The following is a 57,671-nucleotide window of genomic DNA, read 5'->3' as shown; positions in this document are numbered from 1 at the left end:
CCCGTGCACTCGCTCGGCGTCTCGGTGTTCTTCTGCGTCAGCGGGTTCCTGATCGCGGGGAGCATGGAGCGCGCGCCGAGCGCGGGGCGCTTCCTCTGGCACCGGGTGCTGCGGATCTTCCCGGCGCTGATCGTCGTGGTCGCGGTGAGCATGCTCGTGCTCGGGCCGCTGGTGTCGTCGCTGCCGGCCGGGGCGTACTTCTCCTCGCCGCAGACCTGGGCCTACGCGCTCAACGTGCCGCTGCTGGCGCAGTACGAGCTGCCGGGCGTCTTCGACTCGGCGGTGCACGCGCGGCCGGCGGTGAACGGCTCGCTCTGGACGCTCGGGGTGGAGTTCTGCTGCTACCTCGGGGTGCTGGCGCTGCGGTGGGTGCCGGGGCGGGGGCGGGCTCGCGGGGTGCTCGCGGTGCTGGCGCTCGTGGGGCTCGCGGTGGTGACGGAGCTGGGCGGAGCGCTCGGGTCCTCCGCGGAGCTGTGCGCGTTCTTCGCGGCGGCCGCGGCGGTGCGGCTGCTGGCGCCGGCCGCGTGGCTGCGCTGGCCGGCCGGCGTCCTGGCGCTCGCGGTGCTGCTCCTCGCGCCCGGGACTCCGCTGCAGCAGGTCGCGCTCTGGATCGCGCTGCCGGTGCTCGTGATCGTGGTGGGCACCGGATCGCTGCCGGTGCTGCGGCGGGCGGCGCGGTTCGGCGACTTCTCCTACGGGCTGTACCTGTGGAGCTATCCGGTGCAGCAGCTCGTGCTGGAGGTGCTGGGGCGGCTGCCGATGACGGCGGACCTGGCGCTCGTCGTGGCGGTGACGCTCCTGCTCGCGGTGGCCTCGTGGTGGCTGGTCGAGCGGCCGGCGCTGCGGTGGAAGGACCTGCGGCGGAAGGACCTGCGGCGGAAGGACGCGTCGCTACGCTGGGGCACCGTGACCGGAACGGATCCCCGATGAGCGCGCTGCTCGGGCTGCACCACGTCGCGATCATCGTCAGCGACTACGAGCGCGCCAAGCGGTTCTACCTCGACGTGCTCGGCTTCCGCCTCGACTCGGAGGTGCTGCGCGAGGAGCGCGGATCCTGGATGGCGAACCTCAGCCTGAACGGGGAGTACCTGCTCGAGCTGTTCACCTTCCCGTCGTCGCCCGAGCGGGTGTCCGATCCGGAGGCGCTGGGGCTGCGGCACCTCGCCCTCGCCGCGGCGGACCCGGCGGCGGTGCGGTCCGACTTCGTCCGACGCGGGGTCGTGTGCGAGCCCCTGCGCACGGACCCGCACACCGAGCGGGCGATGTTCTTCCTCCGCGACCCGGACGGACTGCCGGTCGAGATCCACGGCGTCTGAGCCGCCAGCCGGAGAACCGGAGAACCGGAGCAGCGACGCTCAGCGCGGCGCGGCGCTGCTCCCCCGCGCGACGAGAGTGGGCGCGATCAGGGGCAGCGGCTCGACCGCCTCGCCGCGCATCAGCGCGAACACCCGGTCGACGGCGAGCTGGCCGACCTCGGCGAAGTCGAGGTGCACCGTCGAGAGGCTGGGCCGGTAGTAGCCCGCCTCGGGGACGTCGTCGAAGCCGACCACGCTGCGGTCCGCGGGAACGCGGATCCCGTGGTCGTCGAACGCCTTGATCACGCCGAGCGCGAAGGGATCGTTGGCGGCGAAGACCGCGGTGACGTCGGGATCGGCGGCGAGCTCGACGCCGGCCCGGTAGCCCTCGGCGACGCTCCAGTCCGTCGTCCGGAGCACGGGGCGCGCCACGCGACGGGCGAGCGCGAGCTCGGTCGACCAGCCGCGCTCCCGGGCCTCGGAGGCCATCCAGCCCTCCGGTCCGCCGACGTGGGCGACGGTCTCGTGCCCGAGCTCGAGCAGGTGCCGGACGGCGAGCTGCGCGCCGTGCACCTCGTCGATCGAGACGCTGGACGCGCCGGGGGCGGAGCCCTGCTCGAACGTGACGATGGGGACGCGGGAGTCGAGCCCCCGGAGCGTCTCGACCGCGCTCCCCAGCGGGACCAGGACGATGATGCCGTCGACCTCGTCGGCGGTCAGCTCGTCGAGGGCGTGGCGGATGCTCGAGCGGCCGACGTCGCCGAGCGTGATCAGCCGCGTGGAGTAGCCGTTCCGCCTCGCCTGCTCCGAGATGCCGTAGAGCGCGACGGACGGGCCGTGCACCGAGAGCGAGTAGCTGACGACGCCGATGTTCATCGTCCGGTTGCTCGCCAGGGCGGCCGCGGCGGTGTTGCGACGGTAGCGCAGCTGCGCGATCGCCTTCTCGGTCCGCTCGCGGATCTCGGGCGACACGTTCGGCGCGCCGTTGATCACCCGCGAGACGGTCTGCTGGGAGACCCCGGCGAGCGCGGCGACGTCGACCATCCGCGGGCCGTGCGCCCGCGAGGAGACCCGGCTCACGCCGTGGCCCGGCCGGCGGGAGGGGGCGGCGATCCGGTCGAGGGCATACCCGATTATGACCTGCGCCGGACCGCCGTCCGGTCTCGCGCCCCGCCCGTCCTAGGGCCGGCGGTAGCGCAGCACCGCGGGGTGGCGCTCGTAGGGCCACTCGGCCTCGGGCACCATGTACTGCGTGGTGGTGTAGCTGCCGTCCATCGTCGACTTCAGGGTCGGCGGGCCGTCGAAGCCGATGACGCCCCAGCCCACCCGGTTCTCGTTCCCGCCGTAGACCGGGTCGCCGTAGAAGCCCTGCCGGGTGTTCAGCACGAGCAGCGGGAAGAACTCGAGGAAGTCCTCGTTGACCGGCTGGTTGCCGGCCGGCGCTCCTCCGCTGCCCTGGCCGTCGGACTCCGCGAAGAGGAAGCGCGCCGGCTTCTCCTCCCGCGAGAGCGCGACGAGCACCGCGTCCTGCTGCTCGTCGTCCAGCTCGACGAACGGCCGCCCGTGCGCCTCGGTGGCCAGGCGGTCGAGCTCGACGACGCCCTCGCGGTAGAAGGTGCGGCGGCTGTCGATCCGCTCCTGCCAGGCCTGCTCCTCGAGCCCCTCCATCCGGAGCCAGCCGATGCCGTCCGCCGCGGGGAAGACGAACCGCGTGCCCGAGAGCATGCGGTCGATGAACCGCACGACCTTCGCCTCTCGCGCGCCCGGATGGTGGTCGGTCGGGATGATCCGGGCCGTCGCGGCCTCGATGGTGTCCCACTCGTGCTGGTCGAAGAACAGCGGCCCGTCGACGTCTCGCGTCGAGACGGGAACGGTCACCCACTCTGCCTGTCCCATGATGATGTCCTCTCTTGCCGGTTCGTGATGATGTGGTGCGCGGTGCCGCGCGCGGGCTCAGTCGTCCGACGACCAGCCGCGGGAGTCGACCGCGATGATGCGGTCGCTGCAGCGCCAGGCGTTCGCCATGATCGTCAGCGCCGGGTTGATGCCGGTCGCCGTCGGGAAGAAGCTCGCGTCGAAGACGTAGAGGTTCGGCACCTCGTGCGAGCGGCACCAGCGGTCGACGACGGAGGTGGCGGGGTCGTTCCCCATCCGCACCGTGCCGAGCTCGTGCGAGGTGTTGCCGGTGATGCGCTCCATGTTCACGGGCACGACCTTCGCGGCACCGGCCGCATCGAGGATCTCGCCGTTCTTCGCGACCTGCCACTTCTCCTGCGCGAAGTCGTTCGGGTGCGGGGTGTGGGTGATCCGGGCGACCGGGAGGCCCCAGGCGTCCTTCACCGTCGGGTCGAGGTCGACCCGGTTGCTCTCGCGCGGGAGGTCGTGCAGGAGGATCCCGATCTTCATCGAGTGGTTGAACAGCTCCCGGTCCGCGTCCTTGGCGGCCTGGCCCCAGCTCGGGCGGCCGGGGAAGCTCCAGTTGACCGGGTGGCCGATCATCGAGGGGAAGATCAGCGAGCCGAGGATGTGGCCGCGGCTGGCGTCGGTCTCGTAGAAGTCGAACGAGCACAGGCTCATGTAGTGGCCGGCCCAGCCGTAGAGCGGGTCGCTCACCTCGCGGTCGAAGAGCCCGACGGAGAACGAGTACTGGTGGAAGGTGGCGTTCCTCCCCACCTGACCGCTGCCGTTCGCGAGCCCGTCGGGGAACAGCGCGGACTTCGACATCAGCAGCAGACGCGGCGTCTCGATGCCGCCGCCGGCGACGATCACCGCCTTCGCCTTCTGCACGAACTCGTTGCCGTCCTCGTCCTGGTAGCGCACGCCGGTGGCCCGGCCGTCCGGGCCGACCAGGATCTCGCTGACGTAGCAGTCGGGACGCAGATCGTAGAGGCCGGTCGCGACGGCGTCCGGGATGAAGTTGATCAGCGTGGACGACTTGCCGGTGCCCGGGTCCGGGTACTGCTGCCAGAACCCGTTCTCGCTGAACGGCTGCCGGCCGCGGTAGGGCTCGGTGACCATGCCCTGCGGCATCGGGAAGGTCGAGTGGCCGAGACGGTCCATCGCCGTGGCGAAGGTGCGGCCGATCTGGCTGAGCGGCGAGGGCTTGGTGGGGTAGCCCTTCGAGCGGCGGCCCTCCCAGCGGTTCGCGCCGGCGAGGCCGGAGGTGCCGAACTCCCACTCCACCCGGGTGTAGTACGGCTCGAGCTCGTCGTAGCTGATCGGCCAGTCGACCAGGCTCGCGCCCTCGACGTCGCCGTGCAGCGAGCGGAGCTTGAAGTCGGACTCGGTCATGCGCGGGACCATGCCGCCCCAGTGCGTGGTGCCGCCGCCGACGACCTGCGGGGTGGCGGAGAAGTTGGTGACGACCGCCTCCTCGCTCTCGTTCTGGCGGTACGTGCGGGGCTTGAGCTTCGGGTCCTGCCAGATGAAGTTGCGGTTGAGGTACTTCAGCTCGTCTCCGGAGGCGTGCTCGGGCTTCAGCCAGGGGCCGCGCTCGAGGCCGACGACGCGCAGCCCGGCCTCGGTGAGGACCTTCGCGGCGGTCGCGCCGCCCGCTCCGGCGCCGACGATGACGACGTCCACGGGCTCGGGGTTCTTGATGCTGGTCATGCGGGTGTTCCTTTCGTGTCGAGGACCGCGCGGGCCGGGGACCGCGGGATCACTTCTCGAGGCCGTCGCGGCCGACCGCGGCGAGCGGGAGCAGGGCGTCCCAGAGCTCCTGCGGGATCGGGGTCTCGGCGAGGTCGAGGGTCTGCTGGATCCGGTCGGGCTCGGACATGCCGACGATGGTCGAGGCGACGCGCGGGTCGCGGGTGGAGAACTGCAGCGCGGCGGCCGCGAGCGGCACGCCGAAGTCGGCGCAGAGCCGCTCCATCTCGAGCACGCGCGCGAGGGTGCGATCGCCGACGGGCGCGTAGCAGTAGCGCGGGACGGCGCGCGGGCCCTTCACGAGCATGCCGCCGCCGAAGGGCGCGGCGTTGACGAACGCGACGCCGCGCTCGTGCGCGTCCTCGATCAGCGGCACCGCGGTCTGCTCGACGAGGGTGTAGCGGTTGTGGCTGATCACCGCGTCGAAGGCGCCGGTGGCGAGGTACTGCAGCTCGAGATCGATCGGTCCGCCGGCGACGCCGAGGTAGCGGATGACGCCCTCGTCGCGCAGCCGGAGCAGCGCCTCGAGCGGGCCGCCGGGAGCGGTCCCCTCCTCGAAGGTGATCTTCTCGGGGTCGTGCAGGTAGACGAGCGGCAGGACGTCGAGGCCGAGGCGCTCCCGGCTCTCCTCCACGGAGCGGCGCACGCGGTCGCCCGAGAAGTCGCTCGAGCCCGGCAGCGGGTCGACCTTCGTCGCGACGACGACGCCGTCGGGGACTCCGCCGTTCTCGCGGATCGCGGAGCCGATGCGGCGCTCGCTGTCGCCGCCGCCGTACTCGTTCGAGGTGTCGATGAAGGTGAAGGGCCCCTCGAAGACGCGGCGGATCGTCGCGACGGCGACGTCGGTGCTCACCTCGTAGCCGTACTGGGCGGGGAAGCTGCCGAGCGCGCTGGTGCCGACGCAGACGCCCGAGACGGCGAGGTCGGTGCGGCCGAACGCGCGCACGGCGGCTCCGGTGCTGTCGATGGTCATGGTGGTTCCTTCTCTCGAGAGGCCTGGTCAGGGGGGTGGTCGATGGCTGGAGCGGGGCGCCGCGGTGCTGGCGCGCGGCACGAGGTCGGCGCCCACGGCGGGGATGGTGACGTGCTGGACGTCGTCGGCGCCCATCAGGGCGAGGATGCGGTCGACGGCGAGGCGGCCGACCGCCTCGAAGTCGAAGCGGACGGTGCTGAGGCCGGGGCGGAAGTAGCGGGCCTCGGGGATGTCGTCGAAGCCGACGACGCTGACGTCGGCGGGGACCCGGAGGCCCGCGTCGGCGAACGCGGCGAGCAGGCCGAGCGCCATCTGGTCGTTCGCGGCGTAGACCGCCGTGAGGTCGGGGTCGGCCGCCAGCTCGGCGCCGGCGCGGTAGCCGGAGCAGGTGGACCAGTCGCCGGCGAGGGCGGGGCGCAGCACCCGGCCGGCCGTGCCGAGCGCCGAGGTCCAGCCGCGGATCCGCGCCTCAGTGGCCAGCCAGCCGGCGGGTCCGGCGAGGTGGTGCACCGTGCGGTGGCCGAGCCCCAGCAGGTGCTCGGTCGCCAGCCGCGCCCCCGCCTCCTCGTCCGTCACGACGGTCGAGCCGGAGGGGACGCCGCCCGGCTCGAAGGCGACCAGCGGCACCGCCGCGTCGAAGCCCTGGACGGCGTGCACCGCCGAGGTCAGCGGCGCGAGGACCACGATCCCGTCGACGAGATCGGCGACGAGGTGATCGAGTGCGGAGCGCATGCTCGAGCGGTCGACCGCTCCGAGCGTGACCAGGTTGGTGGCGTAGCCGGAGCGGCGGGCCTCGTCCGCGATGCCGGTGAGGGCGACGGACGGACCGTACTGCGCCAGGCCGAAGCTGACGATGCCGATGTTCATCGACCGCCGGTTGGCGAGGGCCCGCGCGGCCGGATTCGGGCGGTAGCGCAGCTGGGCGATCGCCCGCTCCACCCGCTCGCGGACATCGGCGGCCACGTTGTCCGAGCCGTTGACGACGCGGGACACCGTCTGCTGCGAGACCCCGGCCAGACGCGCGACGTCGACCATCCGCGCCCCGCGGGCGCCCCCCGGCCCCGCCGCGCCCCTGGCCACGCGGGTCAGGCCGTCCGGGCGGCGCGGCGGCGGGGGGCGTGCTTCCCGACGAACGCGCCGATCCTGGCGACTCCGCCGGCGCTGGAGAGGAAGACCGCGAGGATGATCACCCCGCCCTTGATCACCAGCTGGGGCTCGGACGAGATCCCGACCAGATTCATGATGTTGATGATCGTCGCGAGGACGAACACCCCGATCACGGCGCTGATCGGATCGCCCTTGCCGCCCATCAGGGAGGCGCCGCCCACGACCACCGCCGCGATGGCGTCCAGCTCGTAGCCGACTCCGATCAGCGAGGAGCCCTGCCGGAGCTGCGCGGCGGCGATGAGCCCGGCGAGCCCGGCCAGGAGTCCCGACAGCGTGTAGGTGATGATCAGGTTGCGGGCGACGGGCAGGCCCGACAGTCTCGCCGCCTCCGGGTTGCCGCCGATCGCGTAGAGCGAGCGGCCGAACGTGGTGAAGCGGGCGACGAGTCCGGCGAGGATCGCGACGACCACGAAGATCAGCACGGGGCTGCGGACCCCGAGCACCTCGGCGCGGGAGAACTCGTCGATGAAGCGCTCGTCCAGGATCTGGATCAGGCTCGTCGACTGGATGATGTAGCTGAAGCCCTTGATCGCGCTCATCGTCGCGAGGGTCGCGATGAACGGCGGGATGCGCAGCCAGACGATCAGCAGGCCGTTGATCAGACCCGCTCCGGCGCAGCACAGCAGGGTGACCGCGGCCGAGGCCTCGGCCGACAGCCCGGACTGCAGGGTCAGCGCGACGACGACGGTCGAGAGAGCCAGCGTGGAGCCGACGGACAGGTCGATGCCGCCCGTGAGGACCACGAAGAACTGCCCGACCGCGAGGACGGCGACGATCGAGGCCGCCGCGATGACGTTCTCGGCGTTGCGCAGGGTGAGGAAGTCGGCGGAGACGTAGTAGCCCGCGATGATGATCGCGATCAGCACGAGCACGAGGTAGCTCTTGGGCAGGACGCGGCGGGCGAGGGCGCCCGCCGCGGACGTCGGCCGCTGCGTCACCGCCGCGAAGGAGGAGGTGTCCGGTCGCCGCGAGGCGGGCGGCCGGTCGAGGGTGTTCTTCGGCATGGTGTTCTCGTCCTTGAGGTCGGGGGGGGCCGGCAGCGCCGGCGGGAGGGAGAGTCGCGGATCGCCCGTCAGGCGAGGCGCTCGAGGAGCGTGGTGCCGCTCGGATCGATGTCGTCGTGGTCGAACTCCGCGACGACGCGGCCGCCGGCCATGACGAGGACGCGGTCGCACATCATCGCCTCGGAGATCTCCGAGCTCGCGAGGATCACGGTGCCGCCGGAGTCGGCGAAGGCGCGCAGGAGCTCGTACATGTCCTCCTTGGCGCCCACGTCGACACCGCGGGTCGGCTCGTCGCAGACCAGCAGCGTGGAGGAGCGGACCAGCCAGCGGGCGAGGATGCCCTTCTGCTGCGTGCCGCCGCTCAGGGTCCTCATCGGCTGGTCGACGCCGGAGACCTTCATCCCGAGCCGCTCGATCATCTCGAGCGCGACCCGGCGCTCGCGCCGGATGTCGAGCACCGAGAAGCGGCTGAACATCGGCATGCTCGCGAGGGTGATGTTCGCGGCGACGCCGAGCTCGGGCACGAAGCCCTGGGCCTTCCGGTCCTGCGGCAGCAGGCCGATCCCGCGGCGGATCGCGTCCCGCGGCGAGGAGAAGGCCACCTTCTGGCCGGCCACGCGCATCCGACCCGAGGTCGAGCGCCGGGCGCCGGCGAGCAGCCCCGCCAGCTCGGACTGCCCGCTGCCGATCAGACCGGCGATCCCGAGGACCTCGCCGCGGCGCAGCTCGAACGAGACGTCCTCGACGCGGCCCTCCTCGCTCAGCCCGGAGACGGAGAGGAGGACCTCCTCGCCACCGCCGGAGCCCAGCCGCGGACTGCGCTCGCCGCGCAGCGCGGCGTCGGCGATCGAGCCCTCGAGGCTCTTGCCGATCATCGCGGTGACGACGTCGGCCGGCGTGCTGCCCGCCGTGGTCATGCTCGCCGCGGCGACCCCGTCGCGCAGGACGGTGACGGAGTCGCAGAGCGAGTAGACCTCGTCCATCCGGTGCGAGATGAAGATCAGCGCGACGCCCTCCTCCGCCAGCCGGCGCAGCACGGTGAAGAGCTTGAGCACGTCCGGGCGCGGCAGGGTCGAGGTCGGCTCGTCGAGCAGCAGGACCCGCGCGTTCTTGCGCAGGGCCTTGGCGAGCTCCACCGCCTGCTGCTCGGCGACCGAGAAGCGGGAGACCGGCAGCCGGACGTCCAGGTCGAAGCCGACCCGGGCGAGGGCGGTGCGCGCCTCGGCGTTCATCCGCGCCCAGTCGACGCGACCGGCCTTCAGCGGCAGCTGGCCGAGGAAGACGTTCTCGGCCACGGTCAGCGACGGCACGAGGCTGAGCTCCTGGTAGATGGTGTGGATGCCGGCGGCCTGCGCCTCGGCCGGGTCGCGGAAGCGCTGCACGACCCCGCCGAGGGTGATCGTGCCCGCGTCCGGGGCCTCCGCACCGGAGAGCATCTTCACGAGGGTCGACTTGCCCGCGCCGTTCTGGCCGGCCAGGGCGTGGATGCTGCCGCGGCGGACCGCGAAGCTGACGCCCTTCAGCGCCTGGACGCCGGGGTAGGACTTGGTGACGCCCTCCAGGACCAGCTCGACCGGTCGCTCGTCGACGACGGCGGCGGTGCTCACTCGTCGTCCTTGGCGCGGACGTAGGTGTCCTCGGGGATGAGGTAGTCCGCGGCGTTCTCCGGCGTGACGACCGTCGTGTCGATGTAGAGCGTCTTGTCGGGGCAGGCCTCGGTGTCGCCGTTGTAGGCGGCCACCGCCATCCGGACGGCCTCGGCGCCCTGGTCCCACGGCTGGTTCGACGCGGTCGCGATCAGCGGCCCGGTGGGGTCGTCGACCATCTGCTGGACCGACACCATCCCGCCGTCGTAGCTCGCGAGCAGGACGTCCGGACCCCAGAGCCCGGCCTGCTGCAGTCCCTGGACGACGCCGCCGTTCATCACGTCGCTCATGCTGTAGACGACGTTGAGGTCGGGGTTGGCCGTCGCCGCGTCGCGGATCGGGTCGAGTGCCTTGTCGGGCTTCCACTCGCCGTACTTCGTGTCGAGGTAGGTCACCTCCGTGTCGGGGTGCTCCGCCATGACGGCGTCGAAGCCCTCCTTGAAGCCGTTGAAGCGGAGGTCGCTGAGCACGTCGCCGGGGAAGCCGCCGATGCCGAGGATCTTGACCGCGCCGCCGTCGAAGCGCGCGAGCGCCTGGTTCGCGGCCTCGGTGCCGGCGAGCGAGCCGGTGTACTCCTGGTCCTCCGCGACGTAGCAGAACATGTCGGGCACGAGGGACGCGTCGAGGCTCGAGTTGACGGTGACCAGCGGGATGCCGGCGTCCGCCAGCGAGGCGACGGACGGCCCGACGCCGATCGGGTCGTTCGGGTTCATGACGACGACGTCGACGTTCTTGGTCTCGAGGGTCTGGACGTCGGAGTTCTGCCGGACGGTGTCGCCGTTCGCGTCGAGGAGCTGGATGGTCGCGCCGAGCTTCTCGGCCTCGGCCTGGCCGCCCTCGACGAGGGTCTTCCACCAGTCGCTGCCGCTGATGCCGCGCTGGCTCCAGCCGATGACGAGGCCCTGGCCGGTCGCCTTGTCCGCCGACGACTCGTCGGTGCCGGCCCGGCAGCCGCTGAGGGCGAAGGCCGCCGTGACGAGGAGGGTGGTGCCGACGAGCAGGCGGCGCCGGATGCGGGTGTTCTCGGACATGATCATGCGTTCCACTTCTTCGTGAGGGTGATCGGGGTCGTGCAGGGGGGTCGTGCAGGGGGGTCGTGCAGGGGGGTCGTGCAGGGGGGTCGTGGGAGGAGGGAGGGGCGTGCGGGGGAGGTCGTGGGAGGGGGGGCCGGGCCGCGGGGAGGGCGGCCCGGCCCGGCAGGGGCAGGGGCAGAGGGCCTGCGGCCGGCGCCTAGAGCGCCGAGTCCTGCAGCTGGAGCGTCTCCTCGTCGGCCTGCAGCTCGCTCGCCGCGGGGGTGTCGATCGCGGTGAAGACACCGCGCTCGATCAGCAGATCGATGTTGCGCTGACGCGTGGCGCGCTCGCGGGCGAGCCAGCCGGCCTCCGGCGGCGCCTCGAGGTACTGGTTCTTCGGGTAGATCGGCTTCGCGTAGATCGCCGCGTACTGCTCGGTGCGCAGATCCTTGAAGCCGTTGAAGACGCCGTTGGACTGGCGGGCGCGGCGCAGGGCGTCGATGTCGATGACCGTGCTGACGAAGCTGTCGCCGGGGGTGAGCCCCTCCTGCTTCACGATGACCGTGCCCTTGTGGTCGACGATCATCGACTGGCCGCCGAAGAGGTCGTTGAGCACGCCGTCCGGGCCGAGCTCGGGGCCGAGGTTCGGGGCGACCACGATCGCGTTGTTGAACATCGCGTGAGCGCGGTTCTGGACCTCCCACATCCCGTTCATCGTCTGCGGCTCGATCAGGGTGGCGCGGATGATGACCTCGGCGCCGTTCATCGCCAGACCGCGGGCGATCTCGGGGTAGGCCCCCTCGTGGCAGATGACGTAGCCGATGTTGCCGATGTCCGGCGTCTTCGCGACGGGGTAGATCGCCTCGAGCGCGTCGCCGCCGCCCTTCTTCTCCACCCACTCGTCCCAGAGGTCGTGCGGGTTGGTGGTGCCGAGGGTGCCGCCCTCGAAGCCGTCGCTGGTCGCCTTCGCGCGACGGTAGACGACCTCGCCGGCCGGGTCGATCATGAACGCGACATTGAAGTAGCGGCCGGGGAAGTCGTCGTCGGCGACGAGGTAGAGCTCGCCGGCGATGTAGGTGCCGAGCTCGCGGGCGGCCTTCGCCAGCTCGTCGGTCTCGGGGCCCGGGATGGTCCGGGCGAACTTCTTCTCGGCCTCGCGGTCGCCCGCCTTGAAGGCCATGTGCATGCCCTGGATCGCCATCTCGGGGATCACGACGAGCTTCACGGGGTAGCCCTCGGTCGAGGCGATGCCGACGGCAGTGCGCATGAATCCGATGATCCGCTTGGTGTTGCGGACCGCGTCCTCCGGCTCGACGATCGGGATCTGCAGGGGCGAGAGGGCAACGACGGTGTACGGCTCAGTCACGTCAACTCCTTTGTTGTGGGGTGGGATGAAGCGATGTTAGCGCACTATCAGCGCTGCGCAATAGGCTAGCTCCTATTCGCTTGCGTGATTGTTAGCGCACTACCGCTCCCATCGAGGCACCGGCGGCGTGCGGCTGCGGGGCGCAGGTCACCTGGGGCATGTCGAGCCGCGCACGCACTTCGTCGAGCTGGGGACGCTCGTGCTGATCGAGTCGCCCGCGCAGCGGGCGTATCGACATCCGCCGGCGTCGGGACGTGAGTCTGCAGGTCCGCCCTGCGGGTGACGGTGGGTCTCGATACGCCCCTGCGGGGCTACTCGACCAGCATGGAGGGCAGCCCTGCGGGGGCTACGCGCACCAGTCGCGGGAGACGCCGTTCACGCTGCGGGAGGTGTCGCCGGTGCCGAGGTCGACGAGGACGGTGGAGGTGGCGCTGAAGCCGGGGACGTCGGGGTAGTCGTCGGGGACGCCCTCGGCGGAGACGGCCTCGACGGCGGCGAACTGGCCGTTGGGCGAGAGGCAGACGCCGCGGATGCGGCCGGTCGGCGAGGTGCGGAAGATCTCGGTGGTGCCGCTCGCGTCGACGCGGACGACGGAGTACTGGGCGGTGCCGGTCTCGGGCGAGTAGTCGGCCTCGAGCTCGAGGTAGCTGGAGGAGTCCAGGAGCAGCAGCTGCACGGGCGAGGTGGTCGGGCCGACGTCGGCGGGCGGCAGGGCGAGGGTCTCGACGGAGCCGTCGGCGAGGTCGATCACGGAGCCGGAGTCGGGGTCGGCGACGACCAGCCGGTCCGCGCCGGGGACGAAGCCGCGCAGCTCGGCGTGCTGGCCGAGGGGGCTGATGGTGCCGGGGGTCAGCAGGTCGACGAGCAGCACGGTGTCGTCGAGGGAGTGGGTGACGACGGAGGTGGTGCCGGGGACGAACATCCAGTCGGTCGCGCGCAGCGGGCCGCCGTCGATGCCGGTGATCGACGCGGCCTCCGCCTTCTGGTCGGTGAGGTCGTAGGCGTAGAGCGCGCGGTCGAGCGGGCCGGCGGGCGCAGAGCCGGTGAAGGTCCAGCCGAGCACGCCCTTCTCGGGCGAGGCGTGCAGCTCGCGGACGACGCCGGGGCCGGGCAGCGGGATGACGCCCTCCGAGCCGGTGTCGAGGGTGAGCGTGCGGATGAGGGTGGTGTCGTCGGGCTCGAGGGTCACGACGACGAGCACCGGGCCGACGACGGCGTAGTCCTGGATCCGGTCGGCGGTGTAGAGGACGCGGGTGTCGCCGCCGGAGAGCGGGCGCACCCGGATCGCGTCGGGCTGGGCGGGATCGTCGGCGGTGCGGTCGAGGGTGTAGAGGTCGGGGTCCTTGGTGGTGAACGCGGCGGAGAGGTCGGACTCGGCGCCGGTCGCGGTGCCCTGCGCGCCGTCGATGGCGATCTCGTACTCGGTGGCGTAGCGGAGGGTGTCGTCGAAGGTCACGGTGAGCACGCCGCCCTCGAGCTCGGCGGTGTGCGGGGTCTCCGGAGTGACGCGCACCCGGTCGAGGGCGTCGGGCTCGATCGCCTGGTCGAGGTGCACGCGGGCGCGGCCGCCGTCGCGCTCGACGACGCCGGAGGTGCTGACCTCGAGCGAGGCGACGCGCGGGCCCTTGGCGATCGTGGCGGCGGTGAGGCCGCCGACGGCGAGGACGAGGACGGCGGTGACGCTCCAGAAGACGCGGGAGAAGCTGCGCTCCCCGCCCCGGCGCTCAGTAGACATACGGCATCGCGGGCTCGTCGATCGGCGTCACGACGTCGGGCTCGAGGACGACCGCCTCGGCGCTGGTGACGCTCGGGTTCGCGCCGAAGCCGCCGGTCACCTCCAGCCACTCGCCCTCGGTGTAGGTGTCGGCCCAGCCCGGCTGATGGATGGGCACGCCGACCGGCTGCGCGTCGACGGCGCAGCAGGTGACGATGAAGCGAGCGACGTAGAAGACGTTCTCGGGGTCGCTCGCGTCGGGGGTGACGAAGCCGCTGACCGTCGCGGTGCGGCCGGCCAGGAACTGCTCGCTCGCCCCCTGGCGCAGGAGCGTCGCCCAGTCGCGGACGGTGAAGGACGCGGTGTCGCCGGTGGGCGCCTGCGCGGTGACCGAGGCGTCGACCGCGCTGGTGTTGACCTCGCGCTGGGTCGCGGTCGAGGCGGTCAGCGCGGCGGGCGGCACGACGAGCAGCGCGACGGCGGCGCAGGCGATCACCGCGAGGCTCCCGAGCGCGGCGAGCCCGGCCCGCCAGCGCCGGCGCGGGGCGTGCTCGTGGAGGTGGTCCTCCGCGTGCCCGTCGTCCTCCTCCGCGCCCGGCACGATCGCGAACGCGCAGATCAGCAGCACCGCCGCGACGGCGGCGAGGATCACCGAGAACTCGAAGTAGCGCGGGTGGATGTAGAGGCCGAGGCGGCCGGTCGCCGCGAGCCAGAGCGTCGAGACGACGCCGATCAGGCTGAGGACGACGCCCTTCCAGCGGGCGAGCAGTCGCTCAGAGCGCATGGTTCACCGCCAGTCCGAGGACCGCGGCGCAGAGGCCGACCAGCGCGGTGATCCGCACGAGCGTGCGCGCGGAGAAGGTGGTGCGCAGCAGCGCGAGCATCTTGATGTCGATCATCGGGCCGAAGACGAGGAAGGCGATGATGCCGCCGGGCAGGAAGGTGGAGCCGAAGGAGAGCACGAAGAACGCGTCGACGTTGGAGCAGATCGAGATCACGAAGGCGAGGACCATCAGCGCGAGCACCGACCAGAGCGGGTCGCCGCCGAGGGTGGTCAGCACGTCGCGCGAGACGCCGACCTGGATGAGGCCGGCGATCGCGGCGCCGACGAACAGCGCCGGCAGCATCGCGCCGGTCTCCTCCGCGAAGAGCAGCACGCTGCGGCGGGCCTTGGCGCGGACGGTGCGGGAGGGCCGCTCGCCCGCCTCGCAGGCCGCGCGGAACCGCGGGGTCAGCAGCGCCATCGGGTCGGTGTGCCGGCTGAAGATCCAGCCGACCAGGTTCGCGATGACGAAGCCGCCGACGATGCGCCAGACCAGGATCCCGTCGGCCCAGCCGAAGGCCTGGTAGGTCGTGATGATCGTGATCGGGTTCACGATCGGCGCCGCGAGCAGGAACGTCATCGACTCGGAGACGGACAGGCCCTTCACGATCAGCCCGCGGGCGAGCGGCACGTTGCCGCACTCGCAGACCGGCAGCAGCACGCCGAGCAGCGAGATCACCAGGCGGCGCGGCAGGGCGCGCTCGGGCAGGATCCGCAGCAGCACCGCCTCCGGCACCCAGAGCTGCACGGCGATCGAGAGCACGATGCCGAGGAAGACGAACGGCAGCGACTCGATGACGACGCTGATCGCCAGGGTGAGGAAGTCGCGGACGGCGTCGGAGAGGACGTCGCCGGCGGCGTCGGGCGAGAGGACGCGGAGGAGCGCGGCGGCCGCCACCAGGGCGAGGCCGAGGCCGATGCGGCGGAGGAGGACAGCGCGGCGGGCGAGGACGGGGCGGTCGCTTCCGGGCGGAGTCGTTCCGCGCTCGGAGGTGGCGGTCGCCCTGTCGATCGTCATCCGGACCATCGTAGGCGGGCGGCACTCACCGCGCGCCGGGCACCGGACGCCCCGGCAGCCAGCACCGCACGGCGTCGCGGTAGCGCCGGAACTCGGCGCCGAACCGCGCCTCGAGGTCCGCCTCCTCGAGCGGGCGCACCGCGAGATTCCACACCAACGCGCCCAGCAGCGCGTAGACCACGACCAGCCAGGAGGACAGCAGCAGCCCGACCGCGACGCCCTGGCCGATCCCCGCGACCGCCATCGGGTTGCGCACCCAGCGGTAGGGGCCGGCGATCACGAGGCGGTTCGTCATCGCGACAGGCAGCGGGGTGCCGTCGCCGAGCAGCGACATCGTCGCCCCCGACCACAGCCCGAGCGCGCTCGCGAGCACGAGCAGCGCGAGGCCGACCGCGCGCAGCGGCTCCGGGAACGCGACGGCGAGCCCCCAGCGCGACTCCAGCGCCGCGACGACCAGCGGGATCACGACGAGCGCGCCGCCCCAGAACACCGCGATCTGCCCGAGCGTCGCCGCGAGGTGCGCGAGCGGCGTCCGGCCGCGGGCGGCGAGCCGGAAGGCGAACGGCCCGGAGGCGAGCCAGCGCGTCGGGATGCGCCCGAGCGTCAGCAGGCAGAGCGCCGCGACCGAGCCGCCGGACGCGGCGAGCATCAGGAGGACGCCCCGGCCGGCCTCGCCGGTGACCGTCGCGACGACGGCGAGCGCGACGGTGACGAGCAGGGTCCAGACGGTCGCGGTCCACGCCGCCCAGCGGAGTCCGAGCGCCGCGACGGCGGAGGCGCCGACGAAGAGCGGCAGATCGAGCACGGCGACCGGCACCGGATCCAGCGGCCCGAGCGTCGCCAGCCGCACCGCCGGGACGAGCGCGACCGCCAGCCACCAGGCCGCCCCGCCGAGCGCCTGCACGGTGAAGTAGACGCGCCCCCACCGCACGGCCGCCCCTCGATGCATGGCAGCAGAGTACGGCAGCGCGGTGGCGGGGCACGCGGGTGCAGGATGAGCGCATGACCCTCCTCCGCGTCCGGATGCGCCCGCGCGCCGTCGACGAGCCGCACCGGGTGTCGTCGCCGCTCGAGCTGCTCGTGGACCTGACCTTCGTCGTCGCGATCGCGCAGATCGCCGCGCAGCTCGCACACGCGACGGAGGAGGGGCACCTCGGCGAGACGGTGCTCCCCTTCGCGATGGTGTTCTTCGCGATCTGGTGGGCCTGGATGAACTTCACCTGGTTCGCCTCCGGCTACGACACCGACGACGTGCCCTACCGGCTGCTCACGCTCGCGCAGATGGGCGGGGTGCTCGTGCTCGCGGCGGGGGTGCCGACGGCGTTCGAGGAGGGCGACTTCACGGCGATCACCGTCGGCTACGCGATCATGCGGTTCGCGCTGGTCAGCCAGTGGCTGCGGGTCGCGGTGTCGACGCCGAGCCAGCGGGTCTCGGCGCTGCGCAGCGCGGGCGGGTTCTCGCTCGTGCAGGTCGGCTGGCTGCTGCGGCTCCTCCTGCCCGAGCAGTACGGAGTGGTGAGCTTCGTCGTGCTGGCGGCGCTCGAGCTGGCGGTGCCGCTGTGGGCGCTGCGGGCGGGCGAGTCGAGCTGGCATCCGCACCACATCGCCGAGCGCTACGGGCTGTTCACGATCATCCTGCTCGGCGAGGGCGTGCTCGCGGCCGTGACCGGGGTGCAGCAGGCGGTGACGGAGTCGGGGGTGAGCCTCTCACTCGTGATCGTCGCGGCCTGCGCGCTGGTGATCGTCTTCGCGCTGTGGTGGCTGTCGTTCCTGCATCCGTCGGGCGAGCTGCTCGAGCGGCGGCGCGACCTCTCCTTCCGCTGGGGTTACGCGCACTTCGTGATCTTCGCGGCGCTCGGCGGCCTGGGCGCCGGCCTCGAGTCGGCGGTCGCGGCGACGGCCGGGCACCTGGAGGCGAGCGACACCGTGATCGGCGCCGCGGTCGCCGTGCCGGTCGCCGCCTTCCTGGTGATGCTGTGGGCCGTGCACCTGCCCCTCGCCGAGGGCCGCCCGCTCCGCGCCGCCCTCGTCCTGCCCGCCGCCCTCGCGGTGCTGGCGACCCCCCTCCTGGCCGCACCCCTCGGCGTCGCCGCCGCCCTGACGGCGATCGCCCTCCTCTGCGCCGCCCTGGTGGCCACCGCCCTGACGCCCGCGCGGGTCTGACCCCCGCCGCGAGATGCCACTTGTGCACGCGACACGCCGTGAAAGGCGTGCACAAGTGGCATCTCGATGGCCGGAGAACGAAGTCGACCCCGGATGTTCATCCACCCCCTCTAGGGTGACGTCACTCAGGACCGGTCCGCCGGCGATGGACCGGATCCGGTTGCCGCGATCCCGCGAGGGGTGCCGGCCGGCAGTCGCCTCGCCCGTTCGCGGTCGCTCCCCCGAGGCCGCACGACCGCGGCTGGAGTCAGCATGGCGCACCCCCTCACCCCCACGCAGCACCTCCCCTTCGCGCACGGCGGCGGCGCCGTCGTCGGGATGCTCTCGACCTTCCCGCCGACCCGCTGCGGCCTCGCCACCTTCGCCCAGTCGCTCGGCGACGCGCTGGCCGCGGAGCACGGCGCGACGATCCGCACCGTCCGGGTGATGGACGAGCTCGCCGTGCCCGGCTCGGCCGTCGGCCGGAGTGTCGTCGCCGAGCTCGTCGCGGGCGACCCGGCGAGCATCGCGCACGCCGCGGCGGAGCTCAGCCGCAGCGATGTCGCCGTGATCCAGCACGAGTACGGCATCTACGGCGGCCCGGACGGCGACGAGGTCCTCGCGCTGATGGAGCAGCTCACGGTCCCCGCGATCGTCGTGCTGCACACCGTCCTCGAGACCCCCAGCGACTCGCAGCGCTCGGTGCTGGAGCGGGTCGCCGCCCTCGCCGACGCGGTCGTGGTGATGACGGCCGTCGCCGCCGAGATCCTCGAGCGCCGCTACTCCGTCGACACCCGCAAGGTCGGCGTCATCGCCCACGGCGTGCCGGTCTGGACGGGCGGCGCCGAGCGCAGCGCGCCGCGCGCCGACTCCGGCGACACCCCGCAGATCATCACCTGGGGCCTGATCGGCCCCGGCAAGGGCATCGAGTGGGGGATCCGCGCCACGGCGCTCCTGCGCGACGCCGGCGTCGACGCCCGCTACACGGTGTTCGGGCAGACGCACCCGAAGGTCGTCGCCTCGCACGGGGAGGCGTACCGCGAGTCGCTCGCCGAGCTCGTCGCCGAGCTCGGTCTCGGCGACCGGGTCGTCCTCGACGGCCGCTACCTCGACCCGGCCCAACTCGCCGCCGCGGTCGCGGAGGCCGACGCGGTGCTGCTCCCCTACGACTCCCGCAACCAGGTCACCTCCGGCGTGCTGGTGGAGGCGCTCGCCGCGGGGCGCCCCGTCGTCGCGACCGCGTTCCCGCACGCGCTCGAGCTGCTGACCGCGCCGCGCGGCCGCACCGTCGCGCACGAGGACCCGGCCGCGATGGCCGACGCGCTGCGGGAGGTGCTCGCCGGGGTCGCGGGGGCCGCGTCCGACGCCACGGGGCCGTCCGCCACGGAGCTGCCCGCCACTGGCCTGTCCTCGGAGGCGCTGTCCTGGCCCGCCGCGGCCGGCCGCTACCTGGACCTGGTCGAGCGCCTCCGGGTGGAGCGCGCGGCGTGACCTCCCGAGCGGACGGCACGGCGCCGGTCCTCTCGACCGCACTCCCCTACTCCCACCTCGACGCGCTCACCGACGCGGGCGGGCTCTTCGAGCACGCGCTGCTCGACGTGCCGCGGCGCGAGCACGGCTACTGCGTCGACGACGTGGCGCGCGCGCTGATCGTGGTGGCGCAGGAGCCGGAGCAGTCCGAGGTGACGCGGCGGCTGACCGAGCAGTACCTGCGCTTCCTCGAGCGCGCGACTGCCGCGGACGGCACGGTGCGCAACCGCGTCTCGGCCGAGGGCGACTCCCCGGAGGAGTCGTCGCTCGGCGACTGGTGGGGCCGCGCCGTCTGGGCCGCGGGCGTCGTCGCGGCGCGGGCGGAGCTGCCGCTCAGCCGGCACCGCGGGATGCGGCTGTTCCTGCGCCTCGCGGCACGGCGCTCGCCGCACCTGCGCGCGATGACCTCCGCCGTGCTCGGCGCCGTCGAGGTGCTCGAGGCGCATCCCGATAACGCGGCCGCCGCGCAGCTCGTCGCGGACGGCTCGGCGCTGCTGCACCACGCGGCCGAGGCCGACTGGCCCTGGCCCGAGCCGCGGCTGCGCTACGCGAACGGCTGCCTCCCGGAGGCGCTGCTCGCGGCCGGCGCGGCGCTCGGCGATCCCGTGCTGCTCACCCGCGGCTTCCACCAGCTGGCGTTCCTGCTCGCGCTCGAGTCCGGCGAGAACGGCCTCTCGGTCTGCGGAGTCGCCGGCCGCGGCCCCGGCGAGACCGGCGCGCTCTTCGACCAGCAGCCGATCGAGGTCGCGGCGCTCGCGGCCGCCTGCGCCCGCGCGCTGACGATCGAGGAGGACCCGCTCTGGCGCGACGGCCTGGCCGCGTGCTGGGCCTGGTTCCGCGGGGTCAACGACTCCGGGACCGTGATGATCGACCCGGTCACCGGCGCCGGCTACGACGGCCTGACGCCGACCGGCCGCAACGAGAACCGGGGCGCGGAGTCGACCATCGCCGCCCTGCACACCTCGCTCGTCGTCCGCCGCGCGGAGCCCGCGCAGGCGGCCGCGGCGTGACGCCCGTCCCGGGCACTCTGCGCGTCGGGATGCTCGCGCCCGTCGCCTGGCGCACGCCGCCGCGGCACTACGGGCCGTGGGAGCGGGTGGCGAGCCTGCTCACCGAGGGCCTGGTGCGCCGCGGGGTGGACGTGACGCTGTTCGCGACCGGCGACTCCGCCACCGCGGGCCGGCTCTCGAGCGTCGTGCCGGAGGGCTACGCCGAGTCCGGTGCCGACGGGCGGGTCCAGGAGTCGCTGCACATCGCGCACGCGCTCGCCCGCTCGCGGGAGTTCGACCTCGTGCACAACCACCTCGACTGGCTGCCGCTCGCGCTCGCCGCGCAGTGGCCGGTGCCGCTGGTGACGACGGTGCACGGCTTCTCCGGCCCGGGCATCCTGCCCGCGTACCGCGAGGCGCTGCGGCACCCGCTGACCGCGAACCTGGTCTCGATCTCGGAGAGCGACCGCTCGCCCGAGCTGGACTACGTCGCCACGGTGCACCACGGGATCGACCTGTCGGAGCTGCCGTACTCAGCGCAGCCCGGCTCCGACGACCTGGTGGTCCTCGGCCGCATCCACCCCGACAAGGGCACGGCAGAGGCGGTGCGCATCGCCGCCGGCGCGGGCCTGCGCCTCGTGATCGCGGGCATCGTGCAGGACGAGCGCTACTGGCGCGAGGAGGTCGAGCCGCACGTCGACGGCGACCGCGTGGTCTACGCCGGCTCGGTCGGGCCGGCCGAGCGCGCGGCGCTGCTCGGCTCGGCGGTCGCGCTGCTGCACTCGATCGGCTTCGACGAGCCGTTCGGCCTGTCGGTGGTCGAGGCGATGGCCTGCGGCACCCCCGTGATCGCGTACCGGCGCGGATCGATGCCCGAGATCGTCGACGAGGGCGTGAGCGGCTTCGTCGTCGACTCGGCGGCGGAGGCGGTCGCCGCGGTGCCGCGCGCCCGCCGGCTCGACCGCGCGCGGGTCCGCGAGACGGCCGTCCGCCGCTTCGCCGTCGAGCGGATGGTCGACGACTACCTCCGCGTGTACGCACGGGTGCTGGGACGCTGACCCCCGCGCCCCCCGCGAGATGCCACTTGTGACGCGATTCCTCGGCGTGTCGGGCTCACAAGTGGCATCTCGCGCGGAGGGTGTCGAGGTGCCTCCGATCGCGATCCGCCCCTACGCCGAGTCCGACGCCGCCGGTACCCTGGCCGTCTTCCTCGCCGCCGTCACCGAGACGGCCGCCGCCGACTACTCCCCCGAGCAGATCGGCGCCTGGGCCGGCGAGCGCGATGTCCCGACGTGGCACGCCGCGATGCTGGCGCGGAACGCCTTCGTCGCCACCGTCGACGGCGAGCTCGCCGGCTTCTCGGACGTCAGCGCCGACGGCTGGATCGACATGATGTTCGTCGCCCCGCGCTTCCTCCGCCGCGGCGTCGCGACCCGCCTGCTCGCCGAGGCGGAGTCGCAGGCACGGGACGCGCCGGAGCTGTCGGCGGACGTGAGCATCACCGCGCGCCCCTTCTTCGAGCACCACGGCTTCGTCGCGGTCACCGAGCAGCACCCGGTACGCGCGGGCGTGGAGCTGGTGAACTGGCGGATGGTGAAGCAGCGCGGGTGAGGCGCGGCGCGGATCAGGCGCCACCGGCCTCCGGTCGGACATCGACGCGTCTATCGTCCGTCCATGCGAGTGGGCGTCTACATCGATGGGTTCAACCTCTACTACGGAGCGCGCCGGATCTGCGGCCGCGGCACACCGGGGTGGCGCTGGCTCGACCTGCGCGCACTCGCCGCGGGCCTCCTCACCGGTCCCGGCGCAGGATGGGGTGCGGTATCGAGCACGCGCATCGTCTTCTGCACCGCACGCGTCAGCGGGGCCTCTCATCCGCAGGGGCAACGCGATCAGGACACCTACCTCCGTGCACTGCAGCGGCATGGATCCATCGACGTCCTCGCTCTCGGGAGCTACGTCTCGCGGGTAGCGACCGCTCCACTCGCGACGCCGGACCGACGCGGGCGACCGGTCCTCAGCACCCCCTCCTGGCCGCTGATGATCAGGGACCGGGACGGAGCCGACGCCCCAGGAGCCACCTTCATGGCCTCGATCGCCCGACGGGAGGAGAAGGGATCCGACGTGAACGTCGCCTCGCACCTCCTGATCGATGTGCTGGAACGCTCGGTCGACGCCGCCGTCGTCATCAGCAACGACAGCGATCTCGAGTTCCCCATCCGCGAAGCGCGTCGTCGAGTGCCGGTCGGGGTGGTCAACCCCACTCCCGCCTACCGCGCCGGCGCGCTCGCGGGAGAACCCGGCGAGGGTGCGGGCGGTCACTGGTGGTACGAGCTGACCGACCACGACCTTCGGAGTTCGCAGCTTCCCGAGCGGATCGACAGGCTCTCCCGACCAGACGGTTGGTGACAATCCGGCGCCACGTCGCCGCCCGCAGGCGGCGTTCGGCTATGCTTTTCGAATACCACCCGGCCCCTCTGGGGTCGGGTTTTCTCTTTGTCCCGAGCGGAGGACGGCGTGTCAGGCCGTCTCGGGCGCCCGCAGCGTCGGCGGCACCAGGCCCTCGGCCGCCAGCAGGCGGGCCGCGCCGAGGGTTGCGAGGTCGTCGCCGTGCGCGCCGATCAGCTGCGCGGCCAGCGGCAGGCCGGACGTCGCGCCGAGACCGATCGGGAGCACCGTCGACGGGCCCATGGCGAGGTTCGCCAGGCAGCTCCAGCGGCCGATCGCCCGGCGGTCGGCCTCGGCGAGCGGGAACGCGGGCGCCGCGAACGGCACCACCGGCGCGAGCACGACGTCCACCCCGGCGATGGCCCGCTCCCACTCCGCGCGCAGCCGCAGCTGCTCGTCCCAGTCGGCCCACACCTGCGCCACCGGGGCGCCCGGGCCCCCGGGGTAGCTGATCTCGTGCAGGACCAGCCGGTCGAACAGCGCCTCGGCCTCCGCGGTGCCGAGCACGGACGGCCCGAGATCGACCACCGTCGCGCCGGCGGCGCGCAGTCGCTCGGCGAGAGCGGCGAGCGCCGCCGTCGTCTCGTCGTCGACCGGTGCGCTCTCCTCCGCGAGCCACAGCCCCACGGTCAGCTCGCTCAGCCGGGAGAACCGCGGCTCGGGCAGCGCGAGCCGCCACGGTCCGGAGGAGACCGACCCGGCGAGCGCCGCGAAGAGCGCCGCGGTGTCGTCGGCGCTCCGGGCGATCGGCCCGGCGGCGGACGCGGAGGGCTCGAGCCGGGTGCCGACCGGCCAGGGCAGGTGCCCGCGCTTGGAGATCACTCCGCTGCTCGGCCGGTGCCCGCAGACGCCGTTCCAGGCGGCCGGCACGCGGATCGACCCGGTCAGGTCGCTGCCGAGGTCGCCCCAGGACAGGCCGGACGCGACCGCGGCGGCGGACCCGCCGGAGGAGCCGCCCGCCGTCAGCTGCGCGCCCCACGGATTGACCGCCCGGCCGTGCAGCGCGCTCGCGGTGTCGAACGAGTCGAGGAACGGCGGCACCGCCGTCTTGCCGAGGATCACGGCGTCGGCGGCCCGCAGCGCGGCGACCGCCGGGGCGTCCGCGATGGAGCGGTGCACGCTCTCGGCGGTGCCGACGCTGCCGTCGAGCCCGGCGACGTCGAACGAGTCCTTCACCGTGAGCGGGACGCCCGCGAGCGGCCCGAGCGGCTCCCCCCGCCGGCGGCGCTCGTCGACCGAGGCGGCGGCGCGGAGGACCGCCTCCTCGTCCCACGCCACGACCGTGCCCGACTGCGCGGCGACCGCGGCGAGCCGATCGGCGGCGACCTCGACGGCCGACACGGCCCCGACGGCGAGCGCGGCGCGCAGCTCGGCGATGCTCCCGACGCTCACGCCCCGGTGCTCACGACCGCTGCCCGCTTCAGCAGGTGCCCCGCCGCCGCGTCCGCCGCGAGCCGCGCGACGCACGCCTCGAAGTCGCCGAGGACGACGGTGCTCGACGAGGACAGCATCAGGTTGAACGGCGCGCCGAAGTTCTCGACCGTGAAGCCGTCCGCGTCGGTGAAGCCGCCCGCGCCGTCGGGGGTGACCGGTCCGAAGAAGTCGCGGGTGCGCTCGACCGCGGTCGCCCCGTCGGAGGCGTAGACGTAGCTGGCCTTGCCGCGCGCGACCGCGTAGCCGACCTCGAAGCAGGTGCCCGCGTCGGGGTCCGGCCCCCGGAAGTGGTTGAGGTTGGCGAGGATCGCGTCGGCGCGCTCGATCATCGCGATGTTGTTCGCGTAGATCAGATCGGCGAGCGCCTCGCCCTCGAGCGCGGGCCCCTGGTCGGCGTCGGCCTGATCGGCGTCGGCGCCCTTGTCCAGCGGCGAGATCGGCTCGAGCCCGTAGCGGCGGCAGGTGGCGCGCATCCGCTCGGCGAGGGCCGGCCCGTCGGGTGCGAAGACCTCGAAGCCGGCGAGGTAGACGCCGACAGTGGGCGTGGCGGTGGGCGTGGTGGTGGCGGGGGTGGTCATGGCGGTGCCTCTTCCGTGATCGCGACAGCAGGATCGGGAATGTCGCGATGACGAGGAGCCCCGCCTGTCGTCTTTCCCGTGCCCGTCGACACTATGCGGCGACGGATCACCGACTCGTTTCGCCAGGTTTCGGGCGCGTAAACCTTCCGTCGTCGGTTCGTCGGGGCGCGCAGGGGCCGCATAGGGTCCTTCGGAGACGGTCCCCCTGATCCGTCGCCCGTGGCCGTCCCGCCGCTGCCCCGCCGCTGCCCCGCCCCGCCCGAGGAGTCCCGCCGTGCCCGAGTCCACGCCCCTGCACCGCCTCAGCGGTGCCTGGCGTCTGGGCACCTGGCGGCTCTCGAACTCGCGCGCGCCCGCCGCGGGCTGAGCCGGCACCACCCCTCCTCCGCGCACCGACCGCTCCGTCGTGCGCGCTCCCGACCGCGCCCTGCCGCGGTCCGTCGCGGACGCCTCCAGCGCGCCCGCACCTCCTCTCGAGCGCTCCGCGCTCCCCTCCCCGTGAAGGTCGTCATGCCCGCACCCCTGCTCCGCCGCGCTCCCCGCGCCGCCCTCGCCCTCCTCGCCGGCGCCTGCACCGTCGGCCTCCTCGCCGGCTGCGCCGGCTCCGACAGCTCCGCGTCCGAGGGCGGCGGCACCCAGGCCGCCACCCTCCAGCTGGGCTGGATCGCCAACGTCGAGAACATGGGCCCGTTCATCGGCGAGCGCGACGGCGACTACGCCGACGCCGGCGTCGACATCACGATCACGCCCGGCGGTCCGAGCACGACCGTCGAGCCGCTGGTCGCCAGCGGCAAGGCGCTCGTCGGCCTCTCCTCGGCCGACGTCGTCGCCCGTGCCCGCAACGAGGGCGCGCCGCTGGTCATCGTCGGCGCGACCCTCCAGGTCAACCCGATGAGCATCATGTCGCTCGCCTCATCGCCCGTGAACACGCTCGACGACCTGGTCGGCTCGCGCCTGTGCATCCAGACCTCGGGCGTCTCGATCATGGACGGCATCCTCACCGCCAACGACATCGAGCCCTCGGACGTCGAGTACGTGACGGCCGACTTCGACCCGTCGCCGCTCGTCGCGGGCGACTGCGACGCGTTCGTCTCCTTCCTCAACAACCAGCCGGTCACCCTCGAGCTGCAGGGCATCGACACCGTCGCCTTCCCGCTGAGCGACTACGGCTACGAGGCGTGGGGCAACGTGCTCTTCACCACGGAGGAGGCGCTCGCCGACGAGACGCAGCGCGCCGCCGTGAAGGCCGTCGTCGAGGGCACCATCGCCGGCTGGACCACCGCGCTCGCCGACCCCGACGACGCGGCCGCCTACGTCGTCGACGGACCCGGCAAGAGCCAGAACCTCGACCTCGAGCAGCAGAAGCTCGCCGCGGAGGCGTTCGTCCCGCTCGTGCAGACCGCCGAGACCGAGCAGAACGGCCTCCTCACGATGAGCCCCGACGGCATCGCCGCGAACATCGCGACCCTCGAGGGCCAGGGCGTCGAGGGCGACCTCGACTCGCTCTTCGACACCTCGATCCTCGACGAGATCCACGCCGGCTGACGCCGCGCCCTGCCTTCTCCACCGACACGCTCCTCCTGAAAGCGAGACCTCCCATGCCCGTGCACTTCTCCGAAGACCCCTGGACCCGCGTCACCTCCGTCCGCGGCTACCCCGCCGACGAGCTCATCTCGACCCTGCAGAAGTCGATCCGCCGCGGCGACACCCAGCTCGCGCTGCTCGTCGGCCGCGAGATGTTCGAGTCCAGCGCCGACCTCGAGGAGATGATGTGGGCCCGCCTCAACGTCGTCTCCTGCGAGGACGTCGGCGACGGCAGCTACTCCGAGCCCGTCGTCGTCAACAGCCTCTACCTGATGCACCAGCGCCTCGACCGCTCGTTCGGCGACCGCTGGCTCTTCGCGACCCACGCGATCCGCTTTCTCTCCGAGCGCACCAAGGACCGCACCTCGGACGAGCTCGCGAACCTGACCATGCACCTCATCAACGCGTCCGAGAAGCCGTTCGAGATCCCGGAGTACGCGCTCGACGTGCACACCCGGCGCGGCCAGCTCGCCGGCCGCTCTGTCGACGACTTCTGGGGCGACGGCGGCGGCTCGGAGCTGGTCAACGAGGTCGCGGGCCGCGACAGCGCGCTGAAGGATGAGATCCTCCGCCTCCGCGCCGCCGGGGAGTGGAAGGCGTGACCCTCGGCCTCTCCGCCGCGGGCGTCGTCAAGGAGTTCGACGTCGGCCGCGGCACGGTGCGCGCGCTCGACGGCGTCGACCTGGAGACCCGGGAGGGCGAGTTCACCGCCCTCCTGGGGCCCTCGGGCTGCGGCAAGTCGACGCTCCTGCGGATCTTCGCCGGTCTCGAGGGCGTGAGCGGGGGCGTCGCGCAGCTGCACGGCGCCGACCCGGAGCGCGCCCGGATCGACCACCGCGTCGGAGTGGCGTTCCAGGACTCGGCGCTGCTGCCCTGGCGCAGCGCCGCGTCCAACATCGCGCTCGCCTACGAGGTGTCGGGGCGGCGCACCGACCGCGCCGCGATCGCCGCGCTGATCGAGCTGGTCGGCCTGACCGGCTTCGAGAAGGCCAAGCCCGCGCAGCTCTCGGGCGGCATGCGCCAGCGGGTGTCCCTCGCCCGCGCGCTGGCCATGGAGCCGGACGCGCTGCTGCTCGACGAGCCGTTCGGCGCCCTCGACGAGGTCACCCGGCACCGGCTGAACCTCGAGCTGCAGCGGATCTGGACCGAGCGCGCCACCACGACGCTGCTCGTGACCCACAGCATCAGCGAGGCCGTGTTCCTGGCCGACCGCGTCGTACTGATGGCGGCGCGACCGGGCCGGATCGTCGAGATCGTCGACATCGACCTGCCGCGCCCGCGCACCGCGGAGCTGCAGCAGACACCGGAGTTCCACGCCTACTGCGACCGGCTCTCCCGCGGCCTGTTCGGCGAGACGATCGCGGCGGGAGTGCCGCGGTGACGGCGCTCGCCCCGCCGGAGCAGCCGAGCACCCGCACCAGCGCCGTGCTGATCCGCCGTCGGCCGCGCGGCCTCGCCGGCCGCGTGGTCCCGATCCTCGGGCTGATCGCGCTGTGGTGGCTCGTCGCCCTCGTCGCCGCTCCCCTGCGCGTCGTCCCGACGCCGTGGGCCGTGGTGGCGGCGTTCGTCGACGACCTGTCCGTGCTGCCGATGAACGTCGGCGCGACCCTCGCGAACGCGGGCATCGGCTACGTCGTCGGCAACGCGGTCGCCGTGCTCGCCGCGATCCTGTTCGTCCAGGTCCCGTGGACCGAGCGGGTGCTGCTCCGGATCGCCGTGATGAGCTTCTGCGTGCCGCTGGTGGCGATCACGCCGATCCTGGTCGTGGTCTTCCCCGGAGACATGCCCAAGCAGATCCTGGCCGGGCTGTCGGTGCTGTTCACCACGCTCGTGTCCTGCCTGCTGGGCCTGCGCTCGGTGAACGGCGCGACGGTCGACCTCGTCCGCTCGATGGGCGGCTCGGACCGCGTGGTGCTGCGGAAGGCTCGGCTGACGGCGATGCTCCCCGGCCTCTTCGCCGGCCTGCAGATCGCCGCGCCCGCCGCGATCCTCGGCACCATCCTCGGCGAGTACCTCGGCGCCTCCCGCGGCCTCGGCGTGATGCTGGTGCAGGCGCAGTCGTCGTTCCAGGTGCCGCGGACCTGGGCGGTCGCGCTGACGATGTCGGCGCTGGCCGGGCTCGTCTACTTCGCGGCGGGACTGATCGGCCGCGCCGCCACTCCGTGGGTCTCGCGCGACGTCTCGACCGCGGTCGGCCAGAGCATCGCGACCGCGTCGGGACTGCGCGGCGGCCTGAGCGCCGTGACGGCGCTCCTCGGGCTGCTCGGCTCGATCGCCGTGGTCGTCGCGGTCTGGTGGGGCGCGATCCTGGCGTTCGACCTGTCGCCGTACTTCGCGAAGACGCCGCTGGACGTGCTGACCTACCTCTTCGCGGATCCCGACGCCGCCGAGAATCGCGGGCTCGTCCTCGACGGCCTGGCGATCACGCTCCGCGACGCCGGGGTCGGCTACGTCATCGGCACCGCGCTGGCCTGCCTCGTCGCGGTGGGGATCGTGCTGTCGCGCTGGGTCGAGCGCACGGTGCTGCCCGCCGCCGTGGTCATGCGCTCGATCCCGCTGGTCGCGATGACCCCGCTGCTCGCCCTGGTCTTCGGGCGCGGGCTGCTCGGCGTGACGGTGATCGTCTCGCTGGTGACCTTCTTCCCGACGCTCGTGAGCGTCGCCGCCGCCCTGCGCGCCGCGCCGGTCCTCGCCTGCGACCTCGTCGTCTCGATGGGCGGCTCGACCGCGATGGTGACCCGCAAGGTCCGCCTGCTCTACGCCCTCCCCGCGATCTTCGCCTCGGCCCGCATCGCCGTCCCGGGCGCCTTCGCCGGTGCGACGCTGGCGGAGTGGCTCGCGACCGGCGAGGGTCTCGGCAGCATGCTCGTCCGCGACTACGCGGCCTCGCGCTTCAGCGCGCTGTGGTCGGAGACGGTGGTCGTCGTCGCGGTCGCCGTCGCGCTGTACGCGCTGGTGAGCGTGGTGGAGCGGCCCGTGGTGCGGCGCTTCGCGGCCGGGCAGGGGTGAGGGGCCGGGGGCGGATCGGGTGAGGGCCTGACGCCCCCCAACAGGGGGACCCTCTGCCGGTGCCCATTGCCGAGGCGGTGGCCGTCTCGCTAGCTTTCGAGCACCGATCCGTTCCCCTGTCGACCCCGACACCCCGCCCGCGACGCCGCGGCCGCGAGGGAGGAGGGATCGCGACGAGGGACCGGAGCGGCCCGATCCGCCCTCTCGAGAAAGGCGACACGATGTCGTCATCGCTCCACCTCTCCTGCACGCCGACCGCCGCGGTGGTGGCACTGTGAGGGCCCCGCGCCGCTCACGGGTCGCCCTGATCGCCGCCGCGGTGATCGCCGGCACCGTCGGCCTCACGCCCGCCCTCAGCGCCGCCGCCGCCCCGACCGCCTCGACGGACGTCACCTGCACCGACGGCGCTCCCGTCAGCGCCGTCGTCGCCGGCGACACCGGCGGCCCGGTCGCCGGCACGGGGGCCACGAACCTCGGACTGGCCGTCAACGGCACGACCGCCACCCAGACGACCGTCCCGGCCACCGGCGGACCCTTCGCCTTCGCCCCGGTGCCCGTCAAGACGGGCGACCGCCTCGTGGTCTGGGCCGGCAGCTCGGCCAACGTGCAGTACAGCTACGACGTCACCGCCGCGTCCTGCGACGACGGGTCGACGCCCACGCCGACCCCGACCGCCACCGGCACCCCGACGGCCACGCCGACCGCGACGCCCACGGCCACTCCGACGGCGACTCCGACCGCCACGCCGACCGCGACCCCCACCGCCACGCCCACGGCGACTCCGACCGCCACGCCGACCGCGACTCCCACGCCCGGTGGCCCCGTGGTCGTCACCCGCATCGCCGGCGTCGACCGTCAGGACACCGCCGCGAAGGTCTCGGCCGCGACGTTCAAGGCGAACGTGCCGGTCGTCTTCATCGCCACCGGCGGCAACTTCCCCGACGCCCTCGCCGCGGCACCCGCCGCCGCGAAGCAGAACGGCCCGCTGCTGCTGGTCGACCAGGACTCGATGTCGCAGCCGGTCCGCGACGAGCTGCGCCGCCTCAAGCCGAGCAAGATCGTCGTCGTCGGCTCGAACCTGAGCGTCAGCGACCGCCTCGTGACCGAGCTCGCCGCCTACGCGAAGACCGGCGAGGTCCAGCGCATCGGCGGCGTCGACCGCTACGACACCGCGGCGAAGCTCGTCGAAGCCGCGTTCCCGAAGGGCTCCTCGCAGGCGTGGCTCGCCACCGGTGAGAAGTTCCCCGACGCCCTCGCCGCGGCCGCCGCGGCCGGCTCGGTCCGGGCGCCCGTCCTCCTGGTGAACGGCGGACTCAGCGCCGTCGACGACACCACCCGCTCCCTGGTGCAGGGCCTCGGCGTCAAGAAGCTGACCATCGCGGGCGACCCGCTCTCGGTCAGCACCGGCATCGAGAACTCGTTCCGCATCACGCCGATCCGCATCGGCGGCGTCGACCGCTACGACACCTCGGTGCAGCTGAACCGCGCCGCCTTCACGGCCGCGTCGACGGTCTACCTCGCCACCGGCGAGAAGTTCCCCGACGCCCTCTCCGGAGCGGCCGCCGCCGGCTTCACCCGCAACCCGCTCTACACGGTGAAGCCCGACTGCGTCCCCCAGCCCGTCCTCGACGACATCAAGAGCCTCGGCGCCACCAGCGTCGTGCTGCTCGGCGGAACCGGCACCCTCTCGGACGGAGTGGCGAGCCTGACGGCCTGCCGCTAGCCGCCCACCCGGCCGCTCACTCGCCCGAGAAGGCTCGTTCCCCACCCGGAGAACGAGCCTTCTTGGGCGAGTCAGTCGCCTTTTGATGCTCGCGAGCCGTCGCCTCGGTGGAAGCGCAGGCGAGGTCGCAGGGCGGCTCCTAGCAACGAGGCAGCTCACTGCACCTCGCAAGACTCGATGCACCACAACCTGCTCTTTCAATCAGTTGCCCAACTGGTGAATGCGATGACGACCAGTGAACCAGAGGTCGGTCGATAACGATCTACGGAAGGTACCCAGATATCCGACCGGCTTGACGAAGACATCGACTTTCCATGAAGCGACACCCTTGACCGGGAGGCGATTACCCACGCGGATCAAATCGTGATACCAGGAGTCCATCGCTGACGAGACCAGAACCGCCCGTCGTTGAGAGGGGTCCGATTGCATGATGACTGCGCTCGGATCACCGTTCCCCCTTTCGACTAGCGAACGTGTCAGATGGAGTCCATCTCCGTCCGGGCCGAAGTTCTCGAAGTTGTCGCCCTCGCGTTTCCGTAGCGCAAGCCACTCCGACCATCTGGCCGAGAGGTTCTCGCCATTAGATGTCGCCGCGGATCCACTCTCAGCGTCCAAGAGCCCGAGAACAGGCTGGCGGTTTACGAGCCAAGCGACGTAGACATCCAAAGCCCCATCCTCGTCCCAAACATCCTTAATGAGGGCGAGCGTCGAATCTTCCGTCGGCTTCCCGTTGTCGTACCACCATTGAAATCCACGATGCGGGTGCGCCCAACCGAGGCGATACATCACGAGGTAATGTAGAGCTCCCCAATATCCGAGTGACTGGCTGTGCTCATCACCGAAGCGCGGTAAGGCGGGGACGCGCAACACGCTTCCTGGCGCGGCGAGCGATCTGACCATGTCCGGCACGGCCCAATACCAGTCGATTTGTCCGCCGAATTCTCTCGCACTAGCTCGTCTGATCAGATTCGCATCGAAGTGAGTACGCTCGACGGCCCGACCTGCTTGCTTTTCCATGTGCCCAGCTCCCGAGTCGATCACCTTGTCAGAGGGAGAAGTAGTAGTCCCGCAGCAGGGCTGCCATCTGCTTGCGGCGCTCGATGAGGAACGCCGGGTAGTCGGCCGCGACGGCGCCGAGGAGGCTCTCGGGCACGCCCGATGAGCGGAAGTTGGCGAGCATCTCCTCCTCGGTCGTGATGTCGCCGATGTCCGGGGTCCCGGCCTCGATCTGTGCGCGCACCCGCGCTCCGTACTCGGCGGGCGCGAGCTTGCCGATCCGGATGTTGACCGGCGTCTCGGCGAGGACGTAGTTGGCGATCTGGTTGTGGTCGGAGCGGTCGTTGACGCCGCTCGCCTGCAGGTACGCCTTCGGGAATAGGTGGTGGATGTCGCCCATGCCCGAGTCGCCGAGCATGTCGGAGGCGCCGACGTGGTTCGAGAGGAAGCCGCGCGCCCCGCGCTTCACCATCGCCGCGAGGTAGACGACGAAGTAGGGGCTCCGGCTGCTGGAGGTGACCAGGTCCAGAGGAAGGCCTTCCGTCCAGTACGCCTCCGAAAGAGCGCTGCGCTCGATCGACTCGAGGTACGCCTGAGCACCCATCTCGCGGAGGCGCCGCAGGTCGAGCTCCCAGGTCGTCTCGAAGCTGCCGGAGTGGCGGCCGAGCAGCATAGACATCACGAACCAGCGCCGCACGATCCGCTGGATCTCCGGCGTCGACAGGTCGCCCTCGTCCGAGAGCCTCAGGAACAGCGCGTAAGCGAAGTTCACGGCGTTACGCGAGGTGATCAGCGACGGCGAGATGAATCCGGCCGAACTGAGCGTCATCAGGAACTGGGTGAACCGGTACCGGTTGGTGATGCGGTAAAGCGCGCGCTCGAGCCGCTCGAACGACTCCTGGGCGATCGCGTCGTCGAACTTCTTCGTCTCGAAGTCGCGCCCCGAGAGGTAGCTCACCATCGCGACCATCCGGCCGCGATCGAACTCGATGAGGCCCGCGACGCGCAGCACGTCCTGATAGGTCGGGTCGTAGAGGTCGCTGGCGTCGTCCTTTAGCCAGCTGATCTTCGAGAAGTAGTCGGTCTCGGCGAAGGACGGGTCGTTCTCCCGGATGATCTCGTGGAAGTGCGGCGCGACCGCGAGGTGCGAGAAGTAGTCGATAAACTTGCGCAGCTGCGCTCCGTACTCGCCGTAGGAGGCGATCTTGCTCATCGCGAAGTCGGCGGGGGTGAGCCGCGCTCCGCTCGAGTTGATCCGCACGAAGATCTCGGTGACGGTCTCGATGTCGAGGTTCTCCGCGAGATCGATGATGCCGACCTGGCGGGTCCGCACATTCATCAGCTTCGAGAAGTTCGTCTCCACGATCGACCGGTCGGCGTCGGGGTTCTTCTCGAGGTACTCGCGCACGAGTCCGAAGAGGTTCTCGGGCTTCATCACCGCGGCGATGTCGGGCAGCCACTCCGGGTTGTTCCGGAGGACGGGGGTGTAGGTCTCGAAGCTCTCCGTCAGCGGGTTGAACGCGATCTGCATCCGCGTCTTCTTGTAGTCCTTCGTCACGATCGACCCGCCGGCGAGCGCCGTCGTCAGAGCCGTCACCCGCTGCTGGCCGTCGATCAGGATCTGCTTCGAGCCGGACAGCGAGCCGTCCTTCAATCGCACAGCAGTGTTCTGCCACGTGATCAGATAGCCGACCGGGTAGCCCTGGTAGAGCGAGTCGATGAGGTCGCGCACCTTCGTGCTCGACCAGACGAACGGCCGCTGGATCTCGGGGATCGCGATCTTGCCGGTCTCTACCCAGTTGAGCACGTTGCCCACCGAGTGCTGGGCGACGGTGTACTTGTCCATGGAGGGGACCTCTCGAGTGCGTTTGCGGAAGACGCTGCCGGCGACCGTGCGATTGCACGGATCGTTTGTTTCTAGAACGGACGCACCCCACGCAGATGCGCGTCAATGGCGACCTCGGTCAGCCCGCGATCGCGTGCTTCCCGCCCGAGCTGTGCTCCAGCAGCGGATCCGTCCGCCGCTCCCCGTCCGGAAGGTCCATCGCCGCAGCAAGCAGATTCCCGAGCCGACGAGCGCGCTCCAATCCGTCCTGCTTCGACGCCCACCCATCGAAGGTGAGCCTGATGTTCTCGGCCTTCGTGATGACGTCGAGCACCGGGCTCTGGCCGGCCCGCTCCGTGAAACGCACGTACCGGATGTCGTCGAGCGGGAAGTCGCGCTCGACGACCCCCTGCTTGCGCAGCGCGCCCTGCTCTGACACGAACACGCGATCGCGAGTGATTCCGAGGTAGGCGTTCGCTCCGACGAGGCGCTCGAGGTTGACGTCCGCGAGGGCCAGCAGCTCGCTGCCCTCCGGCAGCACCAGGCTCAGGATGCGCAGGACCTCCGCAGGAGCGTCGCCGTTGAACGCGACGACGGCGGGCTCGAGCGCAGCGGGCTTCGACCACGGACGATTCCGGATCTCGGCGACGCGCTCCGCCAGGGCGCCCGACATCGCGACGGCCTCGCGGATGCTCCGGCGCTTCGCGGTGAACGGGATGCTCGGCTCACCCGGCAGTTCGACGAGCAGGCGGCATTGGCGCTCGAGGTCGCCGAGGAGCCGCGCGATGTCGTCCATCGCCTTCGTGTGCTCCCGCTCCGTCTCCTCGACCAGGCCGGCGAGGAGCCGCTCGTTCTCGACCGAGTTCGCGGTGTCGTGGCTGATCCGACCGGCGCGCAGGACCTGCGAGCGGTACCAGGAGCCCTCTGCCATCAGCAGCCCGTGAGCGTCGGCGAGGATCGGCTCGATGTTCCGCTGGAGGTAGGTGCGGCGGGTCTTCGCATCGGTGTCGAGGGCGGCGACGTGGCGCTGCACGAAGCTCGAGAAGAGGTGACGCTGCTTCCGCAGGTCGGCTTCCCGCGTCGCGACGGCGGCGAAGATGTGGTCGTTGACGATGCCCGCCATCTGCGCCTCCCGAGCCGCGCGCATCGTCGTCTCGTGCAGCCCGAGGAGCGTGGCCCACTGATCGCCGTGCAACGCCATCAGGACGTCGCGGGTCAGCGCGATGTTCTCGTCGACCCGACGGGAGATCGACGCCAGCTGCAGCTGAAGGGCCAGCAGAGCAGCGGCGGGTCCGAGAGAGGAGAGCACGGTGGCACTCTGCGCTCCGACGGCCGGCGCCCAGCGCACCGAGGAGACGATCTTCCCGTTGCTGACGATCGATCCGAGGTTCCAGCCACCCGAGACCATGGGCTGCGCTGACTTCAACGCCGCCAGCGTCTCGGGCGCCAGACGCACCAGACCCTGCGCTGACATCGCTCCTTGAACGCCCTGCGCAATGGTGTTCGCCGCTCCGACCCCGATGCCGAGCTTGTCGACGAGCTCCTGCCTCTTCGGCTCGCTCATCATCTCGAAAGGGAAGAAGTCGAGATCAGTGGGGGCTTTGTCGGCGAAGAGCACTGCCACACCGGGCTCCACTTCGACCAACGTCATCGAGGGCTCGTCCGCGGAGTTCTCTTCGGTACCAGGGGTCACTTCGTGCGATGAAGACATGCGAGCTCTCATAGATCGTTCAGTGGTCGCCGCGGGCGACTCGGGGTGTCGGGAATCCCGACGCTACAGGTATCCGCCGACAGTCTCCGTTGCCGAGGAGATCTCCTTCTCGTGCAGGGCGGCTCATCCCGTACGGTGACAATCAATCAGGGGGAATCAATATGGTCATCGGATACCGAGCCGTCTTTCGGCTCGACGACTCTGCGGATGCCATCGAGGTGGCTGAACGAGCACTGCGCGACTGGCTGCGGTCGAAGCTCAGAACCGGTCGCAATCGCGGAAGCCTCACGACGGCCGAATGGGACGGCGAGGGCGAATTCGATCTGGGCGGCAGCGGCCGCCTGCGCGCCAGCCACCGGGACGATCCGGCGAACAGTCGCTGGCTCCGCAGCTACCGGTTCTCGGAGTCGAACTCGGGGAGGACCTTCGACGTCTCGGTGCTCGCCATCTCCACCCCGGAGGCCGAGGGCTTCACCCAGTCGCTGGTCGTCGAAGCGGGCGTGAGCGACGGGGGCTCCGCCGATCCTGTCGAGGTCGTCGCTCCGCCGAACATCGTGAGGACCCTCCTCCGCGACTCGAGGGTCGTCGAGGGCCGCACCCTCCTGAGCGCCGACCCGGTTCTGGTCGACGATCGGAAGGGAATCGACGCCGTCCTCGCCGGGATCACCGACCCCACACGGACGTGCTCCGTCATCGTGGCGACGTCTGTGGACGCGGCGTCCGACGTCGCCTTCATGCGGATCGTGACCAGCCTGACCCGCAGGAGCGTCGGCGTCGCGACCACGTACGTGATCGGCGCCGACATCGTCGAGCAGTTCGAGCAGCGCCTGACCGACAGCCATCAGGTGCCCCGTGGACGGGTCCGCACGTTCCTCCCGGGAGTCGATCTCTTGTCCCGCCAGGACGCGCTGAGGCATCGCGTGCTCGGGCCTGCGACGTTCGCGCGGGCGATCTCCAACGGGCGTGTCTCCGAGCACCTGCAGATCGCCCACGCGGCGGCGATGAAGAGGCAGTTCCTCGCCCTCGGACTGCCTGCCGACGTCCGGCAAGCGCTCGACGAGCTGGGGCAGGCGGAGAGCCGCGTCCACCGCCGCGCTCTCGTGGACGCCCGGATCTCCCTCCCCGCCGCCACCGAGCAGGACTCTCCCGAGCCGGTCTCCGAGGCGCCGACGCCCGTCTCAGCCCGCTCCTCCGTCGAGGCCGGGTCCTCGCTCGAGACCCTCCTCACCTTCTCGGAGGATCGCGACGAGCCGGCCGCGAAGATCCCGTCCACATCCTTCCTTTCCCGCGTCCGTCGTCTGTTGTCCCGATGGGTCCGCGTCGACAGCGCCGATGAGGAGACCCTCGATCGTCTCGACCGATTCATCGAGACGAGGGCCTCCGAGGTCGCCGTCGCCGAGGAGGAGCTGGATCGGCAGGGGCGGGAGCAGTCGGCGCTCACCGCGGCGAACACCGAGCTGAACCAGCGGATCGACGCGGTCTTCCTCGATCTGGCGGTGGAGAGCGAAACGCTCCGGCGCGCGGAGCGGGAGGCGCGGTACTACCGGGAGCAGCTGGCCGCCTTGAAGGCGTTCGACCGGCTCGTCGTCCCCAGGGATTCCGCCTGGGAACCGCCCGGCTCGATGTCCGAGTTGATCGAGTGTCTGCGCGACTCCGACGACTCCGCCCGCGGCTTCATCGCGAACCGCGTCGAATTCCACGGACGGATGTCGGACGCCGAGGACGTCGACAAGAGGGACGGTCTGGGGCAGTACTCCGCGAAGGTGTGGGACTTCATCCATGTGCTCCACGACTATGCGGAGGCCAAGGCCGCCGGGTGGGAACGAGGAACGGTGCACACCTATCTCACGTCGGACGATGCTCCCTCCGGATTCAAATGCACCCCGTCGCGCCACGCGGCGACGGAGAGCGAATCCGTCCTCGGCAACAGCGCCTGGGCCGGAGAGCGGATGCTGCCTGTTCCCACATCGGTCCAGTCGTCGGGGCTTGTGATGATGTCCGCGCACTTCAAAGTGTCGACCAATGATTCGTTCGCTCCGCGGATGCACTACTTCAACGACACGGACCGCACGGGGAAGATCTACATCGGCTACATCGGCCGCCACCTGACGACGACGCGCTCCTGACGAAGAATCGAATCGCCGGTGTCGGCGCTCCTCAATAGGATCGAGCAACGCCGTGGTGGGATGCCGCGGGTCGGAGGGGAACCCGTCGCATGAACGACTTCGAGTACCGCCAGCTGGTCGACCGCGCTCTGAACGCGGTCGTCGACGGGCTGCTCCCCACCGTGAACAGCGTCCTCGCCGCCCACATCGGGCCCGATGAGGACTGGACCGTCGTCCTCCGGGCGCACGATCTAGCCGCACCAAGCGCTCAGAACCGGAACCAGAAGTACGGCGAGCGCGACTTCGGTCTCCTGGTGCGGCTGCTCACCAGCGACCTGGATCCGCTGGGACGCCCGTTCGCCCGGGCGATCTCGCCGCTGGCCGAAGGCTGCCTGAAGAACCTGCGCCGGGTGCGCAACGACTGGGCCCACGGCGAACCGTTCGACCGCCCGAAGACGAACCGGGCCATCGAGGCCGCGCAGACCCTCCTGCAGGAGATCGCCATGGATCACCTCGCCGAGGAACTGGGCGAGGTGCGGCGCCGCATGCTCGCGGAGGCCGACCGCAGTGCAACGCCGGAGCCGGGTGCTGATGTGCCCGCCACTGATGGCCACGCTGCCGTCGAGGAGACTGCTGACGCGCCGATGGCAGAGGAGCCTGAAGCGGCGGCGACCGAACCGACCGGGCCGCCCCTCGAGCACACCTCCGCGACCTCCGACCCGCCCCTTCGCCGCCCTCGCGGAGCGGCGCGCTACGAGGGCCTCGCGCCCGACGTCGACGACGCACCCACCACCCCGGCCCCCGCCCTCACGATCGAGATCGACGCCCACCACGAGCTGTCCTACGCGATGGCCAACGCCCGCATCCAGCCCGTGACGCGGATCCTCGTCCGCAACACCGGGGAGGAGCTGCGCGGCGCCTCGCTCGACCTCGAGGTCGTCGACGCCAACGGCTCGCTCGGCGGGCCGCGCACGATCCGACTCGACCTCGCCGCCGGGCAGGACAAGGCGCTCGAGAGCGTCGCGCTGACCCTCGACCCGGCACGAATGCTCGCGGTCGAGCAGCGGCGCCCGGGCCGCATCCGTGCCGTCCTGCGCACGGCGGACGGAGACGCGCTCGCCGAGAGCTCGGTCGACGTCACGGTCCTGGCGGCGAACGAGTGGAAGGCACGCCCGTTGCAGCTCGGACTCGAGCTGCTGTCCTCCTTCGCGCAGCCGAACGCCGCGGTGGTCGCGACGGTGCTCCGCGAGGCGGCCGATCTGCTCGGCGCCGCCTCCGGCAGGTCGGACCTGGACGGCTATCAGAGCCAGAGCGCCGAGCGCGTCGACCAGATCGTCGAGGCCGTCTGGGACGCGGTCCGTGCCCGCGGGATCGCCTACACGGAACCGCCGGCGAGCTGGGGCGAGGACGGCCAGAAGGTCCGCACCCCCGCCGAGGTCCTCGAGGGCCGCCTCGGCACCTGCCTCGACACCACCCTCACCCTCGCCGCGATCCTCGAGCAGGCGGGCATCAACAGCACCCTCTGGCTCACGCCGGGGCACATCTTCCTCGGCTACTGGCGCGTGGAGTCGACGCTCGGCACCGCCGCGTCGACCGACGTCGGCAGCGCGGTGAACCTCGCCGACATGGAGCAGATCCGGGTCGTCGAGACGACACTGCTGACCGGGGAGTCCCGAACCCTCACCGAGGCCCACCGGCTCGCGCAGGACCGCCACCTCGCCACCGGACCCGGCGCGCTGGTCGGCGTCGCCGACGTCCGAGAGGCGCGCAACAGCGGCATCTACCCGCTCCCGAGCCGGTCCGTCGGCTCGGACGGCGCCGTCACCGTGAACGAGTACACCCCGGCGAACTCGGAGTACCGGTTCGACTTCGACGGCCCGAACCGCGGCCGCCGCCGCGACGTCACCACCGGGCCCGCCCGCATCGCGACGTGGAAGAACGCGCTCCTCGACCTCAGCCTCCGCAACCGCCTGATCAACTACACCGACCGCGCCGGCTTCTCGCTCGCCGTGCCGGGCAGCGACCTGGCGCGCTTCGAGGACATCGTCAACCAGGGCACGGCGGTGCAGCTCGTCGCGTCCGACAGCATCTCGGACATCGCCCGCCAGCGGGGAGTCCAGAGCGGGAAGGACCTCCCTCCCGAGATCCGCTCCGAGATGCTCTTCGGGAAGAAGCAGGTCTTCGTCAGCGCCACCTCCGCCACGTACACCGACAAGCTCCGCAAGTTCGCCAGCTCCGCGAAGACGATCGTCGAGGAGACGGGCGCGAACAACCTCTATCTGGCCTTCGGCTCGCTGGTCTGGACGCTGGACAACCGCGAGCTGCGCTCGCCGATGGTCCTCGTGCCGGTGACGATCAAGGAGACCTCGCGCGGGTCCGTCTTCACCATCGCCCTCGACGAGTCCGGCTCGTCGACGCCCAACTTCTGCCTCGTCGAGAAGCTGAAGGTCAGCCTCGGCCTCGACCTCCCCGGGCTGGCGAACCCCGTCGAGGACGAGTCGGGCATCGACCTGCGCGCCGCCTTCGACTCGGTTCGGGCGACGCTGACTGCGCGCAACCTGCCCTTCCGCGTCGAGGAGACCGTCGACCTCGCTGTCCTCCAGTTCGCCAAGTATCGGCTCTGGAAGGACCTCGACGAGGACTGGGAGACCCTCGCCCGGAACCCGCTCGTCTCCCACCTGATCAACTCGCCGCTGGAGCCCTTCGAGGACCCGGCCGACGAGGAGCTGACGGTCGACCTCGAGGAGCTGTCCGCCTCGGTGCCCGTTCCCGCCGACGCCTCGCAGCTGGAGGCGGTGGCCGCTGCGGTCGCCGGCAAGACGTTCGTACTCGAGGGCCCTCCCGGCACCGGCAAGTCGCAGACGATCACCAACCTGCTCGCCCGGGCTCTCGCCGACGGCAAGCGCGTCCTGTTCGTCGCGGAGAAGCGCGCGGCACTCGACGTCGTGAAGCGCCGGCTCCAGGACGTCGGCCTCGGCCCGTTCTGCCTCGACCTGCACGACAAGGGCGCCCGCCCCGCGGAGGCCCGAGCGCAGATCCGCGCGGCACTCGATTTCGCGGTGCGCCCCGACGTCAACGGGCACGCGTCGAACCAGCTCACCGTCGAGGCCTCGGTGCGAGGGCTCCGCCGGTACGCCGACCGCCTGCACGACGAGAACTCGGCCGGCTACTCGCTCTACGAGGCGCGCCAGCGCGAGATCCTCGCCGAGGAGCACGTGCAGCCCCTGGCGGTCCCGCACACCCTGATCGAGAACGGGGACAGCGAGCAGTTCGACGAGATCCGTCGCGCCCTGCGCCTGCTTCCCGACGCGTCGGACGCCGCCCGCCCCCGCCCGGACCACCCCTGGGCGCTCGTCTCCCCGCTCGCACTCGGCGACGACACCGCGGACGCCCTCGCGGCAGCCGCCGACGAGCTCGACGCCGCACTGGCCGAGCTCGATCGTCTCGACGTCCCGACCGCGACGTTCTCGTTCCCGATGGACGCGACCGCACTCGCGCCGCTCCTCGCCGCCGCCGAGGCGGACGCCCGCCCGCTGAGCACTCTCGACCGTCTCGCACACCCGGACTGGGACGGCCATCTGGCTCAGGCTCAGGCCGAGCTGCTGCGCATCGCACCCACGCGCTTCGAGATCCTCGGCTGGATCGACGAGGCGCTGATCGACCACGACCTCGACGACTTCAGGGCGATGGCCGTCGAGGCGAACGAGGCGGGGATCCTCTCTCGGAAGAAGCGACGGCGCGAGGTGCGCGACATGCTCGCGCCGTACCTCCGCGTGGACCCGGAGTCCGTGAACCTCGAGCGCCTGGTCGACCTCGCCGATCAGCTGCTCGCGGCTCGCGAGCACGCGAAGTACGTCCAGAGCGTTGTCCAGCACGTCTCCGCACCGCTCACGCCCGACGGCTGGAGTCCCTTCGACGGCGACCTCCTGCGCCGCATAGCGGCCGAGCTGGGTGTCCTGCGCCGCCTGCGCGGAATCGTTGCCGGTCAGGGAGCGAACGAGGTCGTCGACGGCGAGCTGATCCGACGCGTCTACGCGGGACCCGATCGAGCAGCTGTCGGGGCCGCGGTCCGCCGCTTCGTCGACGCCTCGTCCGCCGTCGCGCGTCTCGCGGGGGCGCCCTCCGCCGAGTTCGAGCGCTGGAGCGACGGGACCACCCCGCTCGAGCGCTGGCGGGCGACCCGTCTCGAGCGCGGCGAGGGGCGGTCCGCCGTCCGCTCACTCGGGACCTGGCTGACGCTGCTGCAGCAGCTCGAGCCCCTGCGCCGCGGCGGCATGGTCGAGGCGCGGCAGCGCTACCTCGACGGCCTGGACGACGCGGACGAGGCGCTCCTCGCCTTCGAGAAGGGCCTCGCCTCGACGTCCGTGCAGGAGCGCCTGAGCCGCACCGGTCTCGAATCGTTCGAGACGGCCGCGCACGAGAAGCTCCTCGCCCGGTACGTCTCCGGGAGCACGGCCGTGCGCGGCGAGCTGCCGCGGATCATCCCCGCGCAGGTCCTGAAGCGCCGCGACCTGAGCTCGGTCCCCTCGGCGATGATGGGCGGGCTGAAGCGGCAGCTCGAGTACAAGCTCCGCGGCATGAAGGTCCGCCGCCTGATGGAGGAGTACGGCCCGCTCATCACCAAGATCGCGCCGTGCACCCTGATGAGCCCGGAGTCGGTGGCGCGCTTCCTGCCCGTCGACGCCGACCTGTACGACATCGTCGTCTTCGACGAGGCCTCGCAGGTCCGGGTGGCGGACGCCGTCGGAGCGCTCGGCCGCGCTCGCAGCGCGGTGATCGTGGGCGACAGCAAGCAGATGCCGCCGACGAGCTTCGCCGAGACCGGCGCCACGGAGGACGAGACAGCTCCGACGGACACGGTCGTCGACGAGGAGTCGATCCTCTCCGAGGCCTCGCAGGCGCGGGTGCCGTCGCGGTGGCTGTCCTGGCACTACCGCAGCCAGGACGAGCGGCTCATCGCCTTCAGCAACAGCCGGTACTACGACAGCCGGCTCTCCTCGTTCCCGACGCCCCACGACGGCGACACCGGCTCGGATCACGACGGCTACGGCATCTCCTTCGTCCGGGTCGACGGCACCTTCATCCGCACGGGTCGAGGCAGGACGCTGCGGACGAACGCGGCGGAGGCCGAGGCGATCGTCGCCGACGTGCACCGCCGCTTCGCCGCCTCCCCCGACGCCGTTCCCTCGCTCGGCATCATCACCTTCAACGCGCAGCAGCGCGACCTCATCGACGGGATGCTCCGCGGCTCCGCGGATGCCCGAGTCGCGCAGTCGCTCGACGTGCCCGACGGGTTGTTCGTGAAGAACCTCGAGAACGTGCAGGGCGACGAGCGCGACACGATCCTCTTCTCGATCGCGTTCAGCGCGAACGACAAGGGCGTGGTGCCCCTGCAGTTCGGTCCGCTGACCCGAGCCGGCGGCGAGCGGCGCTGGAACGTCGCGGTCACCCGCGCGCGGCGCCAGGTCGTGCTGTTCTGCAGCTTCGACCCCGCGGAGCTCCGCGCCGACGAGACGCAGTCGGTGGGCGTGAAGCATCTCAAGGCGTACCTCCAGATCGCGCAGTCCGGCTTCGGCGAGGGTGGTCCGGTTCTTGATCGCGCCTCGCTGCCCGACGCCCACCGCGACGAGCTCGCGGCGGCCCTGGTCGAGGCCGGGCTGACCGCTCGGGCCGACATCGGGCTCTCCGAGTTCCGCGTCGACATCGCCCTGGCGACGGCGGAGGAGCCGCACCGGCCGCTCGTGGCGGTCCTGCTCGACGGGCCGTCCTGGCGCGGCCGCCGCACCGTCAGCGACCGCGACGGACTGCCCGGATCGGTCCTCAAGAACGCGATGGGCTGGCCCGCCGTGGAGCGGGTCTGGCTGCCGGAGTGGCTCGCCGACCGCGACGCCGTCATCGCGCGGCTCACCGAAGCGGTCGAGCGTGCGGATGCTGAGATCCGAGCCGCTCGCGAGGAGGCCGCCGCGCTCGCCCCGACCGCCGACGCCGAGATCCCGGACGTCCTGGACGCCCACTCGATCGCAGTGATCAATCTCGACGACAGCGATTCGCCGATGCCCGAGGAAGCCCCCGTCCCGGTCCTTCCTGCCCTTCCGGAGCTCCTCGAGGACGTTCCCGTCCTCCGTGCCTACTCCGGCCCCGAGGCTGCGACGGCACCGTCGAGTGTCCTGCCGCCCGCGGCGGCCGGCGGCACTCTCGCCGAGATCTCCTACGACCCCTGGGAAGAGCGTCAGGTCGGCTCGAAGGACGTCCTCGACAGCCTCCCCTCCCCGGCATCCGCCCGGCAGATCGCCGACCTCGTGAGGGAGATCGTCGCGGCGGAGGGGCCGATCCACGAGGTCCGCGCAGCGAAGCTCATCGCGGGCGCCTTCGAACTGAACAAGGTCAGCGTGTCCCGCACGGCGAGCATCATCGCCTGCTTCCCGCTCAGCCTCCGGCGCCCGGACGACCCCCAGTTCCTCTGGGCCGAGGGCGTCGAGCCGGCCGGCTACCGCGCCGTCCGCTCGCGCCTCTACACGAGCGTCGAGAGGGTCTACGAGCACATCGATCCCTTCGAAGCGGCGAACGCGGTCGAGCTCTGCGTGCGCGCCTCACCGGGGATCGACCACCTCCTGCTCGTGCGCGCCACGATGATGCAGCTCGGTATCGTGCGGATGACCGACAACATCCGCAGCCTCGTCGACTCCTCGATCGCCGACGCACTGCGCCTCCGCAGGGTCGTCCACACCCCCTCGGGCAGCTACACGACGCCCTGACCCCCCTGTCCGCTTCCGGACACGTCCGCAAGCGGCTCTTCCGTCGGCGGCCGGGCGGCGTCAGACTCGACCGATCCCCTCTGCGTCCGCGGCAGCGCCACTCCCGCATCCACTTCAGGAGCCCGCCCGTGAGCACGAGCGCACCCCAGGCCTCCGCCGCGACCGAGGCCGAGACCGAGACCGGGACCGACGGAGCCGAGACCGCAGCCGCCTCCCGCCGCCCGCTCCGCGCGTGGCTGAGCCAGGGCTCCTACGGCCCCACCGATCTCACGCGGCGCGGTGTCCTGCTGGTCGTCGTGTCGGTCCTCGCCGTGCTCGTGCCGGTGGTGACCCTCACCCTGCTCGACGTCGACTCGCACGTCTCGCTGAAGGTCTGGATACTGGCCGTCACCGTGATCGCGCTGCTCGGGGCGCTGCTGCGCGTCGTCGCCGACATGCGGCCCGGCCCCCGCAGCGACCTCGACCGGGCCGGCAAGGCGGTCGGGGCGGTCGCGGCGCTGTTCACCGCGCTCGCGGTCATCATCGACTGGAGCCTGCTGCACCTGTAGCGGGGCACGCCCAGGACCCGCGCTCAGGAATGGGGCAGGAACCGCACCGGCGGGTCCGCGATGGACAGCCCGGACTCGCGCGGCGCCACCTCGATGGCGGCGTGCTCGCTCTCGGGGGCGGTGACCTGGACCTTGTCGACGCCGTCCGTCTGCGTGCCGTCGCTGCTGTCGGAGAAGCCCGTCACGCCGTGCCGCTCCAGAGGCTCGGCGAGCAGGGCGGCGTAGCGCTCCTGCTCCCCGGACCGGACCAGCGCGCTGATCGTCCAGCTGAACAGGGTCGCCCCGCCGACCGATTGACCGGTCGCGGCCACCGCCGCCAGGGAGAGCAGCCGTCGCCTCGCCATGCGACCAGGGCGTCTCGCCGGCACCCGTCCGGCCATCGCGGAGGGCCGCGCTCGGGCGAACGCGGGGTGAACGGACGTCGCCGGGCACAATGGGACGGTGCCGCCCACCCCCGCCGACCCGCGTCCGGATCCACAGCCGGACCCCGCCGCCGATCCGCGCGACGACCTGCCCGGCGACGGCCGCGACGAGACCGAGAACGAGCGGCTCGACCGCAACTGGAGCGAGATCCTGCAGGAGCTGCGGGTCATCCAGACCGGGACGCAGATCCTCACCGGGTTCCTGCTGGCGATCGCCTTCCAGCAGCGCTTCGAGGACCTCGACCTCTTCCAGACCGACGTCTACCTGGTGCTGATCAGCGGCTCGGTGCTCGCGACCCTGCTCGGGCTGGCGCCGGTCAGCCTGCACCGCGAGCTGTTCCGCCGCCGGGCGAAGCGGACGCTGGTGCGCGCGGCCGACGTCCTGCTGCGGCTGACGCTGATGGCGGTGGCGCTGGTGCTCGTGGGGACGGTGCTGCTGATCTTCGACGTCGTCACGACGCGGCCGCTCGCGATCACGATGGCGTCGATCACGGCGGTGCTGATCGCCGGCATCTGGCTGGCGCTGCCGTGGCGGATCCGGCGGCGCGGGTAACCACACGGCGGTTGCAGGGGGGGTGGATCTCGAGACGCCCGCTGCGCGGGCTACTCGATCAGCATGAAGGCGCGGATCTACTTGGAAGAGACACAGGCCGGCCATGCCGGTCGAGCAGCGCGCAGCGCGTGTCGAGACCCGCATCGGCGCAGGATGACGGACGCGCGGCGCGCGCCCCGCCCGGGCCGACCGCGCCGTCGCGCCAGTCGTCCGCCCATCGCCGCCAGCGCCGGGGCTTGCGCCCGCCCCGTCGCTCCGCAACGCCACCGCCCCGCCCGCCGCGCGCGGCGGCGGCTCGTCCCCCACCGCTCCCCCGTGCCGACCGCGACGTCACGCTGATCCCGCGGTCCGCCGCCACCACCAGCACCCGCCCGCAGCACGCCCGTCGCGCCACCGTCCCCGCGCGCCGCCATCGGCGACCACTCGCCGCTGAGCGCACCCTGCACACCACCTGAGAGCACGTCACCGGATTGGACCCGCGCGTGCCCAATCCGGGGGTCAAGGCGCCTCGACCCGAAACGTATCTTGATGCCTGCTCCACCCGGACCGCCCGCCGGAGCAGCCCGAAGGGATCGGATCATGACGGAAGTGCGCGCGCTCGCCCGCCACCGTCACCCCACTCCGCAGACCCCGACCTCGGCAGCACCGCGCCCGCTCGCCCTGACGCTGATCCTCGTCCTGCTCGCCGCCGTCCTCGTCGTCCTGCCCGCCCCGCGCGCGGAGGCCGCCACCGTCCTGCTCCAGGAGGGCTTCGGCGGCACGAGCGTCGTCGACCCCGCCTGGCAGGCCCTCGACAGCGCCTGCATCACCCGCGCCACGACGGCGCCGCCCGCCGGCACCTCGACCCTCGGCGTCTGCGCCAACCGCACGCAGGCTCCCGCCGCCGCGACCACCCCCGGCTTCCTGCAGCTCACCGACACCCGCACCAACGCCAAGGGCGGCGCGGTCTTCAACCGCCCGATCCCCGCGACCGGCGGCCTCGACGTCCAGTTCGACCAGTACCAGTACCAGGCGGCGCTCGGCCTGCAGGGCGCCGACGGCATCGGCTTCTTCCTCACCGACGGCTCGCGCAGCCTCACCGCGGCGGGCGCTCCCGGCGGCTCGCTCGGCTACGGCCAGTCCACGACCGTCGACGGCGTGAACGGCGGCTACCTCGGCATCGGCCTCGACGTCTTCGGCAACTTCTCCAGCACCGGCGGCGGTCTCGGCGCGGGCTGCGCCACCCCGCCCACTCCTCCGGGCACGACCGCCAACCGCATCGTCGCCCGCGGCCCCGGCCAGGGCAAGACCGGCTACTGCTACATCGCGGGCACCGCCCCGCCCGGAACACTCGCCTCCCTCCGCCCGACCGTCAACCTCAGCGACACGGGCGCCCCCGGCACCGGCGCCGGACGCACCATCCGCGTCACCGTCTCGTCGGCCGCGTTCCCGGTGGTCACCGTCTACTACGGCGCCACCGCCGGCATGGCCGCCGCCTCGCTCACCCAGGCGCTGCAGTTCACGATGACCACCGCCGCCCCCTCCACCTACAAGCTCGGCTTCACCGCGTCGACCGGCGGATCGAGCGACACCCACCTGATCCGCAACGTCTCGGTCTCCTCCATCAACGACCTCGACGACATCTCGCTCGTGAAGCAGATCGACCGCACCACGACCCAGCCCGCCGCCTACAACGAGGGCTCGGTCATCCCCTACCAGTTCGTCGTCACGAACGGCTCGGTCACCGGCACGCTCAGCGGTGTCGCCGTCTCGGACCCGAAGGTGCCGACCGTCACCTGCCCGACGACCACCCTCGCCCCACTCGCGTCGGTGATCTGCACCGGCTCGCACACCGTGACGGCGGCCGAGGCGGTCGCCGGGAACCTCGTCAACACCGCGACGGCCTCGGCCACCAAGACGACTCCGGGCCAGACGACCGTCACCGTCACGAGCCGCACCGCGACCGTCACCGCCCCGATCAGCACGCCCGCCCCCGTCATCACCCTGGTCAAGTCCGGCGCCCTCACCGACACCAACGGCAACCAGCAGGCCGACGTCGGCGAGCAGATCGTCTACACCTTCCGCGCCACCAACACCGGCAACGTCACGCTGCAGAACGTCGCCGTCACCGACACGAAGGTCGCCTCGATCACCCCGGCGACCGCGACGATCGCCCCCAGCGCGCAGGCCGTCTTCACCTCCGCCGCGTACACGGTGACCCAGGCCGACATCAACAGCGGCACCGCGATCCCCAACACGGCCACGGTCACCGGCCGCACCCTCGCGGCGAGCCCCACGACCGTCACGGCGAGCTCGAGCACCACCACGCCCATCCGCTACGCGCCGGCCCTGACGCTGACCAAGAACGGCACGCTCAACGGCGCCGCCGCGATCGGCTCGACGATCTCCTACTCCTTCACCCTCGTGAACACCGGCAACGTGCCGCTGACGTCCGTCGCGATCGCCGACCCCAAGGTCACCGTGGTCTACGGAGCCTGGCCCGGCACCGCCGGCCAGCTCGGCATCGGCCAGCAGGTCACCGCGACCGCCAGCTACCCGCTGACCCAGGCCGACGTCGACGCCGGCTCGGTCGTCAACACCGCCACCGCGACGGGCACCCCGCCCACCGGCGCCGCCGTCACCAGCACCGCCACCCGGACGATCACGCTCACCCGCGCCGCCGACCTCGCCTTCACCAAGACCGCCAACCCCGCCTTCATCAGCACCGCGGGCACCGTCGTCACGTACACCTTCCGCGCCACCAACACCGGCAACACGACCCTCACCAGCGTCGGGATCACCGACCCGAAGTCCGGCCTCTCGGCGCTGACCTTCAGCTGGCCCGGCACCGCCGGCCGGCTCACGCCCGGCCAAGTCGTCAGCGCGACCGCCACCTACACGACCACCGCGGCGGACGTGACGGCCGGCACGATCTCGAACACCGCGACCGCCACCGCGACACCGCCGACCGGCTCCGCGATCACCCGCACCGCCTCCGTCACGATCTCGGTGATCCCCGACCCGCTGCCCGACGCGGCGACGGTCGTCCAGGGCGGCTCGGTCGTCGTCGACGTGCTCGCCAACGACGGCGCCGCGGCGACCGGCGCGACTTTCTCCCGGGCTCAGCTCTCGGCGACCCCCAAGGTCGTCGGAGGCGCCGCCACCCCCGCCCCCGCGACCCCGGTCTCCGGCTCGGTCACCTGCGTCGACAGCGGCGCCACCCGCGGGCAGTGCACCTACCGCCCGATCGCCGCCTTCGTCGGCACCGACGTCTTCGACTACGCGCTCTCGGGCACCTACGGCACCTGGAACGTCCGCGTCACGATCACCGTGACCGCGCTCAACCACGCGCCGATCGCCCGCCCGGACCGCGCCGTCGCGACCGCCGGAGGCCCCGCCGTCACCGTCTCGCCGCTCGCCAACGACACCGACGAGGACGCGGGCACGACGCTGACCCTGAGCGCCGTCGGCACCGCGAGCAGCGGCACCTTCTCCTGCACGGGCGCGACCTGCACGTACACGCCGGCGGCGGCCTTCACAGGCACCGTGCCGATCGCCTACACCGCGAGCGACGGCGCACTCACCGCGAGCAGCACGATCACGGTCTTCGTCGATCCGGCACCGCTGGTCCCCCGCGGCTTCACCGACACCGACACGACCAGCGGAGCGATCGGCCTCGGCGCCTGGACCCGCTCCTCCGTCGTCGCCACCCCCGTCGCGAGCTGCACCGCGAACCGCCCGAGCACGCTCGTGAGCTGGTCCGCCGCGCCGGGCGCCACCGGCTGGACCCTCGAGCGCCGCCTGGCCGGAGCGACGCCCGGCGCCTGGACCGTCGTCGCGACGCCCGCGGCGAGCGCCACCTCCTTCACCGACGACCGACTCGGCGAGGGCCGCAGCTACCAGTGGCGGGTCCGACCCGACCTGCAGCGCTGGCTCGGCACCGCGTCGGCCCCCTCGACCGCCGTCGCGCAGCCGGCCGTCACCACCGCGAGGGGCTGCTGATGCCGCGGCCGCCTCGCCCCACGAACCCTCCCACCCGTCCTGCACACGCCCGCGTGAGGGAGACCAGGCCCGCACCGGGCACCCATCTGAAAGGAACCGTCATGACCGCCACAGCCTCCACCGAGAACGACTCCCGCAAGCGCGCCCCCTGGAAGAGGATCGCCCTCACCGGCGGTGTCCTCCTCGCCGCGGGCGCCCTCGCCGGCGCCGGCGCCTTCGCCGTCTTCACCGACTCCGGCACCGCGGTCGGCAACGTCGACGCCGGCCAGACCGACATCAACGTCACCGGCGGCTTCACCGTCACCGACATCGCGCCCGGCGACACGATCCAGCGCCCGCTGACCCTCGTGCTCCCGAACGCGACCAACGACGGCGACCTCGTCTCCACCGTGCGCTTCTACCAGGACGTCACCTCGGAGACCGCCGGCACCGACGACCCGCTGCTCGCCGGCCCCGGCGAGTCGCTCGTCACCGGCACGGACGGCCTGAACTACCGCCTGCTGACCTGCACCGTCGCGTGGACGACCGCCGCGACCGCCCCCGCGGTGAACGGCCCGTACACCTGCGCCGGGACCACGACGACGACCGGCAGCGGCAAGCTGTCGACCATCGGCGGAGTCGCCAACGCCGCGAACTTCACGCCGGCGAACTTCGGCCTCACCCCCACGGCGACCGGCACCTTCCCGTCGGACGCCGGCGACGTCTCGCTGAACACGCTGATCGAGCTCGTGCTGCCCACCGCGGCCGACAACGACTACGAGAACGCCGCCGCGCAGATCACCTTCACCGCCGCCGCCATCCAGCGCGCCGGCATCCAGAAGTAGCCGACCGCTCCCGCCCCGGCGCCGTGCCCGCCCGCACGCGCGGCCGGGGCGGGAGCACCTCCTCCTTCTTCCTCCTCCTCCTCCTCTTCTTCCCCTCGGAGCCCCATGCCAGCCCTGCGCGCGATCGGCGCCGTCCTCGCGGCGGTCCTCCTCGCGCCCGCGGTGTCCGCGGCGTCGGTCGCTCCGCCCGCCGCCCTGCTCGACGTGCGCGAGCTGACGGCTCCCGCCGCCCTCACCGGCCTCGCCCCCGGCGACACCACCGAGTGGGCCGCCGAGGTCACCAACGTCGGCTCGTCGGCGCACCAGGTGTCGGTCGCCTTCGCGGTCGACGGCGGCGACGCGCTCGCCACCGATCCGCGCGCCGGTCTCCAGCTGGACGTCGACCTCTGCCCCTCCGCCTTCACGATCGACGACGTCCTCGTCGCCGACGGCCGCTCCGTCGAGCGCTACCTCTGCCCCGAGGGCGTCGAGCCGATGGGCACCGGACCGGCCGCGTCGCTCGGCCGGCTCGACGGGTCCCGGGCGCTCGACCGCGGCGAGACCGTCGGCGTGCGGGTCCGGGTGAGCTTCCCGGCCGGCTCCGGCAACGCGCTCGAGAGCACGTCGGCCGCCCTGCGCGTGCTCGTGCGCGAGACCGGGGCGATCGACGACTCCGGCGCTCCCGGAGGCGGCCCTTCCGGGAACGGCGCGGTCGACGAGGGCGCCTCCGGGAACGGCGCCCTCGGGAACGGCGGCCCGGGGAACGGCCTCGCCGTCACCGGCCGCGACGTCGGCGCCGCGCTGCTCGGCGGCCTGCTCGCCCTCGGCGCCGGGCTTCTGCTCGCCGCCACCGGCCGCCGGCGGAAGGAGGCTCGGTCGTGAGCAGCACGGACAGGAGCGACGCAGTCGTGAGCGGACCCGTCGCGAGCAGACCGGTCGTCGCGGGCCTCCGCCGCCTCCTCGGCCTGGTCGTCGCGCTCGTCGCGCTCGCCGGCGTCGCCGTCTTCGTCGCGTCCGCCCTCGGCGTCGTGCGCCTCGTGCCCGTGCTCTCGAACTCGATGGCGCCGGACATGCCCGTCGGCTCGCTCGCCGTCACCCTCCCCGTCGACCAGGCCGCGGTGCGCGCCGGCGACGTGATCGTCTTCACCGACCCCGACGTGCCCGAGCGCCGGGTGATCCACCGCGTCACGCTCGTCTACTCCGACGCCGAGGCCGCCGAGCTGCGCGGCTGGTCGCCGGGGCTCCTCGCGCTGACCACCAAGGGCGACAACAACCCGCAGGCGGACCCGTGGATCGTCACCATCGCGGATCAGCGGATCTGGCGCGAGGAGTCGGTCGTGCCGCTGCTGGGCTGGCCGAGCATCGCGCTCGCGCAGCCCCAGGCGCGCTTCGCGTTCTTCGCGGTCGGCGGCGCGCTCGTGGTCGGCGCCGTGCTCGTCGTGATCTGGCGCCGGCCGACGGAGGTGCGGTCGTGAGCGGCACGGTGGCGATCGGCACGCCCGCGACCCGCGCGCACGGCCGTCGGCGCGCGGTCCCGACCCGCCGCCGCTCCCGCGCACCGCTCGCCCTCGCCGCGGCGATCGCGCTGGTGCTCGGCGCCGGCGCCTCCGCGTCCGCCCTGTTCCTCGACCGCGCGACCGCCGGCGCCCAGGTCGGCGCGGGCACCGTCGTCGCCGAGTTCGACGCCACGGGAGTCACCACCGTGCAGGTCCCCGTCGCCGATCTGCTGCCCGGCGGCACGGCCCGGCGCCTCGTCGACCTCACCAACGCCGGCACCGTCTCGATGGGCGCCCTGCAGCTCGAGTCCGCCGCGACGACCGTCGGCGCGAGCGCCTCCGACGGCCTGCAGCTCGCCCTCGAGCGCTGCTCGGTGGCCTGGTCGTCCGACGCCGCGACCTGCCCCGGCACGACGACCACCGTCGCGGCCGACCGCCCCGCCACGGCCCGCATCGACCTGCCCGCCTCCCCCGCCTTCGCCATCGGAGCGACCGATCACCTCCGCCTCACCCTGCGGCTCCCGGAGTCGTCCCCGTCCGCCGCGCAGAGCACCTCCGGCACCCTGACCCTCGCCGTCCTCGGCATCCAGGCCCCGGGCAAGCACCGCTGACGCCGCCGCCGACCATGCTGGTCGAGCAGCCCCGAAGGGGCGTATCGAGACCCACCCTCCCCAGCACGGCGGGCCCGGCGACCCCACTCCAGGCGTCGCCGGATCTCGATACGCCCGCTCCGCGGGCTACTCGATCAGCAGGAAGGGACGTGAGCACCGCACAACATCAGCTGAGAAGGGGTGCCCTCCGCTGACAGAGGAGGCCCACCCGTCTCAGCTGATGTTCTGCGGCACCCACCACCGCCTGCACGCCCCCTGCCGGTCGAGCAGCCCCGACAGGGGCGTATCGAGACGCACCGTGTCCGGGACGGCACGCCTGCAGACCCCACCTCTCGGCGCCGCCGGATCTCGGTGCGCCCTCTCCGCGGGCTGCTCGATCAGCAAGGGGGCTGCAGGGTCGCGAGCGCCTCGTCGAAGCTCTCCGCGGAGGCGAGCACGCCCTCCGGGCCGATCGCGATCCAGCGGCCGCGGTCGCGCAGCAGCAGGCCGAGCTCCTCGGACGGCCGGCGGCGGGTGCGGCGCAGTTCGAGGACGAACGCGCCGGGACCGGTCTCGCGGATCTCCGGCGTCCGGCGATCGGGCAGTCTCAGCGGTACACGCTCCACTCCTTCTTCATCACGCGGGTCTCCTGGCCGTCGACCGCGACGATCCAGGCGCCGTCGGTCTTCGCCAGCACGCGGCCGCGCAGGTACTGCGGCTCCCAGCCGTCGGCACGGTGCACCCACTTCACGAAGCGGGCGAACCGGCCCGGCATCACATCGTCTCTGGACATCTGGTCCTCCCCGTCGTCGGGGCCGCGCCCGCAGCCGTCGCGGGACGACGGAGTCTCCGGATGCGGCCGGATGACAGGACTGTAGGACGCGCTCAGCGGCCAGGAGGAGACCCTTGACGGAATCGCCGACGTGGGCAACAGCTGTCGGGGAGCGCCGCACTCAGCGCCCGAGCAGCCCCAGGACTCGCCGCTTCACCGGGTGCAGCCGGTACGCCGCGTACCGCACCGTCGGGCGGGAAAGCGCGCGCAGCCGCCGCGGCAGCGTGCTCCGCGCGGCCACCGCCTCCGCGTAGATCGCCGCCTGGGTGCGCGCCGCCGCCGCGAGACTGAAGCGCTCGACGACCACCTCGCGCCCGAGCGCGCCGAGCCGCTCCCGCAGCTCCGCGTCGGCCGCGAGCGGCGCGAGGATCCCGGCGAGGCGACCCGGCCCGTCGACGCCGTCGCCGAGCGAGTACCAGCCGCCGTCGAGGAAGAACGGCAGCGACTCCGGCGTCAGCAGCCGCCAGAACGCCTTCTCGCCCTGCACGACCAGCGGCTTCGCGAACGCCATCCCCCGCAGCGCGCTGCTGCCCATCCCGAGCACGATGTCGGCGACCGCGTAGGCGTCGCGCGGGTCGAGCATCTGCCCGGTCAGCGTCACCAGCTCGCGCGAGCGCCCCGCGTTCACCCGGTCCGCCGCGGCCTGCAGCTCGCCGCGGACCGGGCCGTCGCCGACGACGATCAGCCGCAGGCGGTGCTCGTCGCCGATCGCGCCGACCGCCTCGATCGCCGCGAGGATCCCCTCGCGCTTGAGGTCGACGACCAGCCGCGCCACCGTGACGACCGCGATCTCGCCGTCCTGCACGTCGAAGCGCGCCCGCAGCTCCGCCGTCCGCGCCGGGTCCTCGACCGGCGCGTTCAGCTCGGTGTCCACCGGCGGCTCGATCAGGTGCAGCGTCGGCCGGCGCCGCGACTCCTCCTCGAGCAGCTCGACCACGCCGACGATCATCGGGAAGGCAGCCGGCACGAAGTCGGGCACCTCGGGCGAGAGCACCGTGGTCACCACGGGCACGCCGTCGATCAGGTGCGGCCCGAAGGCGGCGTCCATCGTCGGCGCCCACTCGTAGGCGTGGATCAGGTCGATCCGCCGCTCGCGGACGAGGCGCCGCAGCCGCGCCATGCTCCGGAAGGACAGGCGGGGCCCCTTCTCCGGCGCCTCCTCCCAGTCCAGCCCGAGCTCGGCGACCAGCGGGCGCAGATCGCCGTCCGGCCCGTAGACCACCGCCTCGTGGCCGAGCGCGGCCATCCGCCCGGCGAGCTCGATCCCGTTGATCTGGCTGCCGCCGACCTCCATCGTGTGCAGGCAGGTGAGGATGCGCATCAGACGGCCGGAGCGGGAGGCGCGGCCGGGGTGGACGGGGCCGCCTGCGCCTGCGCCGCGACCTGGCGGCGGGCCTCGTCGATCGTCGCCAGCACCGAGACGACCTCGTGGTGCGGGTGCACCGGCGACTCCACGAGCCCCGCGTCGACGTAGGAGGCGAACGCCGTCGCCTGGAAGGACAGCGCGCCGTAGGGCCACGGCCCCTCGTCGGTCCAGACCTCCGAGTCCTGCCCCGAGCTCATGCTGCCGAGCGTCAGCGTCACGCCGCTCGGCCCGAAGAACGGGCTGTGCACCGCGAGCCGCCCCTCCGAGCCGAGCACCATCGCCTCGACCGGCAGCGACGTCTGGAGCGAGGTCGACAGCAGCGCGCGGGCGCCGGAGGCGGTGGTCAGCAGCAGGTCGGCGCTCGCGTCGACGCCCGTGCCCGGGTCGACGGTCCCGGAGGCGACGACCGAGGCGGGCGCGCCGAGCACCGAGGACGCGAACGAGATCGGGTACACCCCGGCATCGAGCAGCGCGCCGCCGCCGAGCTCCTTCGCCCAGAGCCGCCCGGTCGGATCGACGGGGACGGAGAAGCCGAAGTCGGCGGTGACCAGGCGGAGCTCGCCGAGCACCCCGCTCTCGACGACCTGGCGGATGACGTCGGCCTGGGGCAGGTAGCGCGCCCACATCGCCTCCATCACCAGCAGGCCGGCGGCGCGGCCCGCGTCGGTGATCTCGCGCGCCTCGTCCGCGGACATCGCGATCGGCTTCTCGATCAGCACGTGCTTGCCGGCCGCGATCGCGGCGAGCGCCTGCGCGCGGTGCAGCGGGTGCGGGGTCGCGATGTAGACGGCGTCGATCCCGGAGTCGGCGACCAGCTCCTCGACTGTCGCGTGCACCGTCGCGATGCCGTGCTTGTCCGCGAAGGCCCGCGTCTTCTCGGCGTCCCGGGCGGTGACGGCGACGGCGCGCTGCACCGAGCGGGAGTGGATCGCGGCGACGAAGGCGTCGGCGATGCCCGTGCCGATCACTCCCCAGCGCAGGGCGGGGACGGAGGCGGGGTCGATCGTTCGCGGAGCGGGGAGGGTCACGGGCACCGCTGCATCCTACGGGCGCGGCCCCGCGGGATCGAGGGACGGGGCGGCCCCTGAGGGCTCCGGCCACGGGATCCGCTCGAACAAGGCCCGCAGCCTCGCTCCGCGGCCGGGATGCACCGCGCTCACCCAGGCGATCCGGCCGAGGAGGTGCGCCCGGAGGTCGGGCACGCCCGCCCGGTTCTGCCCGGCCGGCCCGTGCACGGCGCAGTTGTGCAGGATCGCGTGCAGCCGGTCGACGTCGGCGCGCCGGACGGCCGGGTGCGCGTTGACCACGATGCCGGTCACGCTCTGCCGGGTGGACGCGGGGCGCAGCCGCGTCTTCCGCGGGTTCACGGCGTAGCCCGCGTCCTCCACGATCCGCGCCGCCCCGCGCGCGAAGGCCTCCGCCCGCCGGGCGAAGCGCGCGCCGCCGCTGAAGGCGAGGTCGTCGGCGTAGCGGGTGTAGCGGGCGCCGGCCGCCTCCGCATAGCCGGTCAGCCGGGCGTCGAGGCGGCGCAGCGCCAGGTTCGCCAGCGCGGGCGAGGTCGGCGCACCCTGCGGCAGGTGCGCGAGGGCGAGGGAGCGGCGCAGCGCGGCCCGCTCCTCCGGGGCGCCGCCGGCGGGCATCCGGTGGATCGCAGCGACCGGGACGGCGTGCGTGCACAGCCCGGTCAGTGCGAAGGCGACCGCCTCGGGCAGCCCCTCGCCGCGCAGCAGCCGGAACACCCGCACCGCGGTGACCTGCGCGAAGAAGCGCTGCAGATCGAGGGTGATCAGCATCGCCGAGCCCGCGTGCACGGCCGCCCCGGTGATCGCGCTGCGCCCCGGGACGAAGCCGTGCACGGCCGGGTGCACCGGCGCCAGGCCGACGATCTCGTCGAGGACGCTCCGCTGCACCGCGCGCAGCCGCGAGCGCGGCACCTCGAGCAGCCGCGGTGCCCGGCCCGGCCGCTGCCGCCAGACGTGGTCGTAGTTCTGGAGAGCGCCGGGGTTCGGAGCACCGTGCGGCGTCCGGCGGTTCCACTGCCCGAGGTCGGCGAACCCGTCCAGCTGCGCCGGCGCGAGCCCGAGCAGCCGCGCGAGGTCGTCCCGGCCGTCGATCGCGGGCACCGGCGAGGAGGAGGGCACGGCCCGAGCGGGAACCGGCGCGAGGTGCGCGACCACCGGCTGCGCGCGCTCCGGGAGCAGCCCCGCGACCACCTGCGCGAGCTCGCGCGGCGCGTCGAGCGGCGGATGCGGGAAGGCGACGAGCACGGCGGTGACCAGCGGGCCGATCCAGCGGCGGCGGGCGCCGAGGGAGTCGGCGGCCGCGGCGCGCAGCCCGGCGGGGGTCCACTCCGCGCCGAGGAACGCGTGCGCGAGCGCCTCGACCACCGCGTCCCGTCCGTGCACGACGACCCCCCGCCTCGTGCGCTCCAGCCTAGGCTGGGCGGCACCGCCCCTCCGGGCGAGGCGGACGGGGCACGCGCTGCTCCGTCCTCTCCGGGGTCACCCCGGGGCACGTGGATCGACCAGGCATCACGCCGCAGGCACCCACCCGCGCTCCGCGCGGCACAGCGCCCGCACAGCTC

At 72.6% G+C, this 57,671-nt stretch carries 46 protein-coding genes (1 of these 46 running past the window's edge); 22 read left to right on the top strand and 24 right to left on the bottom strand.

Features of this window, described 5'->3' with window-relative positions; translation table 11 throughout:
* On the top strand, positions 1 to 930 hold the 3' portion of the coding sequence (locus MT355_RS12000) for an acyltransferase (RefSeq protein ID WP_243599703.1). 114 nt of this gene lie to the left of the window's left edge; the window shows 930 of its 1,044 coding nt (coding positions 115-1,044); its start codon lies beyond the left edge, outside the window; it ends in the stop codon at positions 928 to 930.
* Positions 927 to 1,316 carry a VOC family protein gene (locus MT355_RS11995; RefSeq protein ID WP_243599702.1) on the top strand — a complete coding sequence of 130 codons (390 nt, stop codon included), beginning with the start codon at positions 927 to 929 and terminating at the stop codon, positions 1,314 to 1,316. Before MT355_RS12000 ends, MT355_RS11995 begins: the two co-directional genes overlap by 4 nt.
* Before the next feature lie 39 nt (positions 1,317 to 1,355).
* Here MT355_RS11995 and MT355_RS11990 read toward each other — a convergent pair whose 3' ends face one another.
* The 13 genes from MT355_RS11990 to MT355_RS11930 all read right to left on the bottom strand — a co-directional run bounded on the left by MT355_RS11990 (position 1,356) and on the right by MT355_RS11930 (position 16,616).
* Positions 1,356 to 2,375 (bottom strand): LacI family DNA-binding transcriptional regulator, encoded by a 1,020-nt coding sequence (locus MT355_RS11990; RefSeq protein ID WP_308197366.1) that lies wholly within the window; start codon positions 2,373 to 2,375, stop codon positions 1,356 to 1,358.
* A gap of 99 nt (positions 2,376 to 2,474) precedes the next feature.
* The gene (locus MT355_RS11985; RefSeq protein ID WP_243599701.1) at positions 2,475 to 3,191 is read right to left on the bottom strand and encodes a gluconate 2-dehydrogenase subunit 3 family protein; all 717 of its coding nucleotides are present in this window, start codon (positions 3,189 to 3,191) and stop codon (positions 2,475 to 2,477) included.
* A gap of 57 nt (positions 3,192 to 3,248) precedes the next feature.
* Positions 3,249 to 4,904 (bottom strand): GMC family oxidoreductase, encoded by a 1,656-nt coding sequence (locus MT355_RS11980; protein WP_243599700.1) that lies wholly within the window; start codon positions 4,902 to 4,904, stop codon positions 3,249 to 3,251.
* Positions 4,905 to 4,953: 49 nt separating this feature from the next.
* Entirely contained in the window at positions 4,954 to 5,916 is a 963-nt protein-coding gene (locus tag MT355_RS11975) for an aldo/keto reductase (RefSeq protein WP_243599699.1), read from the bottom strand.
* Positions 5,917 to 5,943: 27 nt separating this feature from the next.
* Positions 5,944 to 6,951, bottom strand: coding sequence for a LacI family DNA-binding transcriptional regulator (locus tag MT355_RS11970; RefSeq protein WP_243599698.1), 1,008 nt, complete (start codon positions 6,949 to 6,951; stop codon positions 5,944 to 5,946).
* Between the two features lie 50 nt (positions 6,952 to 7,001).
* Positions 7,002 to 8,087, bottom strand: coding sequence for an ABC transporter permease (locus tag MT355_RS11965; RefSeq protein ID WP_132435242.1), 1,086 nt, complete (start codon positions 8,085 to 8,087; stop codon positions 7,002 to 7,004).
* Between the two features lie 68 nt (positions 8,088 to 8,155).
* Complete coding sequence (locus MT355_RS11960; RefSeq protein ID WP_243599697.1) at positions 8,156 to 9,694, bottom strand: sugar ABC transporter ATP-binding protein; 1,539 nt, start codon at positions 9,692 to 9,694, stop codon at positions 8,156 to 8,158.
* Positions 9,691 to 10,770 (bottom strand): substrate-binding domain-containing protein, encoded by a 1,080-nt coding sequence (locus MT355_RS11955; protein ID WP_243581125.1) that lies wholly within the window; start codon positions 10,768 to 10,770, stop codon positions 9,691 to 9,693. The genes MT355_RS11960 and MT355_RS11955 overlap by 4 nt, the downstream gene beginning before the upstream one ends.
* A gap of 193 nt (positions 10,771 to 10,963) precedes the next feature.
* Complete coding sequence (locus tag MT355_RS11950; RefSeq protein ID WP_123734622.1) at positions 10,964 to 12,112, bottom strand: nitrilase-related carbon-nitrogen hydrolase; 1,149 nt, start codon at positions 12,110 to 12,112, stop codon at positions 10,964 to 10,966.
* A gap of 346 nt (positions 12,113 to 12,458) precedes the next feature.
* Positions 12,459 to 13,847, bottom strand: a complete 1,389-nt coding sequence (locus MT355_RS11945) for a hypothetical protein (protein ID WP_243599696.1) — start codon at positions 13,845 to 13,847, stop codon at positions 12,459 to 12,461.
* Positions 13,837 to 14,610 carry a TIGR03943 family protein gene (locus MT355_RS11940; RefSeq protein WP_243585936.1) on the bottom strand — a complete coding sequence of 258 codons (774 nt, stop codon included), beginning with the start codon at positions 14,608 to 14,610 and terminating at the stop codon, positions 13,837 to 13,839. The genes MT355_RS11945 and MT355_RS11940 overlap by 11 nt, the downstream gene beginning before the upstream one ends.
* The gene (locus MT355_RS11935; RefSeq protein WP_243599695.1) at positions 14,600 to 15,667 is read right to left on the bottom strand and encodes a permease; all 1,068 of its coding nucleotides are present in this window, start codon (positions 15,665 to 15,667) and stop codon (positions 14,600 to 14,602) included. Before MT355_RS11935 ends, MT355_RS11940 begins: the two co-directional genes overlap by 11 nt.
* Before the next feature lie 25 nt (positions 15,668 to 15,692).
* Complete coding sequence (locus MT355_RS11930) at positions 15,693 to 16,616, bottom strand: isoprenylcysteine carboxylmethyltransferase family protein (RefSeq protein ID WP_243599694.1); 924 nt, start codon at positions 16,614 to 16,616, stop codon at positions 15,693 to 15,695.
* A gap of 53 nt (positions 16,617 to 16,669) precedes the next feature.
* Between MT355_RS11930 and MT355_RS11925 the strand changes: the two genes are divergently transcribed.
* From MT355_RS11925 to MT355_RS11900, 6 genes are all read left to right on the top strand, one after another.
* Positions 16,670 to 17,830 (top strand): low temperature requirement protein A, encoded by a 1,161-nt coding sequence (locus MT355_RS11925; protein ID WP_243599693.1) that lies wholly within the window; start codon positions 16,670 to 16,672, stop codon positions 17,828 to 17,830.
* A 252-nt stretch (positions 17,831 to 18,082) separates the two neighbouring features.
* Entirely contained in the window at positions 18,083 to 19,300 is a 1,218-nt protein-coding gene (locus MT355_RS11920) for a glycosyltransferase (RefSeq protein WP_243599692.1), read from the top strand.
* Complete coding sequence (locus MT355_RS11915) at positions 19,297 to 20,349, top strand: glycosyltransferase (protein ID WP_243599691.1); 1,053 nt, start codon at positions 19,297 to 19,299, stop codon at positions 20,347 to 20,349. Before MT355_RS11920 ends, MT355_RS11915 begins: the two co-directional genes overlap by 4 nt.
* The gene (locus MT355_RS11910) at positions 20,346 to 21,386 is read left to right on the top strand and encodes a glycosyltransferase family 4 protein (RefSeq protein ID WP_243599690.1); all 1,041 of its coding nucleotides are present in this window, start codon (positions 20,346 to 20,348) and stop codon (positions 21,384 to 21,386) included. Before MT355_RS11915 ends, MT355_RS11910 begins: the two co-directional genes overlap by 4 nt.
* A gap of 88 nt (positions 21,387 to 21,474) precedes the next feature.
* Positions 21,475 to 21,939 carry a GNAT family N-acetyltransferase gene (locus MT355_RS11905; protein WP_243599689.1) on the top strand — a complete coding sequence of 155 codons (465 nt, stop codon included), beginning with the start codon at positions 21,475 to 21,477 and terminating at the stop codon, positions 21,937 to 21,939.
* Between the two features lie 474 nt (positions 21,940 to 22,413).
* On the top strand, positions 22,414 to 22,737 hold the full coding sequence (locus MT355_RS11900) for a hypothetical protein (RefSeq protein ID WP_243599688.1): 324 nt from the start codon (positions 22,414 to 22,416) through the stop codon (positions 22,735 to 22,737).
* Positions 22,738 to 22,848: 111 nt separating this feature from the next.
* On the opposite strand, the gene MT355_RS11895 is transcribed toward MT355_RS11900, so the two are convergent.
* Together MT355_RS11895 and MT355_RS11890 are read right to left on the bottom strand one after the other, a co-directional pair.
* Entirely contained in the window at positions 22,849 to 24,168 is a 1,320-nt protein-coding gene (locus MT355_RS11895) for an amidase family protein (protein WP_243599687.1), read from the bottom strand.
* Positions 24,165 to 24,788 (bottom strand): nucleoside 2-deoxyribosyltransferase, encoded by a 624-nt coding sequence (locus MT355_RS11890; RefSeq protein WP_243599686.1) that lies wholly within the window; start codon positions 24,786 to 24,788, stop codon positions 24,165 to 24,167. Before MT355_RS11890 ends, MT355_RS11895 begins: the two co-directional genes overlap by 4 nt.
* A 510-nt stretch (positions 24,789 to 25,298) precedes the next feature.
* Between MT355_RS11890 and MT355_RS11885 the strand changes: the two genes are divergently transcribed.
* The 5 genes from MT355_RS11885 (at position 25,299) to MT355_RS11865 (ending at position 31,104) form a co-directional block, all read left to right on the top strand.
* Positions 25,299 to 26,333, top strand: coding sequence for an ABC transporter substrate-binding protein (locus tag MT355_RS11885; RefSeq protein ID WP_243599685.1), 1,035 nt, complete (start codon positions 25,299 to 25,301; stop codon positions 26,331 to 26,333).
* A 53-nt stretch (positions 26,334 to 26,386) separates the two neighbouring features.
* On the top strand, positions 26,387 to 26,974 hold the full coding sequence (locus MT355_RS11880) for an AAA family ATPase (protein ID WP_123444462.1): 588 nt from the start codon (positions 26,387 to 26,389) through the stop codon (positions 26,972 to 26,974).
* Entirely contained in the window at positions 26,971 to 27,753 is a 783-nt protein-coding gene (locus MT355_RS11875; protein WP_243581452.1) for an ABC transporter ATP-binding protein, read from the top strand. Before MT355_RS11880 ends, MT355_RS11875 begins: the two co-directional genes overlap by 4 nt.
* The gene (locus tag MT355_RS11870; RefSeq protein ID WP_243599684.1) at positions 27,750 to 29,381 is read left to right on the top strand and encodes an ABC transporter permease; all 1,632 of its coding nucleotides are present in this window, start codon (positions 27,750 to 27,752) and stop codon (positions 29,379 to 29,381) included. Before MT355_RS11875 ends, MT355_RS11870 begins: the two co-directional genes overlap by 4 nt.
* Positions 29,382 to 29,655: 274 nt before the next feature.
* A complete protein-coding gene (locus MT355_RS11865) occupies positions 29,656 to 31,104 on the top strand; it encodes a cell wall-binding repeat-containing protein (RefSeq protein ID WP_243599683.1) in 1,449 nt (482 codons plus the stop codon).
* A 201-nt stretch (positions 31,105 to 31,305) separates the two neighbouring features.
* On the opposite strand, the gene MT355_RS11860 is transcribed toward MT355_RS11865, so the two are convergent.
* The 3 genes from MT355_RS11860 to MT355_RS11850 all read right to left on the bottom strand — a co-directional run bounded on the left by MT355_RS11860 (position 31,306) and on the right by MT355_RS11850 (position 35,576).
* Positions 31,306 to 32,121 (bottom strand): hypothetical protein, encoded by an 816-nt coding sequence (locus tag MT355_RS11860; RefSeq protein WP_243599682.1) that lies wholly within the window; start codon positions 32,119 to 32,121, stop codon positions 31,306 to 31,308.
* Positions 32,122 to 32,149: 28 nt separating this feature from the next.
* The gene (locus tag MT355_RS11855) at positions 32,150 to 33,946 is read right to left on the bottom strand and encodes a DUF262 domain-containing protein (RefSeq protein WP_243599681.1); all 1,797 of its coding nucleotides are present in this window, start codon (positions 33,944 to 33,946) and stop codon (positions 32,150 to 32,152) included.
* Positions 33,947 to 34,064: 118 nt separating this feature from the next.
* Positions 34,065 to 35,576, bottom strand: coding sequence for a hypothetical protein (locus tag MT355_RS11850; RefSeq protein WP_243599680.1), 1,512 nt, complete (start codon positions 35,574 to 35,576; stop codon positions 34,065 to 34,067).
* Between the two features lie 278 nt (positions 35,577 to 35,854).
* Here MT355_RS11850 and MT355_RS11845 point away from each other — a divergent pair, with 278 nt between their 5' ends.
* The 3 genes from MT355_RS11845 to MT355_RS11835 all read left to right on the top strand — a co-directional run bounded on the left by MT355_RS11845 (position 35,855) and on the right by MT355_RS11835 (position 45,044).
* Positions 35,855 to 37,762 carry a hypothetical protein gene (locus MT355_RS11845; RefSeq protein ID WP_243599679.1) on the top strand — a complete coding sequence of 636 codons (1,908 nt, stop codon included), beginning with the start codon at positions 35,855 to 35,857 and terminating at the stop codon, positions 37,760 to 37,762.
* Positions 37,763 to 37,851: 89 nt separating this feature from the next.
* A complete protein-coding gene (locus MT355_RS11840) occupies positions 37,852 to 44,496 on the top strand; it encodes a DUF3320 domain-containing protein (RefSeq protein WP_243599678.1) in 6,645 nt (2,214 codons plus the stop codon).
* 128 nt (positions 44,497 to 44,624) lie between these two features.
* On the top strand, positions 44,625 to 45,044 hold the full coding sequence (locus tag MT355_RS11835) for a hypothetical protein (protein ID WP_243599677.1): 420 nt from the start codon (positions 44,625 to 44,627) through the stop codon (positions 45,042 to 45,044).
* Between the two features lie 23 nt (positions 45,045 to 45,067).
* Here the strand turns inward: MT355_RS11835 and MT355_RS11830 are convergent, their stop codons facing one another.
* Positions 45,068 to 45,388 (bottom strand): hypothetical protein, encoded by a 321-nt coding sequence (locus tag MT355_RS11830; protein ID WP_243599676.1) that lies wholly within the window; start codon positions 45,386 to 45,388, stop codon positions 45,068 to 45,070.
* Positions 45,389 to 45,485: 97 nt separating this feature from the next.
* Here MT355_RS11830 and MT355_RS11825 point away from each other — a divergent pair, with 97 nt between their 5' ends.
* From MT355_RS11825 to MT355_RS11800, 6 genes are all read left to right on the top strand, one after another.
* Positions 45,486 to 46,019: a DUF6328 family protein gene (locus MT355_RS11825; protein ID WP_243599675.1), complete on the top strand. Its 534-nt coding sequence runs from the start codon at positions 45,486 to 45,488 to the stop codon at positions 46,017 to 46,019.
* A gap of 579 nt (positions 46,020 to 46,598) precedes the next feature.
* Complete coding sequence (locus MT355_RS11820; protein ID WP_243599674.1) at positions 46,599 to 50,000, top strand: Ig-like domain-containing protein; 3,402 nt, start codon at positions 46,599 to 46,601, stop codon at positions 49,998 to 50,000.
* A gap of 101 nt (positions 50,001 to 50,101) precedes the next feature.
* Positions 50,102 to 50,824: a TasA family protein gene (locus MT355_RS11815; protein WP_123731715.1), complete on the top strand. Its 723-nt coding sequence runs from the start codon at positions 50,102 to 50,104 to the stop codon at positions 50,822 to 50,824.
* A gap of 105 nt (positions 50,825 to 50,929) precedes the next feature.
* Entirely contained in the window at positions 50,930 to 51,685 is a 756-nt protein-coding gene (locus MT355_RS11810) for a sortase (RefSeq protein ID WP_243599673.1), read from the top strand.
* Positions 51,682 to 52,278 carry a signal peptidase I gene (locus MT355_RS11805; RefSeq protein WP_243599672.1) on the top strand — a complete coding sequence of 199 codons (597 nt, stop codon included), beginning with the start codon at positions 51,682 to 51,684 and terminating at the stop codon, positions 52,276 to 52,278. Before MT355_RS11810 ends, MT355_RS11805 begins: the two co-directional genes overlap by 4 nt.
* Positions 52,275 to 52,910 (top strand): peptidase, encoded by a 636-nt coding sequence (locus MT355_RS11800; RefSeq protein ID WP_243599671.1) that lies wholly within the window; start codon positions 52,275 to 52,277, stop codon positions 52,908 to 52,910. Before MT355_RS11805 ends, MT355_RS11800 begins: the two co-directional genes overlap by 4 nt.
* Positions 52,911 to 53,287: 377 nt before the next feature.
* Here MT355_RS11800 and MT355_RS11795 read toward each other — a convergent pair whose 3' ends face one another.
* The 5 genes from MT355_RS11795 to MT355_RS11775 form a co-directional block, all read right to left on the bottom strand.
* Complete coding sequence (locus MT355_RS11795; protein ID WP_123444448.1) at positions 53,288 to 53,515, bottom strand: hypothetical protein; 228 nt, start codon at positions 53,513 to 53,515, stop codon at positions 53,288 to 53,290.
* Complete coding sequence (locus MT355_RS11790) at positions 53,497 to 53,682, bottom strand: hypothetical protein (protein WP_123734602.1); 186 nt, start codon at positions 53,680 to 53,682, stop codon at positions 53,497 to 53,499. Before MT355_RS11790 ends, MT355_RS11795 begins: the two co-directional genes overlap by 19 nt.
* A gap of 160 nt (positions 53,683 to 53,842) precedes the next feature.
* The gene (locus MT355_RS11785; RefSeq protein ID WP_243599670.1) at positions 53,843 to 55,042 is read right to left on the bottom strand and encodes a glycosyltransferase family 4 protein; all 1,200 of its coding nucleotides are present in this window, start codon (positions 55,040 to 55,042) and stop codon (positions 53,843 to 53,845) included.
* On the bottom strand, positions 55,042 to 56,121 hold the full coding sequence (locus MT355_RS11780; RefSeq protein ID WP_243599669.1) for a Gfo/Idh/MocA family protein: 1,080 nt from the start codon (positions 56,119 to 56,121) through the stop codon (positions 55,042 to 55,044). The genes MT355_RS11785 and MT355_RS11780 overlap by 1 nt, the downstream gene beginning before the upstream one ends.
* Positions 56,122 to 56,130: 9 nt before the next feature.
* The gene (locus MT355_RS11775; RefSeq protein WP_243599668.1) at positions 56,131 to 57,492 is read right to left on the bottom strand and encodes a reverse transcriptase family protein; all 1,362 of its coding nucleotides are present in this window, start codon (positions 57,490 to 57,492) and stop codon (positions 56,131 to 56,133) included.
* Positions 57,493 to 57,671: the final 179 nt, after the last annotated feature.

It is taken from the genome of Rathayibacter sp. VKM Ac-2929, from assembly GCF_022815495.1.
In the GTDB taxonomy this organism is placed as follows: Bacteria; Actinomycetota; Actinomycetes; order Actinomycetales; family Microbacteriaceae; genus Rathayibacter; species Rathayibacter festucae.
Note: the sequence above shows the minus strand (reverse complement) of the source record. Positions and strands in the feature narration are given on the sequence as shown.

Bases quoted from the DNA above. Each gene is read 5' to 3' on its own strand.
- MT355_RS11995 (WP_243599702.1), top strand. From the start codon at position 927: ATGAGCGCGCTGCTCGGGCTGCACCACGTCGCGATCATCGTCAGCGAC.
- MT355_RS11985 (WP_243599701.1), bottom strand. From the start codon at position 3,191: ATGGGACAGGCAGAGTGGGTGACCGTTCCCGTCTCGACGCGAGACGTC.
- MT355_RS11980 (WP_243599700.1), bottom strand. From the start codon at position 4,904: ATGACCAGCATCAAGAACCCCGAGCCCGTGGACGTCGTCATCGTCGGC.
- MT355_RS11975 (WP_243599699.1), bottom strand. From the start codon at position 5,916: ATGACCATCGACAGCACCGGAGCCGCCGTGCGCGCGTTCGGCCGCACC.
- MT355_RS11970 (WP_243599698.1), bottom strand. From the start codon at position 6,951: ATGGTCGACGTCGCGCGTCTGGCCGGGGTCTCGCAGCAGACGGTGTCC.
- MT355_RS11965 (WP_132435242.1), bottom strand. From the start codon at position 8,087: ATGCCGAAGAACACCCTCGACCGGCCGCCCGCCTCGCGGCGACCGGAC.
- MT355_RS11955 (WP_243581125.1), bottom strand. From the start codon at position 10,770: ATGATCATGTCCGAGAACACCCGCATCCGGCGCCGCCTGCTCGTCGGC.
- MT355_RS11945 (WP_243599696.1), bottom strand. From the start codon at position 13,847: ATGTCTACTGAGCGCCGGGGCGGGGAGCGCAGCTTCTCCCGCGTCTTC.
- MT355_RS11940 (WP_243585936.1), bottom strand. From the start codon at position 14,610: ATGCGCTCTGAGCGACTGCTCGCCCGCTGGAAGGGCGTCGTCCTCAGC.
- MT355_RS11935 (WP_243599695.1), bottom strand. From the start codon at position 15,667: ATGACGATCGACAGGGCGACCGCCACCTCCGAGCGCGGAACGACTCCG.
- MT355_RS11930 (WP_243599694.1), bottom strand. From the start codon at position 16,616: ATGCATCGAGGGGCGGCCGTGCGGTGGGGGCGCGTCTACTTCACCGTG.
- MT355_RS11925 (WP_243599693.1), top strand. From the start codon at position 16,670: ATGACCCTCCTCCGCGTCCGGATGCGCCCGCGCGCCGTCGACGAGCCG.
- MT355_RS11920 (WP_243599692.1), top strand. From the start codon at position 18,083: ATGGCGCACCCCCTCACCCCCACGCAGCACCTCCCCTTCGCGCACGGC.
- MT355_RS11900 (WP_243599688.1), top strand. From the start codon at position 22,414: ATGGCCTCGATCGCCCGACGGGAGGAGAAGGGATCCGACGTGAACGTC.
- MT355_RS11890 (WP_243599686.1), bottom strand. From the start codon at position 24,788: ATGACCACCCCCGCCACCACCACGCCCACCGCCACGCCCACTGTCGGC.
- MT355_RS11885 (WP_243599685.1), top strand. From the start codon at position 25,299: ATGCCCGCACCCCTGCTCCGCCGCGCTCCCCGCGCCGCCCTCGCCCTC.
- MT355_RS11880 (WP_123444462.1), top strand. From the start codon at position 26,387: ATGCCCGTGCACTTCTCCGAAGACCCCTGGACCCGCGTCACCTCCGTC.
- MT355_RS11860 (WP_243599682.1), bottom strand. From the start codon at position 32,121: ATGGAAAAGCAAGCAGGTCGGGCCGTCGAGCGTACTCACTTCGATGCG.
- MT355_RS11855 (WP_243599681.1), bottom strand. From the start codon at position 33,946: ATGGACAAGTACACCGTCGCCCAGCACTCGGTGGGCAACGTGCTCAAC.
- MT355_RS11850 (WP_243599680.1), bottom strand. From the start codon at position 35,576: ATGACGTTGGTCGAAGTGGAGCCCGGTGTGGCAGTGCTCTTCGCCGAC.
- MT355_RS11840 (WP_243599678.1), top strand. From the start codon at position 37,852: ATGAACGACTTCGAGTACCGCCAGCTGGTCGACCGCGCTCTGAACGCG.
- MT355_RS11830 (WP_243599676.1), bottom strand. From the start codon at position 45,388: ATGGCGAGGCGACGGCTGCTCTCCCTGGCGGCGGTGGCCGCGACCGGT.
- MT355_RS11820 (WP_243599674.1), top strand. From the start codon at position 46,599: ATGACGGAAGTGCGCGCGCTCGCCCGCCACCGTCACCCCACTCCGCAG.
- MT355_RS11815 (WP_123731715.1), top strand. From the start codon at position 50,102: ATGACCGCCACAGCCTCCACCGAGAACGACTCCCGCAAGCGCGCCCCC.
- MT355_RS11810 (WP_243599673.1), top strand. From the start codon at position 50,930: ATGCCAGCCCTGCGCGCGATCGGCGCCGTCCTCGCGGCGGTCCTCCTC.
- MT355_RS11790 (WP_123734602.1), bottom strand. From the start codon at position 53,682: ATGTCCAGAGACGATGTGATGCCGGGCCGGTTCGCCCGCTTCGTGAAG.
- MT355_RS11785 (WP_243599670.1), bottom strand. From the start codon at position 55,042: ATGCGCATCCTCACCTGCCTGCACACGATGGAGGTCGGCGGCAGCCAG.